This is a genomic window from Pseudomonas sp. 273 (assembly GCF_029201425.1).
GTDB lineage: Bacteria > Pseudomonadota > Gammaproteobacteria > Pseudomonadales > Pseudomonadaceae > Pseudomonas > Pseudomonas delhiensis.
On the sequence record NZ_CP116775.1, the window covers coordinates 7,165,087 to 7,222,382 of the forward strand.

The window sequence follows — 57,296 nt, forward strand, 5'->3', positions numbered from 1 at the left end:
GTGCTGCTGACGGAGAACTTCCCGCCGTTCAACATGGCGGTGGACGACAAGAACTTCGCCCGCGACGAAGGCATAGACGGCATCAGCGCGGACATCGTCCGCGAGATGTTCAAGCGCGCCGGCATCGGCTACACCCTGAGCCTGCGCTTCCCCTGGGACCGGCTGTACAAGCTGACCCTGGACCGCGCCGGCTACGGCCTGTTCTCCACCACCTACACCCCCGAGCGGGTGCCGCTGTTCAAGTGGGTCGGCCCGCTGGCGAAGACCGGCTGGGTGGTGCTGGCGCCGCCGGGCAGCAAGATCACGACGCTGAAGGACGTCAAGGAAGCCGGCAAGTACAAGCTCGGCGCCTACAAGAACGACGCCGTCAGCCAGGCCCTGGAGAGCCAGGGCATCCCGGTGGTCAACGCCCTGCGCGACCAGGAGAACGTGAAGAAGCTGATGAGCGGGCAGATCGACCTCTGGGCCACCACCGACCCGGTGGGCCGCTACCTGGCCAAGCAGGAGGGCGTGACCGGCCTGCAGACGGTGCTGCGCTTCAACGAGGCGCAGCTGTACCTGGCGTTGAACAAGGACACCCCGGACGAGGTGGTCGAGCGCCTGCAGAAGGCCCTGGACCAGATGCGCGCCGAGGGGTACGTGGACGAGGTCACCAACAACTACCTCTGAGGCACGGCCTGTCGGCCGGATCGCGGACGGAGTCCGCTCCTACGCCCGCCATGCATCTGTAGGGCGGATAACCGTTCTCGGTTATCCGCCGTAGGGTTCTGAGGATGCACGATTGTAGGAGCGGGCCCTGCCCGCGATCGCGCGCAGGGCGCGCTCCTACAGGGGTGGGCGCGACGTAAGCAACTGTCTTACAGGCCACACCAGGGTGCTCTTCGTAGGAGCGAGCTTGCTCGCGAACCGCATGGCACCGCGTTTGTTCGCGAGCAAGCTCGCTCCTACGAAAAGCCAGGCCCTCCTGCAACGTAGGAGCGGACTCCGTCCGCGATTCTGTCGGCAAAGCCGGGCGCTGATGCGAATAACCGTTCGCGGTTATCCGCCGTCGGCTTCTCAGCGGTAGACGCCGTCCTTGCCGTGGGCCGCCATGGCGCGGTTGCCGCGTTCGGCGATCAGCAGGTCGGGCTTCACCAGTTCGATGCCGGCGGCCTTCAGCTTCGGCAGTTCGCGCAGCAGCACCCGCAGGGTGGCCGGGCGCGGGTGGCCGATCAGCAGCGCCGAGCCCTGCTTGCGCGCCAGGGCCACGCCGGTCTGCAACTGATGGGCGATGCTTTCCTCATCCGCCTGGTCGTCGAGGAAGACGTCGCGGGACAGGCTGGCCAGGCCGCGCTTCTGCGCCTCGGCGGCGGCCACCGTGGCGGCGCTGGTGCGGCTGTCGAGGAAGAACAGGTGGCGTTCCTGCAGGGTGCCCATGAGCAGGTCCATGCCGGCGCGGTCGGCGGTCATGCGGCTGCCTTCGTGGTTGTTCACGCCCTGCACGAAGGGCACCGCGGCCAGTGCCGCGTCCAGGCGCCGGGCGAGTTCCGCCTGTGGCAGGTCCGGGCTCCAGGCGTAGGGGCCGCCGGCCGGGTCCATCGGCAGGTGCAGGATCAGGGTGCGCCCGCGCTGGTGGGCTTCGCGGGCCAGTTCGGCGGCGTGCGGGGTGTCCGGCATGATCGCCAGGGCCACCGCCGCGGGCAGTTCGAACACCTGGCGGTCGCGCGCCAGGTTCTGCCCGAGGTCGTCGATCACCACGCTCAGCAGGGGCCTGGCTTGCACCTGGCCGAGCAGGGCGGCCAGGCACAGGCCGAACAGCAGCCGTGCCCGGCGCACCGGTCAGTTGCCGCGGCTGACGCTGAGCCCCTTCAGCAGGCTGAGGGCCTGGCTCAGCTGGAAGTCGCTGTCCTGCGGGGCGGCCGCCGGCGCCTTGCCCGACTGCGTCGGACGGTCCTTGCCGCCGTTGCCGTTGGCCAGGTGGCCCTGCAGGTCGGCTTCCTTGAAGCCTTCGAAGTCGCTCTGCTCGCGGGTCACCTTGGCGCGTTCCACCTCGATGTCCGGGACTATGCCCTGGGCCTGGATGGAGCGCCCGTTGGGGGTGTAGTAGAGCGCGGTGGTCAGCTTCAGGGCGCGGTCGTTGTTCAGCGGCAGCACGGTCTGCACCGAGCCCTTGCCGAAGCTGTCGGTGCCCATGAGGATGGCGCGTTTCTGGTCCTGCAGGGCGCCGGAGACGATCTCCGCGGCCGAGGCGGTGCCGCCGTTGATCAGCACCACCAGTTGCACGCCCTCGCTGGGGTCGGCCGGGTCGGCGGAGAAGCGCAGCTCGGAGTTGGCGATGCGGCCCTTGGTGTAGACGATCAGGCCCTTGGTGAGGAAGGCGTCGGCCACTTCCACCGCGGACTGCAGCACGCCGCCGGGGTTGTTGCGCAGGTCCAGGACCAGGCCCTTGAGCTTGCCCTTGTTGTCCTTCTTCAGCTGCGCCAGGGCCTTGACCACCTCGTCGCCGGTGTTGACCTGGAACTGGGTGATGCGCAGGTAGCCGTAGTTCGGCTCCAGCAGCTGGGTCTTGACGCTCTTGACCTTGATGATGGCGCGCTTGAGGCTGACGTCGAACGGCCTGCCGCCGCCGCGCACTATGGTCAGGATGATGGACGAGCCGGGCTTGCCGCGCATGCTGTCCACCGCCTCGTTCATCGACTGGCCCTTGGTCGGCTTGCCGTCGATCTGCACGATCAGGTCGCCGGGCTGGATGCCTGCCGCGGCCGCCGGGGTGTCGTCGATCGGCGACACCACCTTGATGAAGCCGTCCTCGGTGCCCACCTCGATGCCCAGGCCGCCGAATTCGCCGCTGGTGCTTTCCTGCAGCTCGGCGAACTCTTCCGGGTCCAGGTAGGCCGAGTGCGGGTCGAGGTTGCTGAGCATGCCCTTGATGGCGTTCTCCAGCAGGGTCTTGTCGTCCACCGGCTCGACGTAGGCGGCCTTCACCCGGTCCAGGACCTCGGCGAAGGTACGCAGTTCGTCCAGCGGCAGCGGCGCCTCCTTGCCGCTGGCCGCGGCGGGCGCGGCGGGCGGTGTCTCGGCGGCCTGGGCCGCCCCGATACCGAGCAGCAGGGCCAGGGTGATGAGACGGAAGCGATGCGACATGTTTGGCTCCTAAGGCGTGTCCGCTGCTTATCCTTGCGTGCGGCACCAGGTAGTGGGGTCCGTCGGGCGGCCCTGATGACGAATGGCGAAATACACCGCCGGAGTGTCCTGCCCGCCGCTGGTGCCGACAGTGGCGATGGGATCACCGGCCTTGACCGTATCCCCGGCGCCTTTCAGAAGACTCTGATTATGACCATAAAGGCTCAGGTATCCACCACCGTGGTCGAGGATAACCAGTAGCCCCGCGCCGCGCAGCCAGTCGGCGAACACCACCCTCCCACCATGCACGGCGCGTACCGTGCTGCCGGCGCTGGCGCCGATCAGCACGCCGTCCCAGGTGGCGCGCGGGTCGTCGCCACGCGGGCTGCCGAAGCGCGCCAGGATGCGGCCGTTGACCGGCCAGGGCAGTTTGCCGCGGGTGGCGTCGAAGGCGCCGCCGAAGCCGGTGCCGCTGGACACCAGCGGGCCGCTGTAGTCCGCGCGGGGCTTGGCGGACTTGTCGCTGCCAGCGCTGCTGGCCATCTCGCGTTCGCGGCGGGCCCGCTCGCGTTCGGCGGCCAGGGCGCGCTGGCGCGCTTCCTCGGCTTCGCGGGCCTGGCGGGCCAGGGTTTCCTCGATGGTCTTGAGCACCTTGTTCAGTTCCGCCTGGGCCTGCTGGCGGTCCTGGAGCTTGCGGTTGCTGTCGCTGTAGTCGCTGTTGAGCTTGGCCAGGGCTTCCTGGCGCTGCTTGCGCGCCTCGGCCAATTCCTGGCGGCGGGACTCGAGGTCCTGCTGCTGGGCCAGTTGCTGGCTCTTCTGGGTGGTAATGTCGCGCTCGACGTTCTCCAGCTGGCGCAGGGTCTCGTTGAAGGCGTTGAGCTGTTCCAGGCGCGCGCGGTTGATGTAGTCGTAGTAGGTGAGGGTGCGGCTGAACTTCTCGGGGTGTTCCTGGTTCAGCAGCAGCTTGAGGTATTCCTCGCGGCCGCTCTGGTACGCGGCGCGGGCCTGGATGCCGATCAGCCTTTGTTGCTCAAGGCGCGCGCCCTGGAGTTTTTTTTTCTCCTCGTCCAGGCGCTGCAGCTCCTTTTCGCTCTTCTCCAGCTCCTCCTGCAGCGCCTTGACCTGCTTCTCCAGGTCGCCCATCTGGGTCTCGGTGGACTTGAGCTGCTTCTGCACCCCGGATTTCTCTTCCTGGATGCCGCTGAGGGTCTTCTTCAGCTCGGAGATGTCTTTCTGCGTCTGCTCGATCTGCTTCTGCGTCTCGGCACGATCGTCGGCGACGGCCGCCAGCGGGCTCAGCAGGCAGATCAGCAGCAGGGAGGCGAGGGCGCGATGCATGGAGTGGCGGGCACCTGAGGGCGGGGTCGGCCTAGTATGCATAAAAAAATCGTTACAAGCTGCAAGGCGCGAGCGGCGAGTGAAAAGCGTCACGCCGCCCGCTCCCTGCGGCGAGTCACTCCAGGGTGACGATGGAGGTGCCGGTCATCTCGGCCGGCACCGGCAGGCCCATCAGCGTCAGCATGGTCGGCGCCACGTCGGCCAGCACGCCGCCTTCGCGGATGCGCAGCTTGCGCTTGCCGACGTAGATGAAGGGCACCGGCTCGCAGGTGTGCGCGGTGTGCGCCTGGCCGGTGCTCTCGTCTTCCATCTGCTCGACGTTGCCGTGGTCGGCGGTGATCAGGGCTTCGCCGCCGACCTTGTCCAGCGCCGCGGCGATGCGCCCGACGCAGGTGTCCAGGCACTCCACGGCCTTGACCGCGGCCTCGAACACGCCGGTGTGGCCGACCATGTCGCCGTTGGCGTAGTTGACCACGATGACGTCGTAGCGCTGGTTCTCGATGGCCTCGACGATCCTGTCGGTGACTTCCGGCGCGCTCATTTCCGGCTGCAGGTCGTAGGTGGCGACCTTCGGCGAGGGGATGAGGATGCGTTCTTCGCCCTCGAAGGGCTCTTCGCGGCCGCCGGAGAAGAAGAAGGTGACGTGGGCGTACTTCTCGGTCTCGGCGATGCGCAGCTGGGTCTTGCCGTTCTTGGCCAGGTATTCGCCCAGGACGTTGTCCAGGGACTCGGGCTTGAACGCGCTGGGCGCGGGGATGCTGGCCGCGTACTGGGTGAGCATCACGTACTCGGCCAGGTGCAGTTCGCGCCGGCGCGGGAATTCCTTGAAGCCCGGCTCGACGAAGGCGCGCGACAGTTCGCGGGCGCGGTCGGCGCGGAAGTTCATGAACACCACGGCGTCGCCGTCTTCCACGCGCACCTGCTCGCCGATGCGGGTGGCCTTGACGAACTCGTCGCTCTCGCCGCGCGCGTAGGCGGCGTTGAGCGCGGCCACGGCGTTGTCGGCGGTGAATTCGGCCGCGCCTTCGGTGATCAGGTTGTAGGCGGCTTCGACGCGGTCCCAGCGGTTGTCGCGGTCCATGGCGAAGTAGCGGCCGATGATGCTGGCGGTGCGGCCCCTGCCGATGCGGGCGAAGGCTTCGTCGACCAGTTTCAGCGACGGCTCGGCGCTGCGCGGCGGGGTGTCGCGGCCGTCGAGGAAGGCGTGCAGGTAGATCTTCTGCGCGCCGCGCTGGGCGGCCAGTTCGGCCATGGCGACCAGGTGGTCCTGGTGGCTGTGCACGCCGCCGTCGGAAAGCAGGCCGAGGATGTGCACGGCCTTGCCGGCGCCCACGGCCTTGTCCACCGCGCCGGTCAGCACCGGGTTGTCGAAGAACTCGCCATCGCGGATGGCCTTGGTCACGCGGGTGAAGTCCTGGTAGACGACGCGCCCGGCGCCGAGGTTCATGTGGCCGACCTCGGAGTTGCCCATCTGCCCGTCCGGCAGGCCCACGTCCATGCCCGAACCGGAGATCAGGCCGTGCGGCTGGGTGGCCAGCAGGCGGTCGAGGTTCGGCTTCTTCGCGGCGAAGATGGCGTTGTACTCGGGGCTGTCGCTATGGCCGAAGCCGTCCAGGATGATCAGGACCAAGGGTTTGGGCGATGCAGTCATAGGTGCGGCTCTTTCCAAAACGGGGGTCAGAAAAGGATCGGCATTTTACCGTCTGGGGGCGACGGGCGCCATGATTGGCAGGGTTCAGCCGTCAGGAGGGCGCGTGTATACTGGCCGGCATTTTTACCTGTGGATGCCTTGCGCCATGTCGTCGTTCCTTCCCCGTCTGATCGAATTCGCCACCCATCACTACCTGCTGGTCGGCGCCCTGGTGGTGCTCCTGGTCCTGCTCGCGCTGCACGAGCTGAACAAGGCCGGCCGCGCGCTGTCGACCCGCGAGCTGACCGCGCTGGTCAATGCCGAGCAGGGTGTCGTACTGGACATCCGCCCGAGCAAGGAGTTCTCCGGCGGCCACATCTCCGGCTCGCTGAACATTCCGGCCGACAAGCTGAACAGCCGCATGAGCGAGCTGGACAAGCACAAGGCCAAGACCATCATCGTGGTCGACGCCATGGGCCAGCACTCGGGCACCTGGTGCGGCGTGCTGAAGAAGGCCGGCTACAACGTGGCCAAGCTGGGCGGTGGCATCGGCAGCTGGCGCGGCGACAACCTGCCCCTGGTGAAGTGAGATGCAGGCGGTTCTGATATACACCACGGCCTGGTGCCCCTACTGTATCCGCGCCAAGGCGCTGCTGGACAGCAAGGGCGTGGCCTACGAGGAAATCGGCGTGGACGGCAAGCCCGACCTGCGCGCCGAAATGAGCCGCAAGGCCGGCCGTACCTCGGTACCGCAAATCTGGATCGGCAGCACCCACGTTGGCGGCTGCGACGATCTCTACGCGCTGGAACGCGCGGGCAAGCTGGATGCGCTGCTGTCGGCGTGATCCCCTATTACTGCAAACGAGCCACAAGAAGGTCCTGAAATGACTGAGCAAGCTAGCAACGGCGCCAACGAGCAAGAAAACGGCCCGCAGTTCTCCCTGCAGCGCATCTACATCCGCGACCTGTCCTTCGAGGCGCCCAAGGCTCCGGAAATCTTCCGCCAGGAATGGCAGCCGGCGATCAGCATGGACCTGAACACCCGCCAGAAGCAGCTCGACGGCGACTTCTACGAAGTGGTGCTGACCGTTTCGGTGACCGTGAAGAACAAGGAAGACGTGGCCTTCATCGTCGAAGTGCAGCAGGCTGGCATCTTCCTGATCAAGGGCCTGGACGCTTCCAGCATGAGCCACACCCTGGGCGCCTTCTGCCCGAACATCCTCTTCCCCTACGCCCGCGAAGCCCTGGACAGCCTGGTGGTACGCGGCTCGTTCCCGGCGCTGATGCTCTCGCCGGTGAACTTCGACGCCCTGTACGCCCAGGAAATCGCCCGCCTGCAGGCCTCCGGCGAGATTCCTTCGGTCCAGTAAGGTCCGTCGTAGCGAAGAAAGGCGCCCACGGGCGCCTTTTCTTTTGCCCGTGGTTTTTTGGCGATGACGTTTCTGCCGCACCTGTAGGAGCGGGCTCTGCCCGCGATTCGCGCGCAGGGCGCGCTCCTACGAAAAGCATCTCTGCGCGTTCAACTTTGGTGCGCGTGCACTAGCAAGGCGCCTTCTCGGCCAGCCTGCGCGGGCATTTCGGCCATGTCTTTTCTGCCTGGACGTCCACGGGGGAATTCTCTGAAAACCCCATGAATACTGGCCTGCGCGGCTGTGTTGAAGTGAAATCCCAGCCCTTTCGCAAAATTGGCACAGCCCCTGCAATGGTCCCAATGACGATTTCGGGGGCCTCGGTACAGGCAGGCTGGGGAAACCCCACTTTTACACAAGGCGCGCCGCCGCGACCCGATGCGGTGGATGGCGCGAACGGTTCGGGGGTCCTGGTACAGGCAGGCCGGGGAAACCCCCTTTTTACACCGGAGGTCCGCAATGCGGCCTCCGCCCCTTTCGGGGCCCTCGGTTCAGGCAGGCCGGGGAATCCCCTTCTTTCTTCCCGAGGGTTGCCGCCGGCGCCCTCAGCGCAATTGCGGATGGACCCGCAGCACCCAGTCCCCGTCCTTCTCCTCGCTGTCCCAGCTACCGCCCAGGTGGCGGGTGGACAACAGGGTTATCCACAATTGTCCGTCGCGGTTCTCCACGCGCCAGCGCAGCGGCTGGCCGTCCAGGCGCATCTGGCCTTCCGTCGCCGCGCCCGCCGCCCGCACGCGCAGCGCCAGGGCGCCCTCGATCTGCCCGGCCTCGACCGTGGCGCGCTGGTCGAAGCGCAGCAGCAAGGTGCCCTCCTGGGCCTGTACGGCGAGCAGGCGCGGCTCGCCCGGGGTGGGGCCGGTGAGGCGGCCGAGCATCAGGCCGATCATCAGCCCGCCGATGGCCAGCGCCGAGAACACCCGCAGCCACGGCCGGGGCCGCACATCCGCCGCCGCGGGAGTAGAATGCCGGCCGTCCTCAGGCCCGGAGCGCTGCATGTTCCACGTCATCCTCTTCCAACCGGAAATTCCACCGAATACCGGCAACATTATCAGGCTCTGCGCCAATTCCGGCTGCAGCCTGCACCTGATCGAGCCGCTGGGCTTCGAGCTGGACGACAAGCGCCTGCGCCGCGCCGGCCTGGACTACCACGAGTACGCCCCGGTGCAGCGCTACGCGAGCCTGGAGGCCTGCCTGGAGAAGCTCGGCCACCCGCGCCTGTTCGCCTTCACCACCAAGGGCTCCCATGCCTTCCACGAGGTCGCCTACCAGCGCGGCGACGCCTTCCTGTTCGGCCCGGAAAGCCGCGGCCTGCCGGAGGAAGTGCGCAACGCGCTGCCGCCGGAGCAGCGCCTGCGCCTGCCCATGCGCCCCGATTGCCGCAGCCTGAACCTGTCCAACACGGTCGCCGTGACCGTCTATGAAGCCTGGCGCCAGCTCGGCTTCGCCATGGATTGAGCAGCGATTGATCGATCCGGCGCAGGGCCCGTGGGGTCTGCGTCGTGGCCATTCATCCCAAGGTTGTCCACAGGTGGGCGCACAGTGATTGTGGGCAAGGTGGGAAATCCTGCACAGAATTCAGCCGGGGCTGCGAGGCCCGCGGGGCCTGGGCTGCGGGGCGATCGTTCCCCGGCCTGTGCACAGGGTTATCCACAGGTTCTGGGAGTATTTCGGGGGTGTTGTAGGAGCGAGCTTGCTCGCGAACCGCATTACCCCTTGGCGACGGTGTGTCGGCTCAACTCCGCCCCTCTCCCTAGCCCTCTCCCTGAAGGGAGAGGGGACCGTTCGGTGTGCTCGGGTGTTTCGGCGTTAGCCGGCTAGCGCGTGGTTTCCGACTGACTCCAAATTCTTTCTCGGCACGGACAAGCCCCCTCTCCCTTCAGGGAGAGGGTTGGGGAGAGGGAGCGGAGTCAAACTGAAATACCAAGGCCGCCTGGAAACTCCGTTCGCGAGCAAGCTCGCTCCTACAAGGTGCAAGAACGCTTCCCCGCGAAAAAGGGGCCCGCAGGCCCCTTCGATCGCTCCAGGGGCGCTTCAGTCGTCGCCTTCGTCGTCCGGGCCATCCACTTTCATGCCCAGTTCCTTGATCTTGCGCGTCAAGGTATTGCGTCCCCAGCCCAGCAGCACGGCGGCATCGCGGCGGCGGCCGGCGGTGTGCTTCAGGGCGGTCTCGATCATGATCCGCTCGAACGCCGGCACGGCGCTGTCGAGCAGGCTCGACTGGCCGCGGCCCAGGGCCTGGTCGGCCCAGTGGCGCAGGGCCTGTTCCCAGTTGGCCGCCGGCAGGCTGTCCTGGGGCTGGGTCAGCAGCTCCGGCGGCAGGTCGTCGATGTGCACCTCGCGGCCGGAGGCCATCACGGTGATCCAGCGGCAGGTGTTCTCCAGCTGGCGCACGTTGCCCGGCCAGCCGAGGTTCTTCAGGTATTCCTCGGTTTCCGGTTTCAGCAGCTTCGGCTCCACCGCCAGCTCCTGGGCGGCGCGGGCTAGGAAGTGCCGGGCCAGCGCCGGGATGTCCTCGCGGCGGTCGGCCAGGCGCGGGATGTGGATGCGGATGACGTTCAGGCGGTGGAACAGGTCCTCGCGGAACTTGCCTTCGCGCACCAGGTTTTCCAGGTTCTGGTGGGTGGCGGCGATGATCCGCACGTCGACCTTCACCGGGGTGTGGCCGCCGACGCGGTAGAACTCGCCGTCGGCCAGCACGCGCAGCAGGCGCGTCTGGGTGTCGGCCGGCATGTCGCCGATCTCGTCGAGGAACAGGGTGCCGCCGTCGGCCTGCTCGAAGCGCCCGCGGCGCTGCGCGGCGGCGCCGGTGAAGGCGCCCTTCTCGTGGCCGAACAGCTCGGACTCCATCAGGTCCTTGGGGATCGCCGCCATGTTCAGCGCGATGAACGGCTCGGCCGCGCGCGGGCTGTGGCGGTGCAGGGCGTGGGCGACCAGTTCCTTGCCGGTGCCGGACTCGCCGTTGATCAGCACCGTGATGTTGGAATGGCTGAGGCGGCCGATGGCGCGGAACACCTCCTGCATCGCCGGCGCCTCGCCGATGATCTCCGGGGTGCGCGCCTGGTTCGCCGGCGCTTCCAGGCCCTGCTGCTCCTGGGCGTGCTGGTTGGCGCGCTTGACCAGGGACACGGCCTCGTCGACGTCGAAGGGCTTGGGCAGGTACTCGAAGGCGCCGCCCTGGTAGGAGGCCACCGCGCTGTCCAGGTCGGAATGGGCGGTCATGATGATCACCGGCAGGCGCGGGTGCAGCTCGCGGATCTGCGCCAGCAGGTCGAGGCCGCTGGAGCCGGGCATGCGGATGTCCGAGATGATCACGTCCGGCTGCTGCCGGCCGAGGCGGTGGATGACGCTGTCGGCGTTCTCGAAGCTGACGGTGGTCATGCCTTCCTGTTGCAGGGCTTTTTCCAGTACCCAGCGGATGGAGCGGTCGTCGTCGACGATCCAGACGGTCTCTGAACGGCTCATGGGTGGTGCACTCCTTGTTCCAGGGGCAGGAACAGACTGAATACGGTGTGGCCGGGGTGGCTCTCGCATTCGACCAGCCCCTGGTGCTGGCTGATGATGTTCTGGGTGATGGCCAGGCCCAGCCCGGTACCGTCCGGGCGGCCGCTGACCATGGGGTAGAAGATGGTGTCCTGCAGCTCGGCCGGGATGCCCGGGCCGTTGTCGATGATTTCCACCTTGCACACCAGGCGGTGGCGCGTGTGGCCGATGGTGAACTGGCGCAGGGTGCGGGTGCGCAGGGTGATGCGGCCCAGGCGCAGTTCGTTGTGCGCGGCGACGGCCTGCATGGCGTTGCGCACGATGTTGAGCACCGCCTGGATCATCTGCTCGCGGTCGAGCAGCAGGTCGGGAATGCTCGGGTCGTAGTCGCGGATCAGCGGGATGCTGCCCTGGGTCTCGGCGCCCACCAGGCTGCAGACGTGCTCCAGCACTTCGTGGATGTTGGTCACCCGCAGTTGCGGCAGCTTGTTCGAGCCGAGCATGCGGTCCACCAGGTTCCGCAGGCGGTCGGCCTCCTCGATGATGACGTTGGTGTAGTCCTTGAGCGACTCGTCGGGCAGCTCGCGGGACAGCAGCTGGGCGGCGCCGCGGATGCCGCCCAGGGGGTTCTTGATCTCGTGGGCCAGGCCGCGCACCAGCAGCTTGGTGGTCTCCTGCTTGGACAGCTGGGCCTCTTCCTTGGTGATGCGCATCAGCCGGTCGCGCGGGTGGACCTCCAGCAGCAGCAGGGTCTCGCGGCGGTTGAGGATGGGCGTCACCGCGTAGTCGACGGTGATGCTCTGGCCGGTGAGCGAGGTCAGGGTGGCTTCGCGCTTGGTGAACGGGTGCGCTTCCTCCACCGCCTGGCGCAGCGACTGCAGGGCCTCCTGGGACTCGGTGAACAGCTCGCTGATGAACTGCCCGTGGCTACGTTGGCCGCTGACCGCCAGGAGCATCTCGGCGGCCGGGTTCATGTACTCCAGGCGCAGTTCGGCGTTGAGCAGGATCACCGCCGTGGTGAGGTTGTCGAGCAACAGTCTGAGCTGGGTTTCTGTAGGCATGGCGGGCAGCGTTCCAAGGTTGGGCAGGAAAATGCAAAAAGCAAACCAAGCCCCGAAAAGACGCGCCAGGCCGCGATCTGCGCCGACTCGTGGCATTTCCTCAGGGAAAACGCGCCGTAGTCGTGACCCGAAATGGGGAGAGTATAGAAAGTGGTGCAGGCTTGCGCACCAAAGTGGTGCGCATTCTCGGGAAAGGCTTCTTAAGAGGGCGTGGGAAGCTTTGCCGGGCTCAGCGCTGGGCGGCCAGGGCCGGTTGCCCGCTGGCGTCGGCCTCGGCGACCGAGACGCGCTTCATGTGGAACGGCTGGTTTGGCGTCTGTTCGAGGGTCTGGCCGCGCTGGTCGAGGATTTCCACCGACAGCTGGTGGGTGCCGCGATCCAGGTTGTGCAGGGGGAATACCGGGCTGCGGCTGGGCGCGCCCACCGGCACGCCGTCGAGGAACAGCCGGTAGCTGTGCCCGGGCAGCAGGTTGGGGTCGCTGGAGACGGTGACGATCAGCTCGCCGTCGTTGGCGCGCACGGTGGCGTCGGGCTCGGGCACCAGGATGCGCAGCACCTGGTATTGCGGCGGCTGTGGCGGCAGGGCCTGCGCGGCGGGCGCATACAGTGGCGGGGGCATGTTCGGCATGGCGTTGGGTGGCGCCAGGTTCAGGCGCTGGGCGTTGCTGCGCGTGGGCTGGTCGGTGAAGACGCGGTTGCCGTCCTTGTCGATGTAGGTATAGACCTCGGCGCTGGCCTGGAACGCCGCCAGCAAAAGCAGGCCGAGCAGCAGTGGGCGCTTCATCAGTTGCCGCTCCTCGGCATGGGCCTGACGCGCGCCGGGCTGTTGGTGCTGATGCGCTGCAGGGTGAAGCTGACCGGCGCGCTGGATTGCAGCACGCGCTCGCCCTGCACCACGTCCACCGAGAGGCTGTGCTCGCCGCGTTCGAGGTTGCTCAGGCTGAAGCGCGTAGAACTGCTGGGCGCGCCGTAGGGCTGGCCGTCCAGGCGCAGCTGCAGGCGGTCGCCCATGGCCAGTTGCGGCTGGATGGCCACCTCGATGTCGAAGTTGCCGTTGTTGGCGCGCAGGGCCTCCTCGTCGGGCAGGCCGGCGATGGCCAGGATGGCGTAGCGGGCCTGGCGCTGCTCGCCGTCGCCGCCGCCCAGCGGTGCGCCGGGGGACTGGGCGCCCACGGTGTTGGTCGGCGGCAGTTCCACCGGCTTGGCGCTCACGCCGCTGGGCGGCTGGTTGGTGAAGACCGTCTTGCCGTTGGCGTCGGTGTACTTGTAGATCTGCGCGCTGGCCGGCACGGCCAGGGCGAGCAGCAGGCAGATGACTGGCACGCGCATGCGTGATCTCCCGGAAGGCAATGGGCTAAGCCTTGCATCGGCGCCGACGGGTGGCAAGCGAAACGCCATCCCGCGGTCCGGTTTGCGTGGAAGTTAACAGTGTGCAGCCGACGGACAGCTGCTGCTTTTCTAGAACTTATTTGATATCTAGCGCGGTTTCGTTGTTGATTTCTGCGTTTTCTGACAAATGTCAACGGTATTCCCGGGGGCATGGCTTGAGATAGGCGCATCGAATCGTATGCGCGCCTCGTGCCGGGGCGTCCGGAGTTAACGCCATGTCCATCCATTCGTCCCATCCCCTGCGCTCCGCCTGGAGCCTGGCAGTTGGCGCCTTGAGCGGGAGGTGCCGAGCATGACCCTGCTGCTGCCCCTGATCATCGCCCTGCTGCTGGTGGCCTTGCCGCGCCTGCTGCCGCTGCCCGTGGCCAGCACCGCCGGTGTACCGGCCGCTGCCGCCGCCACCTGGCACGCCTGCGAGCTGCCCGAGCCGCCGGCCTTGCCCAGGCCGCAGGCCGGCGCGGCGCCGAGCAACCTGCTCTACCTGCCCCTGGGCCTGCACCCGGCCGACCGTTGCCTGCATGGGCCGCTGGTGGTGGAAGGGCTGATACGCATCCGCCCGCCGCTGCAGTTCTGGCGGATCTCCGCGGGGGAAATCCGCTTCGGTGACTGTTCCCGCACGCCGACCGGCATCGCCAGGGTCGGCGGTGGCCGCAACCAGGTCGAGGAGGGCGAGTACCGCGTGGCCGCCGGCGGTTGCCTGGAGGGCGACCTGCTGGTGCGTGGCGACCTGTTCCTCGGCCGCTATTCCCGCGTGCTCGGCTCGGTGCAGGTCGAGGGTGGCGTATGGATGGACGAGGGCGCGGAAGTGGCCGGCGGCATCCTGGCCCGCGGCTCGGTGCGCGTCGGCCGCCGTTCGCGCGTCGCCGGGCCGCTGAGCGCCGGGCGCAGCATCAGCCTGGGGCGCGATTGCGTGGTCGGCGCGCAGGACTGGCCGACCACCGTGAGCGCCGACCGGGTGCGGATCAACGAAGGCTGCAAGGTCTACGGCCAGGTGCTGGCCGAGAAGGGCGCCCAGGTCAACGCCCTGGCCGGCGCCGAGGCCTCGCGCGAGCCGGTCTGAGCCGGCGGTTTCAGATGCCGCCGTCGGCGGGCTCGGCGGGGGCCTGCGGGTCTTCCTCGCGCGGCTTGCGCATGCGTGAGAGCTGCACGTTCAGGCGCGGCATGGCCAGTTCCAGCCCGGCCTTGTCCAGCTTCTGGCGCAGGCGCAGGTTGAAGGCGCGCTGCACCTCCCACTGGCGGATCGGCGCGGTCTTGAAGCGGAAGCGCAGGATCGCCTGGCCGTTGTCGAAGCTCTCGACGCCCTGCATTTCCAGCGGCGACCAGATCGCCCGGTTGATGCTGCGGTCGTTGCGCAGCTCGCCGGCCACGTCCTTCACCAGCGCCAGGGCGTCGTCGATCGGCATGCTCGCCGGCACCGGCCAGCGGAACATGGCGTAGCCGAACTGCCGCGAGTAGTTCTTGATGCTCTTGATCTCGCTGAACGGGATGGTGTGCACCACGCCGTCCAGGTCGCGCAGGCGCACGGTGCGGATGGTCAGGCCCTCCACCGTGCCCAGGTGGCCGCCGACGTCGACGTAGTCGTCGATCGACAGCGAGTCCTCGATGATGATGAACAGCCCGGTGATCAGGTCGGCCACCAGCGATTGCGCGCCGAAGCCGATGGCCAGGCCGATGACGCCGGCGCCGGCCAGCAGCGGGGTGACGTTCATGCCCATGTTGGCCAGGGCGACGATCAGCGCGATCACCGCGATGGTGATGAAGAGCACGTTGCGGATCAGCGGCAGCATGGTCAGCGCGCGGGTGTTGGCGCGGTTCTTCCCGCCCAGGCCGAGGCTGTGCTGCACCGCGGTGTCGGTGAGGATCCAGATCAGCCAGGCCACCAGCAGGGTGCTGCCGAAGCTGATCAGCTTGAGGCTGATCTGCGAGCCGTCGCCCTCGGCGAAGCCGATCAGCGACATGCCCCAGACGCGCAGGCCCACCTCCAGGAACACCAGCAGGGTGGCGATGTGCAGCAGGGTGTAGCCGAAGTTCTGCAACTGCTCGATATAGGGCGCGCTGCGCCGGCTGCTGCGTTGCGCCGAGCGCAGGTGGGCGCGGCGGATCAGGCCGTTGACGGTCATCGCCACCACCGCGATCAGCGCGCACAGCAGGGCCCGGCGCAGGGCGTAGCTGCTGTCGCCGGCGGTGACCACGGTGGCGAACAGCGAGATGCCCACCAGCAGCAGGACCGGCACGTACCACAGCGAGCCGACCAGCTCCACCAGCTCGTGCAGGCCGCGGCGCTTGAGGCGGCGCTCCAGCGGCTGGTTGCGGATCAGGTGGGCGATGGGGCGGCGGAACTGCAGCACGAACAGGGCGGTGAACAGCGCGGCGCAGATGTTCGCCAGCGAGCCCACGGCCAGCGCGATGTTCTGCCCGAGGCTGTCGGTCACCCGCGGGTCGTGCATCACCTCGCCCAGGGCCGCCAGGCTGCCGATCAGCCACAGCGGGCGGAAGGCGCGGCGCCGCAGGATGTTCAGCGCCCGCGCGCGGTGCGGGCCGCCGAGCAGCGACAGGGAGATCACGCAGAGCGCGGAGAACAGCGTGCCGCACACCAGCACGTAGGCGACCACCATGGCCACCAGCTTGCCCAGGGAACTGGGCAACACCACGGAGAGGTAGACGGTGATCAGGAAGGCGACCAGCCAGGGCCCCAGCTTGCGCAGGGCGAACAGCAGCAGGTCGCGGGTCTTGGGGTGCTGCGGCAGCTCCTCGGCCAGCCCGAAGCGCTCGCGCATGCGCCGCGCCACCCAGCGCAGGCCCAGGGCCAGGCAGGCCCAGAGCAGGATCACCAGGGAGAAGTCGAGGATCATCCCCGGCCATTCCTGCAGGGACGGGGTGCGTTCCTGCAGCTCGGCGCCGGCCTGCTGGAACAGGCCGCTCCAGCGCAGCGCCGGGCTGTTGCTGCCCTCGAAGCGTTTCTCCAGGCTGCCCAGGGTGTCGCCGATCAGGCCCAGCACGCCGCCCTGGTCTTCCGCGCCTTTCTTGGTGGCGTCGCGCAGCTGCTTGAGCTTTTTCAGCAGGTCGGCGCGCTGCTGGTCGTTCTCCAGTGTCTTGATCACCTGGTCCAGCGACTGCTGCAGCTGCGCCTCGCTGACCTTGCCATCGCCGCCGCCGGTCACGCCGGGAATGCTGGGCAGCGCGGCGGACGCCGGCCCGGCGAGGAACAGGCCCAGGCAGCACAGCAGCAGGAAGCGGCGAAGAAGGTCGGTCACGAATGGCACTCCGGAGCAGGGCGAAACTCGCCACATCATACAGATGCCGGGGGCTGAGCCGAATTGGGGGGAGGGGGCTCGCTTTGTAGGAGCGGGCTTGCTCGCGAATGGAGTTTCCAGGTGGGCTGGGTGTTTCGGTTTGGCGCCGTTCCCTCTCCCCAGCCCTCTCCCTGAAGGGAGAGGGGGCTTGTCCGTGCCGGCTGAAAGCAAGGTTTCAGCCGGAGGCCACGATGTCCAGCTGACTCTAGAGTATCCAGGCACTCCGAACGGTCCCCTCTCCCTTCAGGGAGAGGGTTAGGGAGAGGGCGCTCTTGAGGATGCACACCGCCCCCACCGGCAGAACACCATTCGCGAGCAAGCTCGCTCCTACGAAAAGCGACAGTCCGGAACACCAACAATAAAAAAGGCCTCCCGAAGGAGGCCTTGAGTTCGATGCTTCTTTATAGGTATTCGTGGATCAGACGCTGTAGTACAGGTCGTATTCCAGCGGGTGCACGAAGGTGCGCACCTTGATTTCTTCCTCGGACTTCAGCTCGATGTAGGCATCGATGAACTCGTCGGTGAACACGCCGCCCTTGGTCAGGAACGCGCGGCCCTTGTCGAGTTCTTCCAGCGCCTCTTTCAGGCTGCCGCAAACCTGCGGGATCTCTTTCGCCTCTTCCGGCGGCAGGTCGTACAGGTTCTTGTCGGCGGCATCGCCGGGGTGAATCTTGTTCTGGATGCCATCCAGGCCGGCCATCAGCAGCGCGGCGAAGGCCAGGTAGGGGTTGGCGGCCGGGTCCGGGAAGCGCGCTTCGATGCGGCGGGCTTTCGGGCTGGAGACGTAGGGGATACGGATCGAGGCGGAACGGTTGCGGGCCGAGTAGGCCAGCATGACCGGGGCTTCGAAGCCCGGGACCAGACGCTTGTAGGAGTTGGTCGACGGGTTGGTGAAGCCGTTCAGGGCCTTGCCGTGCTTGATGATGCCGCCGATGAAGTACAGGGCGGTGTCGGACAGGCCGGCATAGCCTTCGCCAGCGAAGGTGTTCTTGCCATCCTTGGAGATGGACATGTGCACGTGCATGCCCGAGCCGTTGTCGCCGTACAGCGGTTTCGGCATGAAGGTCACGGTCTTGCCGTAGGCGTCGGCGACGTTGTGCACGCAGTACTTCAGGGTCTGGACTTCGTCAGCCTTGGCGACCAGGGTGTTGAACTTCACACCGATTTCGTTCTGGCCGGCGGTGGCGACTTCGTGGTGGTGGACTTCGACCACCAGGCCCATTTCTTCCAGGGCGTTGCACATGGCGGTACGGATTTCGTGGTCGTGGTCGACCGGCGGTACCGGGAAGTAGCCGCCCTTCACGCCCGGGCGGTGGCCCTTGTTGCCGGTTTCGATGTCGGCGTCGGTGTTCCAGGAAGCCTGCTCGGAGAAGATCTTGAACATCGAGCCGGAGATGTCGGACTTGAACTTCACTTCGTCGAAGATGAAGAACTCCGGCTCCGGGCCGACGAACACGGTGTCACCGATACCGGTGGACTTCAGGTATTCCTCGGCGCGCTTGGCGATGTTGCGCGGGTCGCGCTCGTAGCCTTGCATGGTGCTCGGCTCGATGATGTCGCACACCAGGATCAGGGTCGGCTCTTCGGTGAAGGGGTCGAGCACGGCGGTGCTGTCGTCCGGCAGCAGGATCATGTCGGAGGCTTCGATGCCTTTCCAGCCGGCGATGGAGGAACCGTCGAACATCTTGCCGGCTTCGAAGAAGTCATCGTCCAGCGCGTCGCGGGCCGGCATGGTGACGTGCTGCTGCTTGCCTTTGGTATCGGTGAAGCGCAGGTCTACCCACTTCACGTCATGGTCTTTGATCAGTTGGTGCGACTTGTACGACATGCTGTCCTCCAGGAGGGATTAGAGCTGGGAGCTTTCTGTGCCCCAGTATCGGGTGATGCCGGCCGGAATACTCCGCCAGGGCAACCTGCCTCACAAGAGAGCAAGTAGCGTGCCAGTGCCCGATTTTGGACAGAGCCCCGCGCTACAGGGCTTTGCGCACGGTACCGGGCGTGAATGGCGGAATTGTTGCACCGATTTGGTGCTGCATAATGGTGCGTGAGTCCATTTTGGTGCACTAAAAAGATTCTGCACGTGGCTGCTCAAGTCTTGAGCAATTTCGGGTATAATTCTGCCCCTTTTTTTCGTCCCTTCGGGCTTGCGCCTTTTCTCGCATGAAACTCATCGTCAAGGTCTTCCAGGAAATCACCATCAAGAGCCGGCCGGTGCGCAAGCGCTTCATTCGCCAGTTGGCGAAGAACATCCGCACCGTGCTGCGCGACCTGGACCCGCAACTGCTGGTCGAGGGCGAATGGGACAACCTGGAAGTGGAAACCCGGGTGACCGACGCCAAGGCGCTGCGCGAGATGATCGAGCGCCTGACCTGCGTGCCGGGCATCGGCCACTTCCTGGAAGTGCACGAATACCCGCTGGGCGACTTCGACGACATCCTCGAGAAGTGCAAGCAGCACTTCGGCCACCTGCTGCCCGGCAAGGTCTTCTCCATGCGCTGCAAGCGCGCCGGCAAGCACGCCTTCACCTCCATCGACGTGGAACGCTACGTCGGCGGCGGCCTGCGCCAGCACTGCGGCGCGGCGGGCGTGTCGCTGAAGAACCCGGAAGTGCAGGTGCGCGTGGAAATCCGCCATGACCGCCTGTACGTCATCCACGCCCAGCACGAGGGCCTGGGCGGCTACCCGCTGGGCGCCCTGGAGCAGGTGCTGGTGCTGATGTCCGGCGGCTTCGACTCCACCGTGGCGGCCTACCAGATGATGCGCCGCGGCCTGATCAGCCACTTCGTGTTCTTCAACCTCGGCGGCCGCGCCCACGAGCTGGGCGTGATGGAAGTGGCCCACTACCTGTGGGAGAAGTTCGGCCGCTCGCAGCGCGTGCTGTTCGTCAGCGTGCCCTTCGAGGAAGTGGTCGGCGAGATCCTCACCAAGGTCGACGACAGCTACATGGGCGTGACCCTCAAGCGCATGATGCTGCGCGCCGCCAGCCGCGTGGCCGAGCGCCTGGAGCTGCACGCGCTGGTCACCGGCGAGTCGATCTCCCAGGTGTCCAGCCAGACCCTGCCGAACCTCTCGGTGATCGACCGGGTGACCGACACCCTGGTGCTGCGCCCGCTGATCGTCAGCCACAAGCAGGACATCATCGACACCGCGACGAAGATCGGCACCGCCGAGTTCGCCAAGCACATGCCCGAGTACTGCGGCGTGATCTCGGTGAACCCGACCACCCAGGCCAAGCCCTACCGCGTCGATCACGAAGAGACCAGGTTCGACATGGCCGTGCTCGACCGCGCCCTGGAGCGCGCCACCCAGATGACCGTCGACCGCGTCATCGACGAGCTGGGCAAGGACCTGCCGGTGGAGATGGTCGACGAAGTGCTGCCCGGGCAGATCGTGGTCGACATCCGCCACCCCGACGCCCAGGAAGACGAACCCCTGGCGCTGGAAGGCATCGAAGTGCTGGCCATGCCGTTCTACGCGATCAACAGCAAGTTCAAGGAACTGGACCCCAACCGCCAGTACCTCCTGTTCTGCGACAAGGGCGTGATGAGCCGGCTGCACGCTCACCACCTGGTCAACGAAGGGCATACCAACGTGCGGGTATACAGGCCCGTGGGCGACAGGCCGCAGGCGGCAGGCGGCAGGCAGTGATAGGCGCCCGACCGACCCGCAACGCGGTGGAGCCGCAGCAACTGCGCCCCCCCGATGCTGTAACCGGATTTGCACACATTGCCTGCAGCCTGAAGCCTGCAGCCTGAAGCTTTCTTTACCGAGACAGACACCGTGATCGAAAAACTCCGCAACATCGCCATCATCGCCCACGTCGACCATGGCAAGACCACCCTGGTGGACAAGCTGCTGAAGCTGTCCGGCACCCTCGACCGCAAAGAAGCGGAATCCGAGCGTGTGATGGACTCCAACGACCAGGAAAAGGAACGCGGCATCACCATCCTGGCGAAGAACACCGCGATCAAGTGGAACGGCTACAACATCAACATCGTCGACACCCCCGGCCACGCCGACTTCGGTGGCGAGGTGGAGCGCGTGATGAGCATGGTCGACTCCGTGCTGCTGGTGGTCGACGCCCAGGACGGCCCCATGCCGCAGACCCGCTTCGTGACCCAGAAGGCCTTCAAGGCCGGCCTGCGCCCGATCGTCGTGGTCAACAAGATCGACCGTCCGGGCGCCCGTCCCGACTGGGTGATCGACCAGATCTTCGACCTGTTCGACAACCTCGGCGCCACCGATGAGCAGCTCGACTTCCCGATCGTCTACGCCAGCGCCCTGAACGGCATCGCCGGCATGGACCACGAGAAGATGGACGACAACATGGACGCCCTGTTCCAGGCGATCATCGACCACGTCCCGGCCCCGGTGGTGGACACCGAAGGCCCGTTCCAGATGCAGATCTCGCAGCTGGACTACAACAGCTTCCTCGGCGTGATCGGCATCGGCCGCATCGCCCGCGGCAAGATCAAGTCCAACACCCCGGTGGTGGCGATCAGCGACGACGGCACCAAGCGTAACGGCCGTGTCCTGAAGATCATGGGCCACTCCGGCCTGCAACGCGTGGAAGTGGCCGAAGCCGAAGCCGGCGACATCGTCTGCGTCTCGGGCATGGAAGAACTGTTCATCTCCGACACCCTGTGCGACCCGCAGAACGTCGAGGCCCTGCCGCCGCTGACCGTCGACCAGCCGACCGTGAGCATGACCTTCCAGGTCAACGACTCGCCGTTCGCCGGCAAGGAAGGCAAGTTCGTCACCAGCCGCAACATCAAGGAGCGCCTGGAGAAGGAACTGCTGCACAACGTGGCCCTGCGCGTCGAGCAAGGCGACAGCCCGGAGAAATTCAAGGTCTCCGGCCGTGGCGAGCTGCACCTGTCGGTACTGATCGAAACTATGCGCCGTGAAGGCTTCGAGATGGCCGTGGGCCGTCCGGAAGTGGTGATCATCGAGAACGAGGCCGGCGAGAAGCAGGAGCCCTACGAGAACGTCACCATCGACATCGAAGAGCAGCACCAGGGCTCGGTGATGGAACAGATGGGCCTGCGTAAGGGCGACCTGAGCAACATGATCCCCGACGGCAAGGGCCGTGTGCGCCTGGAATACACCATCCCGGCGCGTGGCCTGATCGGCTTCCGCAACAACTTCCTGACCCTGACCTCGGGCACCGGCATCCTGACCTCGACCTTCAGCCACTACGGCCCGATCAAGGCCGGCGAAGTCAGCAACCGTCAGAACGGCGTACTGGTCTCCATGGCCACCGGCACCGCGCTGACCTACTCGCTGGAAACCCTGCAAAGCCGCGGCAAGCTGTTCCTCGGCCCGGGCGACGAGATCTACGAAGGCCAGCTGGCCGGCATCAACAGCCGCGACAACGACCTGGTGATCAACCCCACCAAGGGCAAGAAGCTCGACAACATGCGCGCTTCGGGCAAGGACGAAGTCATCGCCCTGGTTCCGCCGATCCGCTTCACCCTGGAGCAGGCGCTGGAGTTCATCGCCGACGACGAGCTGGTGGAAGTGACGCCGAAGTCCATCCGCCTGCGCAAGAAGCTGCTGAACGAGAACGACCGCAAGCGTTACGAGCGTAGCAAGGTCTAAGTCCAAGAGCGGCTGCAGGCCTCAAGCGGCAAGCTGCAAGCGAAAGACAAAGGCCCCGTCGGAGCGATCCGGCGGGGCCTTTTGCCTTGTCTGTGGCTGGCGGCCCGGCGCTGGCGTCATATCCTGTGGAATCAGGGTGCCTGCGCCGCGTGGGGCGATATACTCGGAGCCTTGCGCGCCGCTGGATGGGGCGTTTCCCTTCAAGGATGTGAATGCATGCAATGGATTTTCATGCTGATCGGCCTGGTGCTGGGCGCTGCCTGGGACGAGTCGATCACCGATGGGTTGCTGGGGGCCGGGCTGGGGCTGCTGTTCGGCCAGGCGCTGGTGCTGCATGGGTTGCAGCGGCAGAACGCTGCGCTGCGCCGGCAGCTGGAGCAGTTCGCCGAGCGGTTCGAGGCGGGCACCGAGGCGTTGTACCAGCGCCTGTTGCGCCTGGAGCAGGGTGGGGCCGGGCCGGTTTCGCCGCCTGCCGAGGCCGTGGAGCCTGTCGTTGCGCCCGAGGCGCCGGCCGTCGCCGAGCCGGAGCTGGAATGGGAGATCGAGCTGCCCGAAGCGCCGGCGCCGGCCGCGGCCAGCGCTGCGCCGGACTGGTCGTTGCAGCCCCGGGAGCCTTCGCCGGCACCGATCCCGCCCACCGTCGAATCCCCCGTCGTACGTGAAGCCTCGGCCTGGGAGGCCGAGCCGGCTGCGCCGTCCGGCCCGACCTGGTTCGACCGTGCCCTTGGCGCGGCGCGTGACTGGCTGTTCGGTGGCAATACCGTGTTGCGCGTCGGCGTGCTGTTGCTGTTCCTCGGCCTGGCCTTCCTGCTGCGCTATGCCTCCGAGCGCGTGGTGGTGCCCGTGGAGCTGCGCTACATGGGCGTGGCCGCCGCCGCCATCGCCCTGCTGGGCCTGGGCTGGTGGCTGCGGCATAAGCGCGCGACCTATGGCCTGCTGTTGCAGGGCACCGGCATCGCGGTGCTGTACCTGACGGTGTTCGCCGCCATGCGCCTGCACCCCTTGCTGACACCCGGCCAGGCCCTCGGCCTGCTGGTGGCGGTGACGGTGTTCTCCGCCGTGCTGGCGGTGCTGCAGGATGCGCTCGGCCTTGCCGCCGCGGCGGCCCTGGGTGGTTTCGCCGCGCCCATCCTGACGTCCACCGGCGCCGGCAACCACGTCGCGCTGTTCAGCTACTTCGCCCTGCTCAACGCCGGCATCTTCGCCATCGCCTGGTTCCGCGCCTGGCGCCTGCTCAACCTGATCGGCTTCTTCGGTACCTTCGGCATCGGCTTCGCCTGGGGGCTGCGCTCCTACACGCCGGAGCTGTTCGCCAGCACCGAGCCCTTCCTGCTGCTGTTCTTCCTGATGTACGTGGCCATCGGCCTGCTCTTCGCCCGCCGCCGCCTGCGCGAGGCCGCCGGGCTGGAGGAGGGCGCCGGGCGCGACGAGACGCTGCGCTGGTCGCTGCGGCAGACCGACTACGTCGACGGCACTGTGCTGTTCGGCGCGCCGCTGATCGGCTTCGGCCTGCAGTACGCGTTGATCCGCCACCTGGCGTTCGGCCCGGCGTTCAGCGCCCTCGCCCTGGGGCTGTTCTACATGGGCCTGGCGCGCCTGCTGGCCGGGCGCACCGCCGGCCGCGCCCTGCTGCTGGTGGAAGCCTGCCTGGCGCTGGGCGTGGTGTTCGGCAGCCTGGCCATTCCCCTGGGCCTGGATGCGCGCTGGACCTCGGCGGCCTGGGCCGTGGAGGGTGCCGGCATCTACTGGCTGGGCCTGCGCCAGGGGCGGCGGCTGGCGCGGATGTTCGCCCTGCTGCTGCAGGTGGGCGCGGCCATCGCCTTCCTGATGGGCCTGCGCCCGGGTGTGGATAACCTGCTGGACGGCGCGCCGCTGGGCGCCCTGATGCTCGGCGTGGCGCTGCTGTTCAGCTACTGGCGGCTGCGCCGCCACGGCGACGCCGGCCTCTGGCCCTGGGAGCCGCGCTACCAGCCGCTGCTGGCGGTCTGCGGCCTGGCCTTCCTGTACCTGATCGCGCCGGTGTGCTTCGCCGTGCCGGGTACCGCCATGGCCTGGGCCCTGGCCGGCCTGGCCACGGTATTCGCCGGCCTGCGCCTGGGTTCGCGGACCTTCCTGTTCTGCGCCTTCGCCGTGCAACTGCTGGGCGGCGCGCTGTTCCTCGCCGACCTGCAGGCGGCCGACGGCGGCGCCGGCGTGCTCGGCAGCGGCTGGACCGGCCTGTTCGGCGCCAGCCTGATCGGCCTGGCGCTGATCGCCGGGATGATCCTCGCCGCGCGCGACCCGCTGGTGCGCGACGACCGCCGGCTGATGCTCGGCCTGAGCGCCGTGCTGCTGGCCGGCCTGGCCTTCGTCAACCTGGCGGTGCTGTTCGTGCTGCCCTGGCGCAGCGCCGCGGCGGTGTGGGCCGGCAGCGGCCTGCTGATCCTCTGGCTGAGCCTGGCCCTGCAGCAGCGCGCCAGCTTCCTGTTCGGCCTGCTGCTGCAGGTGCTGGGCGGCGCGGCGCTGCTGTTCGGCGGCTCGACGCTGTTCGCCGGGCTGTCCGGCGAGGGCCTGACGCCCCTGGCCCATAGCGGCTTCTGGTGCCCGGCGGTGCTGGCCCTGGCGGCGCTGGTGGGCGCCTGGCGCCTGCACCGGGCGGGGCAGGGCGGGCAGGTGCTGCAACTGGGGGCGCTGACCCTGGAGCGGCTGTCGCAGCTGCTGCTGGCCTGGGGCGCCGGCTGGTGGGCGCTGACCGCGCTGTGCGAGATCGTCCGCTTCGTCCCGGCGCCGCGGCGCGAGCACGTCGCCCTGCTGGTGGCGGCGCTGAGCGTGATGCTCTGGGCCTTCGTCGCCCGCCGCGAGCCGTGGCGGGCCCTGGCGCTCGCCTGCCTGGCCCTGGCGCCGGCGGGCGTGCTGGCGCTGGCCAGTGCCTGGCACCTGGAATACCAGCCGCTGGGCGAACTCGGCTGGCTGGGCTGGGGCGCGCTCTTCGTCGCCCACTTCTGGTCGCTCAGGCGCCTGGAGCCGGTGCTGCCGGCGCTGCCCCTGCGCGGCGCCCACGTCCTCGGCTGCTGGCTGTTGCTCGCGGTGCTGGCGCTGCAGCTGCGCTACCTGTTCCTGGCCCTGGCCGAGCACTACAACGCCTGGCGCTGGCTGGGCTGGGCGCTGGTGCCGAGCGCCTACCTGATCCTCATGGGCGCGCGCCGTAGCCTGCCCTGGCCGGTGGCGGCCTTCCCCCGCGAATACCGCGCCCTGGCCGCGGCGCCGGTGGCCGTGGCGCTGCTCGGCTGGTTCTGGCTGGTCAACCTGGTCAGCGACGGCGCCGCGCAGCCGTTGCCCTACCTGCCGCTGCTCAACCCGCTGGAGCTGGGCATGCTGATCGTGCTGGCGGCGATCTTCCTGTGGAGCCGCGAAGGGCTGCCGTCGCTGGGCCTGCCCGGCGAGCAGGTGCGCCTGCCGGCCCAGGCGCTGCTGGGCGCTTCGCTGTTCGCCCTGCTGACCATGGCGGTGTGCCGCACCGCGCACCACTGGGGCGGCGTGCCCTTCGCCCTGGAGCCGCTGCGCGCGTCGATGCTGGTGCAGGCCGGGCTGTCCATCGTCTGGACGCTGATCGCCCTGGGCCTGATGGTCGGCGGCCACCTGCGCGGGCGGCGCGACCTGTGGATGGTCGGCGCGGCGCTGATCGGCGTGGTGGTGGTCAAGCTGTTCTTCGTCGAACTGGGCAACAGCGGCAGCCTGGAACGCATCGTTTCCTTCATCGGCGTCGGCGTGCTGCTGCTGGTCGTCGGCTATTTCGCCCCGCTGCCGCCGCACCGCGGGCAAGGGCAACAGGAGCAACCCCCCGCATGAAGCTGGCTTCCCTCATCCTCTGCCTGGCCGCCGGGCTGGCCCAGGCCGCGGAAAACCCCGCCGACTACCCGCAGCAGGTGCCCCTGCGGCTGCAGGGCGAAGGCCCCTGGTACCGCCTGCAGGTGCCGATGAGCGTGCAACTGGCCGCCGCCCATGCCGACCTGCGCGACTTGCGGGTATTCGACAAGGAAGGCGAGGCGCTGCCCTATGCCCTGAGCGCGGCAGCGGTGCAGGGCAGCAGCACCGCCCATGAGGCCGTGGCCCGGCTGTTCCCGCTGTACGGCGCCGAAGCCGACCCCGGCCAGCAGGCCGGCCTGCGCATCCAGCGCAGCACCACCGGCACCCTGGTGGAAGTGCTGCCCGGCGCGGCCCCCACGCCGACAGGCGAGCGGCGCAGCGGCTGGCTGCTGGATGCCGGCGACGCCGACTTCCCCTTCGAGCGCCTGGCCCTGGACTGGAGCAGCGAGGCCGAGGGCTTCCAGCACTTCCGCATCGAGGCCAGCGACGACCTGCTGCACTGGCGCAGCTGGGGCGACGGCCAGCTCGCCCGGCTGAGCTTCAACGGCGAGCGCATGGACGTCAGCGACGTGGCCCTGCCCGGGCAGAAGGCGCGCTACCTGCGCCTGTCCTGGCCGAGCGGCGGCACGGCGGTGACGCTCAAGGGCGCGCGCCTGCTGGGCCGCACCGACCAGGCCGCGAGCACGCCGCTGGTGTGGTCCGAGCCCATCGCCGGGCGCCGCGAGCCGGACGGCAGCTACCGCTGGGACCTGCCCCTGGCGCTGCCGCTGGAACGGGTACGCTTCGAGCTGGACCCCGCGGCGCAGCGCCTGATGGCGCCGGTGGCGCTGTCCACGCGCAACGCGACGGGGAAGGGCAGCCGGGACGACTGGTACCCGCTGGCCCGCGGGGTGCTCTACGACCTGCCGGTGGACGGCCGCCAGGTGCGCCAGGACGAACTCTTCCTCGCCGGCCAGCCGGTGCGCCAGCTGCGCCTGGTCACCGACGAGCGCGGTACCGGCCTGGGCAGCGCTGCGCCGAACCTGCGCGTGGCCCTGCGCGCCCGCGAGCTGGTGTTCCTGGTGCGCGGCAGCGCGCCCTACCAGTTGGCCCTGGGCAAGCGCGACGCCACCTCGGCCAGCCTGCCGCTGGGCGTGCTGATCCCCGGCTACCAGCCGGACAAGCCAGCGCGGATCGGCCAAGCCAGCCTGGATGGGGCTCTGCAGGCCGCCGCGGCGGAAGCGGCCGTGGCCGGCGCCGGCGACTGGAAGCGCATCGGCCTGTGGGCCGTATTGCTGGGCGGGGTGTTGTTGCTGGGCGGGATGGCCTTCAGCCTGCTGCGCGGGCAGCGGGCTGGCCAGTGAGCAAATACCGGGAAATGGAGAAATTACGCCAGCTTATGTAGGGAAATGCGTCAAGAACGCTACTCTGCGCGATTGTTCTGATACTGTTAACGGCGTTGCACTCTACCTATAAGAAAAAGCATGGAGTCAGCCGCATGATCAAACAGGTGCTTTCACCCCTGGCCGCCGCCTGCCTGCTCGGCATCGCCGGCCAAGCCGTCGCGTCACCTTCCCCGTATTCGACCCTGGTGGTGTTCGGCGACAGCCTCAGCGACGCCGGCCAGTTCCCCGACGCCGACGGCCCCGCCGGTGCCTCCACGCGCTTCACCAACCGCGTGGGCCCGACCTATCTCGACGGTAGCGGCGAGGTCTTCGGGCCCACCGCGGCAATGATCCTCGGCGGCAAGCTGGGCGTCGCCGCCGGCGACCTCGGGCCTTCCACCTCGCTGGTGAACGCCGCCGAAGGTTTGCCGGACGGCAACAACTGGGCGGTGGGGGCTACCGTACCGACCAGATCTACGACTCCATCACCGCCGCGGGCGGCTCGGTGGTCAGCTCCGGCGGCGAGACCCGTACCCGCGACGGCTACCTGGTCGGCCGCGTCGCCGACCCCAACGCGCTCTACTACCTCACCGGCGGCGGCAACGACTTCCTGCAGTTCCGTATCACCGACGATCCTTCCGCCCGCGCCGCCGCCGGGCGCCTGGTGGACAGCGCCCAGGCCCTGAGCCAGGCCGGCGCGCGCTACATCGTGGTCTGGCTGCTGCCCGACCTGGGCCTGACCCCGGCCACCAACGGCACTGTCCTGCAGAGCTTCGGCACCCAGCTCAGCGGCATCTTCAACGAGGAATTGGTGAGCCAGCTGGCCAGCAGCGGCGCCAACGTCATCCCGCTGAACATCCCGTTGATGCTCAAGGAGGTGCTCGCCGACCCGGCTGCCTTCGGCCTGGCCGCCGACCAGAACCTGGTGGGCACCTGCTTCAGCGGCAACAGCTGCCCGGAAAACCTGACCTACGGCCGCAACGGCAGCAACCCCGACCCGACCAAACTGATCTTCAACGATGGCGTGCACCCGACCATCGCCGGCCAGCGGCTGATCGCCGACTACGCCTACTCGATCCTGTCCGCGCCCTGGGAGGCCACCCTGCTGCCGGAGATGGCGCTGGGCACCCTCAACAGCTTCCAGGACGGCATCCGCAGCCAGTGGCTGGCCGACTGGGGCGACTGGCAGGGCGTGGGCCAGTGGCGCGGCTTCGTCAGCGGCGGCGGCCAGCACCTGGACTACGACGACCAGGACAGCGCCGCCGATGGCGACGGCTTCGGCTACAACCTCAACCTCGGCGGCAGCTACCGCATCGACGATGCCTGGCGCGTCGGCGTCGCCGCCGGCTTCTACCGGCAGAAGCTGGAGGCCGGCGCCGAGGATTCCGAGTACAAGCTCAACAGCTACCTGGGCAGCCTCTTCGTGCAGTTCCAGGAGGACCGCTGGTGGGCCGACGCCGCGGTGACCGGCGGCTATCTCGACTACGAGGATGCCAATCGCAAGTTCGCCACCCCCGGGGTGACCATCGAGGAGAAGGCCGACACCGACGGCAACCTGCTCGCCTTCAGCGGCCGGCTCGGCTACGACATCGCCCAGGGCGGCGAGGCCTGGCACCTGTCGCCCTTCGTCAGCGCCGACTGGGCGCGGGTGAAGGTGGACGGCTATGCCGAGGATGGCGGCGACGCCGCCTCGCTGGCGTTCGACGAGCAGAACCGCTATTCCCGGCGCCTGGGCGCGGGCCTGCAGGGCAAGTTCGCCTTGTCGGCGCAGACCCAGCTGTTCGGCGAGGTGGCAGTGGAGCGCGAGTATGCCGATGACACCCGCAACATCGGCATGAACCTCACCAGCCTGCCGGACATCGGCTTCACCCTGCAAGGCTACACCCCGCAGAGCCACCTGCAGCGCGCGACCCTGGGCTTCGCCCAGAAGCTGACCCCGGAACTCTCGCTGCGCGGCGGCTACAGCGCGCACCGCAGCGACGACGACCTGCAGCAGGGCATCAGCCTGGCCCTGAGCCTCGATTTCTGAGGCGGCGTTCGGAGGCGGCGTTCGGAGGCGCAACTGTCTTGCAGGCGAGGTGCTCTTCGTAGGATGGGTTGAGCCTGCGAAACCCATGCGGCCGTGGCGATGGGTATCGCTTCGCTCAACCCATCCTACGACGGCGTTCCTGCTCCTTGTATGGCTTGCTCGCGAACCTGCTCCGCTGCGGACCATTCGCGAGCAAGCTCGCGCCTACGAAAGCCCCCGCGGGCTGCCCTCGACCACCGGGGCGCCCATGGCAGCGACTGACGGCCGCAGCACAGAGGGAACCGACCACCGGCGGCGCGCTCCAAGCTCAGGACGGACGCGCCGCACGGGAGGCGGCGCGGTCGATTCCACGCTAGAATGCGCGCAGTTTTTTCCTACCTCTCCCCCGGAGTCCTTCCATGTCCCGCGTTACCCTCAGCCGCTACCTCATCGAGCAGACCCGCAGCCACAACACTCCGGCCGACCTGCGCTTCCTCATCGAGGTGGTGGCGCGTGCATGCAAGGAGATCAGCCATGCCGTGTCCAAGGGCGCCCTGGGCGGCGTGCTGGGCAGCATGGGCACCGAGAACGTGCAGGGCGAGGTACAGAAGAAGCTGGACGTGATGTCCAACGAAATCCTCCTGGAGGCCAACGAGTGGGGCGGCCACCTGGCCGGCATGGCCTCCGAGGAAATGGACAACGCCTACCAGATCCCCGGCAAGTACCCCAAGGGCGCGTACCTGCTGGTGTTCGACCCGCTGGACGGCTCCAGCAACATCGACGTCAACGTCTCGGTCGGCACCATCTTCTCGGTGCTGCGCTGCCCCGAGCAGCACCTGAGCCAGAACGACAGCCTCAACGAGCAGGCCTTCCTCCAGCCGGGCACCAGGCAGGTCGCCGCCGGCTACGCCATCTACGGCCCGCAGACCATGCTGATGCTGACCCTCGGCGACGGCGTCAAGGGCTTCACCCTGGACCGCGAGCTGGGCAGCTTCGTGCTCACCCACGACAACATCTGCGTGCCGGAAAGCACCGCCGAGTTCGCCATCAACATGTCCAACCAGCGCCACTGGGAAGCCCCGGTGCAGCGCTACGTCAGCGAACTGCTGGCCGGCAAGGAAGGCCCGCTGGGCAAGAACTACAACATGCGCTGGATCGCCTCCATGGTGGCCGACGTGCACCGCATCCTCACCCGCGGCGGCATCTTCATGTACCCGCGCGACGCCCGTGAGCCGGAGAAGCCCGGCAAGCTGCGGCTGATGTACGAGGCCAACCCGATGTCCTTCATCATCGAGCAGGCCGGCGGCGCCGCCACCAACGGCACCCAGCGCATCCTCGACATCCAGCCGGAGTCGCTGCACCAGCGCGTGGCCGTGTTCCTCGGTTCGAAGGAAGAGGTCGAGCGCGTCACCGGCTACCACCAGGCCTGATGAGCGCGCTACCCGCCTGGCAGGCGTTGCTCGACTGGTGGTTCGGCGACGCCCTGCGCGCCAGCGACGTCGCCGCCCAGCGCAACGGCCTGTGGTTCGGCAAGAGCGCCTGCGAGGACACGGCCTCGGACAACCGTTTCGGCGGCCTGGTGCGCCAGGCCCTGGATGGCGCTCTGGCCGACTGGGCCGGCTCGGCCCAGGGCTGGCTGGCGCTGATCCTGCTGCTGGACCAGCTGCCGCGGATGATCTTCCGCGACACGCCGCGCGCCTATGCCGGCGATGCCCGCGCCCAGGCGCTGGTGCGCCGCGGCCTTGCAGCCGGGCTGGACCGCCAGCTGCAGCCGATCGAGCGGGTCTTCGTCTACCTGGTGCTGGAGCACGCCGAGGACCTGGCACAGCAGGAACAGGCCGTGGCCGCCTTCGCCGCGCTGCACGAACAGGCCGATGAGGTGGACAAGGCGCTGTTCGCCGACTTCCTGGACTACGCCGAGCGTCACCGCGAGGTGGTCGCGCGCTTCGGCCGCTTCCCCCACCGCAATGCCATCCTTGGCCGCGAGTCCAGCGCCGGGGAAGTCGCCTTCCTCAAGGAACCCGGCTCGCGTTTCTGACTCCAAGGGTGCGTTTCGCGTGGCCTGTGCCACGCTTGTCCAACGGACCATCCGACAATGGAGTTGCCCATGTCCTTCCGCCGTATCGCCCTGATCGCCGTCTGCATCGCCATGGCCGCCTGCAGCAAGCTCAACCAGGAGAACTACTCCAAGCTCAAGCCCGGCATGGCCAAGGCGGAGGTGGAGGCCCTGCTCGGCAAGCCCACCGAGTGCTCCGGTGCGCTGGGCGTGTCCAGCTGCACCTGGGGCGACGACAAGACCTTCATCAGCGTGCAGTACGCCGGCGACAAGGTGCTGATGTTCTCCGGCCAGGGGCTCAAGTGAGATGAACGCCGCGCTGCGGGTGCTCGTGGCGCTGCTCGCGCTGGGCGGCGGCGCCGGGCACGCCGAGGAGCGGCCGCAGACCATGCAGGTCGACCCGCAGCGCTACGCGGGCACCTGGTACGAGCTGGCGCGCAAGCCGATGTTCTTCCAGCGCGCCTGCCTGCAGTCCGAGGCCCACTACCGCGTGCGCGCCGACGGCAGCATCGGCCTGCTCAACCGCTGCCGCACCGCCGATGGCAGCTGGAAGCAGGTGACCGGCACGGCCACCCCGCAGGTGCCGGGCAGCACCGATGCCTTCTGGGTGCACTTCGACAACTGGGCGTCGCGCCTGCTCCCCGGCGTGGTGCGCGGCGACTACCGGGTGATCTACGTCGACGCGGACTACCAGACCGCCCTGGTCGGCAACCGCGACCGCGACCACCTGTGGCTGCTGGCGCGGCAGACCAGCCTGTCCGAGGCGACCCTGCGCCGCCTGCTGGCCGAGGCCAACCGCAATGGCTACGACACCAGCGATCTGATCTGGCGGAGCAAGGATAGTGCGATAGCGGGGAATTGAGGGATGGATGTTTTGTGGGGGTGGTGTCTGCCGGTAACGTAGGCGCGCTACTTGACCTCCGCTCCCTCTCCCCAGCCCTCTCCCTGAAGGGAGAGGGGGCTAGTCCGTGCCGAGAGAGATGAGGGTTTCAGCTGGAAACCGTTGGAGCTGCCGGCTAACGCCAGAATACCGGACCCTGCCCAACGGTCCCCTCTCCCTTCAGGGAGAGGGTTAGGGAGAGGGAAAAGGGGTTGCCCCGGAGATGAATCTGCCGGCAAACGCCATTCGCAATCAACAAAAGCCAGGCGTAGGGCGAATAACGCCCCGCGTTATCCGCCGTCTGGCCTATGCCAACAACTCCCGCAACACCCCCGCGAACTCCCCGGCACTGCGCTCTTCCAGCGCATGCCGGCGCTCCCGCACCACCCACTGGCCGTTGACCATTACGTCGCGCACCTGGCGGTCGCCGCCGGCGAACAGCCAGCGGTTGAGCAGGGTGTCGGGGGTGGCGGTGGCCAGGTAGGGGTCGTTGCCGTCGAGCACCAGCAGGTCGGCGCGGCGGCCCGCGGCCAGTTCGCCCACCGGTTGGCCCAGGGCCTGGGCGCCGCCTTTCAACGCCGCTTCGTAGAGCGTCTGGCCGACATTGGGCTGGTCGCCGCGGTACAGGCGGTTGCGCTTCTGGTCGCGCAGGCGCTGGCCGTACTCCAGCCAGCGCAGTTCCTCCACCACGCTCAGCGACACGTGGCTGTCCGAGCCGATGCCCAGGCGCCCGCCGCGGGCCAGGTAGTCCACCGCCGGGAAGATGCCGTCGCCCAGGTTGGCCTCGGTGGTCAGGCACAGGCCGGCCACCGCGCCGCTGGCGGCCATGGCGGCGACCTCGTCGGGCTCGGCGTGGGTGGCGTGGACCAGGCACCAGCGGCCGTCCACCTCGATGTTGTCGTACAGCCACTGCAACGGCCGGCGCTTCGACCAGGCCAGGCAGTCGTCGACTTCCTTCCGCTGCTCGGCGATGTGGATGTGGATGGGGCTTTCGCTGCTGTCGGACTCCAGCACCTCGGTGATCTGCTGCGGCGTCACCGCGCGCAGCGAGTGGAAGCACAGGCCGACGCGCTGCGCCGGTTGCGCCGCCAGGCGTGGCTGCAGGCCGTGGATCAGTTCGAGGTAGGCGTCGGTGCCGTTGATGAAGCGGCGCTGGCCCTCGCTGGGCGCCTGGCCGCCGAAGCCGGAATGGCTGTAGAGCACCGGCAGCAGGGTCAGGCCGATGCCGGCCTCGCGCGCGGCCTGGCTGATGCGCAGCGCCAGCTCGGCCGGCTCGGCGTAGCGCTGGCCGCCCTGGTCATGGTGCACGTAGTGGAATTCGGCGACGCCGGTGTAGCCGGCCTTGAGCATCTCGATGTACAGCTGGCGGGCGACCACCTGCAGCTGCTCCGGGGTGATGCGGCCGACCAGGCGGTACATCAGCTCGCGCCAGGTCCAGAAGCTGTCGTTGGGGTTGCCGGCCACCTCGGCCAGCCCCGCCATGGCGCGCTGGAAGGCGTGCGAGTGCAGGTTGGGCATGCCCGGCAGCACCGGCCCGTGCAGGCGCTCGGCGCCCTCGCCGGTGGCGTTGGCCTCGACCCGGGCCAGCAGGCCGTCGGCGGAAACCTCGAAACGGACATCGCGCGCCCAGCCGCTGGGGAGCAGGGCGCGTTCGGCGAACAGGGCAGGCATGCTGGGGTCCTCGCAGGGCTCTTCGAATTTGTATATACATATACAGACGTTTAGGATGGCCGTAAACTACGAGACGCGCCCGGCGGTCGCCACGGGGCTTGTATGCACCGGTCGATTCCGGTACATGCCGGAGGACAAGAGCGCATCGCGCCGCTGCCTTCCCGCCACTGCCCACCGTCGCCACGACAAGGAGTACTCCCGTGCCCGCATCGTCCACGCCCACCCCGCCCGCGGAGGGCTCCTCGCTGGCCTCGCAGATGGGCGAGCTGCCCGCCCCGCTGTACGCGCGGGTGAAGCAGATGATTGTCCAGCAGATCCAGTCCGGCGCCTGGCCGCCGCACCACCGGGTACCCTCCGAAAGCGAACTGGTCAGCGAGCTGGGCGTCAGCCGCATGACCATCAACCGCGCGCTGCGCGAGCTGACCAACGACGGCCTGCTGGTGCGCATGCAGGGCGTGGGCACCTTCGTCGCCGAGCCCAAGGGCCAGTCGGCGCTGTTCCAGGTGCAGAACATAGCCGAGGAAATCGAAGCCCGCGGCCACCGCCACCATTGCGTGGTGGTGCGCCTGGAGGAGGAGAAGGCCAGCGCCGAGCGCGCCCTGGCGCTGGACGTGCGCGAGGGCCAGCGGGTGTTCCATTCGCTGATCGTGCACTACGAGAACGACGTGCCGGTGCAGATCGAGGACCGCTACGTCAACGCCGCGGTGGCCCCGGACTACCTCAAGCAGGATTTCTCCGGGCAGACGCCCTTCGCCTACCTCACCCAGGTGGCGCCGCTCAGCGAGGGCGAGCACGTGGTCGAGGCGGTGCTGCCCGGCCCCGAGGACTGCAAGCTGCTGAGCATCGAACGCCACGAGCCCTGCCTGCTGATCCGCCGGCGCACCTGGTCGGGGCGCAACACCGTGACCAGCGCGCGCCTGCTCTACCCGGGCTCGCGCTACCGCCTGGAAGGACGCTTCTCTTCATGAACCACCGCCTGTTGCGGGCCGCCGACTACCCGGTGATGCCTTGGAAGAACGGCGCGGGCAGCACCCGCGAAATCCTCCGCGACGCCGGCGACGGCCTGGAGGGCTTCGGCTGGCGCCTGTCCATCGCCGACGTCGGCGCGCCGGGGCCGTTCTCCGCCTTCGCCGGCTACCAGCGGGTGATCACCGTGCTGGAAGGCCAGGGCATGCGCCTGACCGTGGACGGCGTGCCGTCCCGCGAGCTGCGCGCCCTGGACGCCTTCGCCTTCGATGGCGCCAGCGCGGTGGACTGCGAGCTGCTCGGCGGCGCCATCCGCGACTTCAACCTGATCTACTCGCCCGCGCGCTACCGCGCGCGGCTGCAGTGGCTGCGGGTGCAGGGCGAGCTGGCGCTGTTCGGCAGTGCCGCCACGGTCCTGCTGTTCAATGCCGGTGAGGCTGCCGTGGCCCTGCGCCGCGATGGCCAGGCCCTGGGCAGCCTGGCGCGCCAGGACTGCCTGCAGGTGGAAAACGATGGCTGCCTGGCCGAGTACCGCCTGGCGTCCGCCGGCGCGGCGGACGTCTGCCTGATCGAGCTCGAGCCGCGCTGAAACCGGCGCCCGCCGCCAGGGCGGGCGCCGCCTTCCTCAGCCGTACAGCCGCGAGTAGTCCAGCCAGCGGCTGAGCGCACCTTCCTCCACCCAGGCGCGGGCCGCGGCGATGTCCGGGGCGAAGTAGCGGTCCTGGTCGTAGGCCGGCACCTGGGCGCGGATCATCTTCAGCACCTCCTGCAACTGCGGCGAACTCTGCAGCGGCGCGTGGAACTCTACGCCCTGGGCGGCGGCCAGCAGCTCGATGGCGACCACCGCCGAGCTGTTGCCGGCCATGTCCTGCAGGCGGCGGGCGGCGAAGGTGGCCATGGACACGTGGTCTTCCTGGTTGGCCGAGGTCGGCAGGCTGTCCACCGAGGCCGGGTGGGCCAGGGTCTTGTTCTCCGAAGCCAGGGCCGCCGAAGTCACCTGGGCGATCATGAAGCCGGAGTTGAGCCCGCCCTCCTTGACCAGGAACGCCGGCAGGCCGGACAGCGCCGGGTCCACCAGCTGGGCGATGCGCCGTTCCGACAGCGCACCTATCTCGGCGATGACCAGGGCCAGCACGTCGGCGGCCATGGCCACCGGCTCGGCGTGGAAGTTGCCGCCGGAGAGCACGTCGCCGTCGGCGCTGAACACCAGCGGGTTGTCCGACACCGCGTTGGCCTCGCGCAGGAACACCCCGGCGGCGAAGCGCAGGTGGTCGAGGCAGGCGCCCATCACCTGGGGCTGGCAGCGCAGGGAATAAGGGTCCTGCACGCGCTTGCAGTCGATGTGCGACTGGTTGATCGCGCTGTCGTGCAGCAGCTCGCGGTAGAAGGCCGCCACGTCGATCTGCCCGGGCTGGCCGCGGACCGCCTGGATGCGCGCGTCGAAGGGCACGTAGGAGCCCTTGAGCGCCTCCACCGTCAGGCTGCCGGCGATCACCGCCGAGACGAACAGCTTCTCCGCCGCGAACAGCCCGCGCAGGGCCAGGGCGGTGGACACCTGGGTGCCGTTGATCAGCGCCAGGCCTTCCTTGGGCCCCAGCACCAGCGGCTGGCAGCCGGCGATGGCCAGGCCCTCGCTGGCCTCCATGACGCGGCCCTGGTGGCGCACCTGGCCAACGCCGATGAGCGTCGAGGACATGTGCGCCAGCGGCGCCAGGTCGCCGCTGGCGCCCACCGAGCCCTGGGACGGGATGCACGGGTAGACGCGCGCCTGGTAGAGCTTGAGCAGGGTGTCGATCACCGCCATGCCCACGCCGGAGAAGCCGCGGGCCAGGGAGCCGATCTTCAGCGCCATGATCAGCGCCACGCTGGCGTCGTCCAGCAGCGGGCCGGTGCCGGTGCAGTGCGACAGGATGAGGTTGCGCTGCAGGGTGACCAGCGAATCCTCGGGGATGGAGGTGCGCGCCAGCAGGCCGAAGCCGGTGTTGATGCCGTACACGGTGCGCTGGTTGGCGATGATCTGGCTGACCGTGCGGGCGCTGTTCTCGATGTTCGTCCGGCAGGCTTCATCCAGTTGCAGCGCGGGTTGCCGCTGGTGGATGGCGCGCAGTTGGTCGAGGGAAAACTGGCCGGGGGTGATCTGCAGGGTTTCGGACATGACGGCTCCCGTGTTCCGGAGTGTTACCGCGCTCGGCGGCGAGACTATCTATTCCTGTATATACAAGTATGAGCAATAAGCGAGCCAGCCCGCCCGGCCGGCAGGCGGCGGCGCCAGCCTCTGCGAGAAGGCCGGGCGGAACGTCCCCGGCCGGGGAATGAGGAAGGGCGGTGGCAGCCCCCGGAAATGAGGCGAGCTGTAACGGCCAGGCGTTACCGAATGCTACGAAATGGAGCAGCCGATCACCGTTCTGGTGCAGTCGTTCGCCTGGCGCGGCGGCCTTGCCGGCCGTGCTCGGTGCGCGGGGTTATCCGGTTAATTCTTTTTAAATCAAATGCTTGAGATTTATACCGACCACGCCAAGAGCCCCCGGCGGGGGACTTGGCCTTTCCTTTGCTTATACTTGTATGTACAAGCATATACGTGACAGGAGACGCCGCTTCCTGCACCGATGCCCACCCCGAATCCCTTTGCCGGAAGCCGAGCGCCCCGGCTTTCGCACCCGAGCCCAAGACTGCCTTGAAGGAGCCTGCCGTGACCGAATCCAGCAAATTCCGCGACGTCGAAATCCGCGCCCCGCGCGGCACCCAGCTGAACGCCAAGAGCTGGCTGACCGAAGCGCCGCTGCGCATGCTGATGAACAACCTCGACCCGGAAGTCGCGGAGAACCCCAAGGAACTGGTGGTGTACGGCGGCATCGGCCGCGCCGCGCGCAACTGGGAGTGCTACGACAAGATCGTCGCCACCCTCAAGGAGCTGAACGACGACGAGACCCTGCTGGTGCAGTCCGGCAAGCCGGTGGGCGTGTTCAAGACCCACGCCAACGCCCCGCGCGTGCTGATCGCCAACTCCAACCTGGTGCCGCACTGGGCCACCTGGGAGCACTTCAACGAACTGGACGCCAAGGGCCTGGCCATGTACGGCCAGATGACCGCCGGCAGCTGGATCTACATCGGTAGCCAGGGCATCGTCCAGGGCACCTACGAAACCTTCGTCGAGGCGGGCCGCCAGCACTACGCCGGCAACCTCAAGGGCCGCTGGGTGCTGACCGCGGGCCTGGGCGGCATGGGCGGCGCCCAGCCGCTGGCGGCCACCCTGGCCGGCGCCTGCTCGCTGAACATCGAGTGCCAGCAGAGCCGCATCGACTTCCGCCTGAAGACCCGCTACGTCGACGAACAGGCCAAGGACCTGGACGACGCCCTGGCGCGCATCGCCAAGTACACCGCCGAGGGCAAGGCCATCTCCATCGCCCTGCACGGCAACGCCGCCGAAATCCTCCCGGAGCTGGTACGCCGCGGCGTGCGCCCGGACATGGTCACCGACCAGACCAGCGCCCACGACCCGCTCAACGGCTACCTGCCGATGGGCTGGACCTGGGAGCAGTACCGCGACCGCGCGCAGACCGAGCCGGCCGCGGTGGTGAAGGCCGCCAAGCAGTCCATGGCCGTGCACGTGAAGGCCATGCTGGAGTTCCAGAAGCAGGGCGTGCCGACCTTCGACTACGGCAACAACATCCGCCAGATGGCCAAGGAAGAGGGCGTGGCCAACGCCTTCGACTTCCCCGGCTTCGTCCCGGCCTACATCCGCCCGCTGTTCTGCCGCGGCATCGGCCCGTTCCGCTGGGCCGCGCTGTCGGGCGACGCCGAGGACATCTACAAGACCGACGCCAAGGTCAAGGAGCTGATCCCCGACGACGCCCACCTGCACCGCTGGCTGGACATGGCCAGGGAGCGCATCAGCTTCCAGGGCCTGCCGGCGCGCATCTGCTGGGTCGGCCTGGGCCAGCGCGCCAAGCTCGGCCTGGCGTTCAACGAGATGGTCCGCAGCGGCGAGCTGAAGGCGCCGATCGTGATCGGCCGCGACCACCTGGACTCCGGCTCGGTCTCCAGCCCCAACCGTGAAACCGAAGCCATGCAGGACGGTTCCGACGCCGTGTCCGACTGGCCGCTGCTCAACGCCCTGCTGAACACCGCCAGCGGCGCCACCTGGGTTTCGCTGCACCACGGCGGCGGCGTGGGCATGGGCTTCTCCCAGCACTCGGGGATGGTGATCGTCTGCGACGGCACCGACGAGGCCGCCGCGCGCATCGCCCGCGTGCTGACCAACGACCCGGGCACCGGCGTGATGCGCCATGCCGACGCCGGCTACCAGATCGCCATCGACTGCGCCAAGGAGCAGGGCCTGAACCTGCCGATGATCACCGGCAAGTGAGGAACGGGGGCGGCGCCGCCGCCCCGGGCCAGGGAGGAACCGCCGCGCGGGTGGGGGCGCGGCGGTCGGGCCGAGCGCAATCCGTCCTCTGACACTACAAGAACCCCGGCCCGGCGCCGGGGTGGAGAAGAAAAGCGATGTCCCAGGCCAGCGACAGTTCCAGCAAGCCGCTGATCGAGCGCCGCTCGATCAACTACATCCCCGAGGCCGAGCGCCACGGCAAGCTCTACAGCCAGTTCACCCTGTGGCTGGGCGCCAACCTGCAGATCACCGCCATCGTCACCGGGGCCCTGGCCGTGGTGCTGGGCGGCGACGTGTTCTGGTCGCTGGTCGGCCTGCTCATCGGCCAGCTGCTCGGTGGCACGGTCATGGCCCTGCACGCCGCCCAGGGGCCCAAGCTGGGCCTGCCGCAGATGATCTCCAGCCGCGTGCAGTTCGGCGTCTACGGCGCGGCCATCCCGATCGTGCTGGTGTGCCTGATGTACCTGGGCTTCACCGCCACCGGCACGGTGCTTTCCGGGCAGGCGCTGGGCCAGCTGTTCGGCGTCAGCGACAGCGTCGGCATCCTGATCTTCGCCAGCGTCATCGTCCTGGTCACCGTGCTCGGCTACCGGGTGATCCACTACATCGGCCGCATCGCCAGCGTCGTCGGGGTGATCGCCTTCTTCTACCTGTTCAGCCGCCTGATGAGCCAGACCGACGTCGGCGCGCTGCTGCAGATCCGCCACTTCAGCTGGAGCAGCTTCCTGCTCGCGGTGTCCCTGGCGGCCTCCTGGCAGATCGCCTTCGGCCCCTACGTGGCCGACTACTCGCGCTACCTGCCCGGCGCCACCTCGTCGGTGAAGACCTTCCTCGCCGTCGGCGCCGGCTCGGTGATCGGCTCGCAGGTGGCGATGACCCTCGGGGTGTTCGCCGCGGCCATGGCCGATGGCCAGTTCGCCGGCCGCGAAGTGGCCTACATCGTCGGCCTGAGCGGCAGCGGCGCCGCCGCCGCGCTGCTGTACTTCAGCATCGCCTTCGGCAAGGTGACCATCTCCACGCTGAACTCCTACGGCAGCTTCATGTGCATCGCCACCATCATCAGCGGCTTCCGTGGCCACCTGGAGGTGAGCCGCCTGCAGCGCCTGGTGTTCGTGCTGGTGATCGTCGGCACCGCCACCCTGATCGCGCTGCTGGGCCAGTATTCGTTCCTCGGCGCGTTCAAGTCCTTCATCCTGTTCCTGCTGGCCTTCTTCACCCCGTGGAGCGCGGTCAACCTGGTGGACTACTACCTGATCACCCGTGAGCGCTACGACGTGCCGGCCCTGGCCGACCCCGACGGCCGCTACGGCCGCTGGAACCTGCCGGGGATCAGCGTGTACGTGGTCGGCGTGCTGGTTCAGCTACCGTTCATCTCCACCAAGTTCTACACCGGCCCGCTGGTGGATTACCTGGGCGGCGTGGACATCTCCTGGATCATCGGCCTGGTGGTGCCCGCCGTCCTCTATTACCTGGTCGCCCGGCACAGCCGCCGGGCGGTGCCGGACCGGCTGATCCTGCCGGCCCGTACCTGAACCGGCCCGGCCGCGCCCGGCCAGCGGCGCGGCCCCTTGCACTGCCGAACCTCATTTTCCCGTTTAGGAGCATCAGATGAACAATTCCAAGAAGACGCTGCTGGGCCTGATCCTTTCCGCCGGCTTGCTGGGCTCGATGGCCCAGGCCCAGGCGGCGGGCTGGTGCGAGAGCGGCAAGCCGGTGAAGTTCGCCGGGCTGAACTGGGAGAGCGGCATGCTGCTCACCGACCTCATGCAGTTCATCCTCAAGAACGGCTACGGCTGCAGCACCGACAGCCTGCCGGGCAACTCCATCACCATGGAGCAGGCCCTGGCCAACAACGACATCCAGATCTTCAGCGAGGAATGGATCGGCCGCAGCGACGCCTGGAACAAGGCCGCCGCCGCCAACAAGGTGGTCGGCGTGGGCGCGCCCATCGTCGGCGCCACCGAGGGCTGGTACGTGCCGCGCTTCGTGATCGAGGGCGACAAGGCCCGCGGCATCGAGGCCAAGGCGCCGAACCTCAAGGCGGTCACCGACCTGGGCCAGTACGCCGAGCTGTTCCGCGACCCGGAGGAGCCGGGCAAGGGCCGCTTCTACAACTGCCCGGCCGGCTGGACCTGCGAGCTGGAAAACTCCGAGATGCTCAAGAAGTACGGCCTGGAAGACAAGTACACCAACTTCCGCCCCGGCACCGGCCCTGCGCTGGATGCCGCGGTGCTGTCCAGCTACAAGCGCAAGGAGCCGATCCTCTTCTACTACTGGTCGCCGACGCCGCTGATGGGCCAGGCCGACCTGGTCAAGCTGGACGAGCCGGGGGTGAACAAGGACGTGAAGATCCAGGTCGGCCTGTCGCGCAGCTTCCACGACGAGGCCCCGGAGCTGGTCGCGGTGCTGGAGAAGGTCAACCTGCCCATCGACCTGCTGAACCAGAACCTGGCGAAGATGGCCAAGGAGAAGCTGTCGTCCGAACAACTGGCCAAGGCTTTCCTCAAGGAGCACCCTGAGGTGTGGAGCGCCTGGGTCAGCGAGGACGCCGCGAAGAAGATCCAGGCCGCGCTCTGACGCCGCCGGGCCGGGGGAGCCCGCTCCCCCGGCGATGCCCAACCCTTGCGAGTAAGCGCCATGTTCCCTGAACGCTTCACCTTCTCCATCGCCGACGTGGTCAACGGCTGGGTCGACGCCCTGGTGACCAACTACGGCGACGTCTTCCGGCACATTTCCGACACCCTGCTGTGGGCCATCGTCAACCTCGAGAGCCTGCTGCGCGCCACGCCCTGGTGGCTGATGCTGGCGATCGTCGCCGGCATCGCCTGGCACGCCACGCGGCGCCTGGTGCCGACCCTGGTGATCACCGGCCTGCTGTTCCTGGTCGGCGCGGTGGGCCTGTGGGACAAGCTCATGCAGACCCTGGCGCTGATGATGGTGGCCACGATCATCTCGGTGCTGATCGGCATCCCCCTGGGCATCCTCGCCGCCCGCAGCGACCGCCTGCGCGCCATCCTGCTGCCGCTGCTGGACATCATGCAGACCATGCCCAGCTTCGTGTACCTGATCCCGGTGCTGATGCTGTTCGGCCTGGGCAAGGTGCCGGCGATCTTCGCCACCGTGATCTACGCCGCGCCGCCGCTGATCCGCCTCACCGACCTGGGGATTCGCCAGGTCGACCGCGAGGTCATGGAGGCGGTCACCGCCTTCGGCGCCAACCGCCGCCAGCAGCTGTTCGGCGTGCAGCTGCCGCTGGCCCTGCCGAGCATCATGGCCGGCATCAACCAGACCACCATGATGGCCCTGTCGATGGTGGTGATCGCCTCGATGATCGGCGCCCGCGGCCTGGGCGAGGACGTGCTGGTGGGCATCCAGACCCTCAACGTCGGCAAGGGCCTGGAGGCGGGCCTTGCGATCGTCATCCTCGCCGTGGTCATCGACCGCATCACCCAGGCCTACGGCCGCTCGCGTCACCACGAGGCCAGCAAATGAGCAAGATCCAGGTCAAGAACGTCTACAAGATCTTCGGTGCCCGCGCCGACGCCGCGCTGGCGATGATCCGCCAGGGCAAGAGCAAGGCCGAGGTGCTGGCCGCCACCGACTGCGTGGTCGGGGTGAACGACCTGTCGCTGTCCATCGAGGCCGGTGAAATCTTCGTCATCATGGGCCTGTCCGGCTCCGGAAAGTCGACCCTGGTGCGCCACTTCAACCGCCTGATCGACCCCACCAGCGGCGAGATACTGGTCGACGGCGAGGACATCCTGCGCTACGACGCGCGCCAGCTGGAGGACTTCCGCCGGCGCAAGATCAGCATGGTGTTCCAGAGCTTCGGCCTGCTGCCGCACAAGAGTGTGCTGGACAACGTCGCCTACGGCCTGAAGGTCCGTGGCGAGAACAAGGCGCTGTGCCAGGAGCGGGCGCTGCACTGGATCGCCACCGTGGGCCTGAAGGGCTACGAGAAGTCCTACCCGCACCAGCTCTCCGGCGGCATGCGCCAGCGCGTCGGCCTGGCCCGGGCGCTGGCCGCCGACACCGACATCATCCTCATGGACGAAGCCTTCAGTGCCCTCGACCCGCTGATCCGCGCGGACATGCAGGACCAACTGCTGGAACTGCAGAAGACCCTGCACAAGACCATCGTCTTCATCACCCACGACCTGGATGAAGCGGTGCGCATCGGCAACCGCATCGCCATCCTCAAGGACGGCCAGCTGATCCAGGTCGGCGCGCCGCGGGAAATCCTCCACCAGCCGGCCGACGAGTACGTCGACCGCTTCGTCCAGCGCCGCGTGGCCAACCTGTAGTCCGGGAGTTCCGATGTCCTCCGCTTCCATCATCACCTTCGGCGACGCGTCCCTGCACTGGCAGGACGTGGTCGCCGTGGCCCGCCACGGCGCCCGCCTGGAGCTGTCGGCGGCGGCCTGGGCGCGCATCGACAACGCCCGCGCCATCGTCGAGCGCATCGTCGAGCGCGGCGAACGCGCCTACGGCATCAGCACCGGCCTCGGCGCCCTGTGCAACGTGGTGCTCGAAGGCGAGCAACTGGCCCAGCTGTCGCGCAACACCCTGCTCAGCCACGCCTGCGGCGTCGGCGAGGCGCTGAAGGACGAGCAGACCCGGGCGATCATCTGCGTCGCCATCGCCAACTACAGCCTCGGCAAGTCCGGCCTGCACCGCCGCGTGGTGCAGGCGCTGCTGGAACTGCTCAACCGTGGTATCACCCCGCGCGTGCCGGCCCAGGGCTCGGTGGGCTACCTGACGCACATGGCCCACGTCGGGGTGGCCCTGCTGGGCGTCGGCGAGGTGAGCTACCAGGGGCGCATCGTCAGCGCCGCCGAAGCGCTGGACGCCGAAGGCCTGGCGCCGGTGGAGCTGGGCGCCAAGGACGGGCTCAGCCTGGTCAACGGCACGCCCTGCATGACCGGCCTGTGCTGCCTGGCCCTGGAAGACGCCACGCGCCTGGCGCACTGGGCCGACGTCATCGGCGCCATGAGCTTCGAAGCCCTGCGCGGGCAGACCGACGCCTTCGACGCGGAAATCCTCGCGCTCAAGCCGCACCCCGGCGCGCAGCTGGTGGGCGAGAACCTGCGGGCGCTGCTCGATGGCAGCGAAGTGCTCGCCAGCAGCCGCGGCATCCGCACCCAGGACGCCCTGAGCATGCGCTCCATGCCGCAGATCCACGGCGCCTGCCGCGACCAGCTGGCCCATGCCGCGCGCCAGGTGGAGATCGAACTGAATTCGGCCAACGACAACCCGCTGGTGCTGGGCACGCCCGAGCACTACCGGGTGGTGTCCCAGGCCAACCCCCACGGCGAATCCGTGGCCATGGCCGCCGACCTGCTGTGCATCGCCGTGGCCGAGCTGGGCGGCGTCGCCGAGCGCCGCCTGGACCGCCTGATCAACCCCCTGGTCAGCGGCCTGCCGGCATTCCTGGTGAGCCAGCCGGGGGTCAACTCGGGGATGATGATCGTGCAGTACGTCGCCGCTGCCCTGGCCGGCGAGAACCGCCAGCTGGCGCAGCCGGCGGTGGTGGACAACTACGTCACCTCGGGCCTGCAGGAAGACCACCTGAGCCTGGGCACCAGCGCCGCGCTCAAGCTCGGCCGCTGCATCGGCAACTGCCAGCAGATCCTCGCCATCGAGTACCTGCTGGCCGCCCAGGCTTTCGAGTTCCTCAAGGAACAACGCTTCGGCGCCGGCACCACGCGGGCCTGGGAGCTGCTGCGCGAACAGGTACCGGCCTACGACACCGACCGCTGGCTGGCCCCGGACATCGCCCGCGCCGCCGCGCTGCTGGCCGACCGCCGGGCGCTGCAGAACGTCGGCGCGAGCATCGGGAGACTGCAATGAAACAGCTCTGGCACAACTGCCATGCCGCCACCATGGCCGGCGGCAAGTACTCGATCATCGAGGACGCCGCCCTCCTCACCGAGGGCGCGCGCATCCACTGGATCGGCCCCCATGCCGAACTGCCGCTGCACGAGGTGCAGCGCAGCCATGACCTGGGCGGCGCCTGGCTGACCCCGGGGCTGATCGACTGCCACACCCACCTGGTGTTCGGCGGCGACCGCAGCGCCGAGTTCGAGCTGCGCCTGCAGGGCGCCAGCTACGCCGAGATCGCCGCCGCCGGCGGCGGCATCGCCAGCACCGTGCGTGCCACCCGCGAGGCCAGCGAGGAGGAGCTGCTGGCCAGCGCCATCAAGCGCGCGCGGCCATTGCTGGCCGACGGCGTGACCGTGCTGGAGGTGAAGTCCGGCTACGGCCTGGACCTGGCCAGCGAGCGCAAGATGCTGCGCGTGGCCCGGCGCCTGGGCGAGGTACTGCCGGTGACGGTGCGCGCCACCTGCCTGTCGGCCCACGCCCTGCCGCCGGAATACGCCGGCCGCGCGGACGACTACATCGAGCGGGTGTGCTCGGAAATCCTCCCGGCGTTGGCGCAGGAAGGCCTGGTGGACGCGGTGGACGCCTTCTGCGAGCACCTGGCGTTCTCCCCGGCGCAGGTCGAGCGGGTGTTCCAGGCCGCCAAGGCGCTGGGGCTGCCGGTGAAGCTGCATGCCGAGCAACTGTCGTCGCTGCATGGCTCCAGCCTGGCGGCGCGCTACCAGGCGCTGTCTGCCGACCACCTGGAATTCATGACCGAGGAAGACGCCATCGCCATGGCCAGGGCCGGCACCGTCGCGGTGCTGTTGCCGGGGGCCTTCTTCGTCCTGCGCGAAACCCAGTTGCCGCCGATGGAGGCCCTGCGCAAGCACGGCGTGGCCATCGCCCTGGCCAGCGACCTCAACCCCGGCACCTCGCCGGCGCTGTCGCTGCGCCTGATGCTCAACATGGGCTGCACCGCCTTCCGTCTCACCCCCGAGGAAGCCCTGGCCGGCGTCACCCTGCACGCCGCCCGCGCCCTGGGCCTGGAAGCCGACCATGGCAGCCTGGAGGCGGGCAAGCTCGCCGACTTCGTCGCCTGGGACATCCAGCGCCCGGCCGAGCTGGCCTACTGGCTCGGCGGCGACCTGCCCAAGCGCATCATCCGTCACGCAGAGGAAGTCTCCTGTGGATAACGTACTGAGCTTCAGCCGCGGCCGCGTGCCGCTGCTGGTGAGCATGCCGCACCCCGGCACCCGCCTGACCCCGGCCGTGGAGAACGGCCTGGTGGACGAGGCGAAGGAGTTGGCCGACACCGACTGGCACATCCCGCGCCTGTACGACTTCGCCCGCGAGCTGGGCGCCAGCACCCTGGCCGCCAACTACTCGCGCTACGTCATCGACCTCAACCGCCCGGCCGACGACAAGCCGCTGTACTCCACGGCCACCACCGGCCTCTACCCGGACACCCTGTTCGACGGCCGCCCGCTGTTCCACGAAGGCCAGGCGCCCTCGGCCGAAGAGCGCGCGCGCTACCTGGCGGAGGTCTGGACGCCCTATCACCGAACGCTCGCCGAGGAGCTGGCGCGGCTGAAGGCCGAGTTCGGCTATGCCCTGCTGTGGGACGCCCACTCGATCCGCTCGCACATCCCGCACCTGTTCGACGGCCGCCTGCCGGACTTCAACATCGGCACCAACTCCGGCAACAGCTGCCCGGCCGACCTCGCCGAACGCCTGCAGGCGGTGTGCGCAGAAGCCGAAGGCTACAGCCACGTGCTCAACGGCCGCTTCAAGGGCGGCCACATCACCCGCCACTACGGCCAGCCGCAGCAGGACGTGCACGCGGTGCAGCTGGAACTCGCGCAGTGCAACTACATGGACGAGCAAGCGCCCTTCGCCTACTGCGAAGACCTGGCCGCCCCGACCGCCGCGGTGCTGCGGCGGATGCTGGAAACCTTCCTGGCCTGGGGCCGCGAGCGTTACGGCCGTTGACGCCGATGTAGGGCGAATAACCGTTTGCGATTATCCGCCGTTGCGCACTGTAGGAGCGGGCCCTGCCCGCGATTCGCGCGCAGGGCGCGCTCCTACAGGGGAATGGCGTGGGTGAGGCAGCGTAGGCGCGGATCTCATCCGCGAATCGCGCCGGAACCTCCGGCTATCGCGGACAAAGTCCGCTCCTACGACCGTGCCCAGCCGCTGGCCAATGAAAACGGCGGATAACGCCGTAGGCGTTATGCGCCCTACGGGTCAGGATGACGCCTGATTTTCCAGCCGCTCGGGACGGCCCCCTCTCCCGCTTGCGGGAGAGGGTTGGGGAGAGGGGGCGGGGCCAACCCCAGGCACCGTGGCTGCCGGGAAACGCGATTCGCGCGCAGGGCGCGCTCCTACATCGGAATGGCGTGGGTGGGGTAGCGTAGGATCTCATCCGCGAATCGCGCCGATACGTCCGGCTATCGCGGAAAAGTTCCGCTCCTACGACCGTGCCCAGCCGCTGGCCAATGAAAACGGCGGATAACGCCGTAGGCGTTATGCGCCCTACGGGTCAGGATGACGCCTGATTTTCCAGCCGCTCGGGACGGCCCCCTCTCCCGCTTGCGGGAGAGGGTTGGGGAGAAGGGCGGGGCCAACCCCAGGCACCGTGGCTGCCGGGAAACGCGATTCGCGCGCAGGGCGCGCTCCTACAGGGGAATGGCGTGGGTGGGGTAGCGTAGGAGCGGATCTCATCCGCGAATCGCGCCGATACGTCCGGCTATCGCGGAAAAGTTCCGCTCCTACGGGTGGGAATGCCGTGCCTCAGGGCGACCTGTAGGAGCGGACTTCGTCCGCGATTCGCGCGCAGGGGACGGCGCGAGCGTCACTCCCAATCCAACCGCGCCAGCTTCCATTCGCCATCTTCCAGCCACCATTCCAGCTTCACGTCGTACAGCCTTGCGCTGTCGGGGATCAGCCCCTCGGCGCCGGTCAGGCCGACCTTGGCCTCGGTGTAGCCGCGGCGCGACACCGCCGGGTCGATCCAGCTGTTCTTCGCCGGGGCCAGCACGCCTATGTTCTGGTGGCGGAGGAACAGGACCGCCATGGTGCGCCGGGCCCAGTCGCGGTCGTTGACCTGCTGGGCGCGGAAGTCGTCGGCCAACTGGTCGAGCACGGCGCCGGTCTTCTTCGCTTCGATGTTCGCCTGCAATTGCTGCACGGCGGCTTCCAGAGCGGCCTGCGGGTCGTCCTTGCCGCAGCCGGCGAGCAGGGCGAGGCACAGCAGCAGGGGCAGGGCGAGGATCCTGGCCAGCATGTCGAACTCCTTTTCAGGGACGGGGAGCCCGGCACCGTAGCGCAGATGCTTGGCTTGCGGCCACGCCGGGAGTGTTTCCAAAGTTCGCCGCTCAGGGCGCCTGGAGGAACCGCCCGGGGTCGATGAAGAACATCTTCTTCCAGCCCTGGGTCTCGTCGGTCGCCGCCCAGGGCCGCGGCAGCAGCGACAGCACCGCGTAGTGCAGGTGCGGCGGCTTGCCGGCGGCATTGCCCGAGCTGCCCACCGCGCCGACCACCTGGCCGCGGCCCACCGGCTGCAGCGGCGCCACGTTCCAGGCCTGCAGGTGCGCCAGGTAATGCAGGCGCCATTTCGGCCCGAGGATCAGTACCACCTTGCCGCCCAGGCCGATCTCGCCGCGGTACAGCACCAGCCCCGGGACCGGCGACAGCGCCGGGGTGCCGGCCTCGGCGAAGATGTCGATGCCCTTGTGCACCCCGGAGATGCCCCAGGGCTCGTACCAGAAGGAGCGGCGGTTCCAGTCCCGCTGGCTGGCGCCCTGCACCGGGATGACCGGCCGCTCCGGCAGCAGCATCGGCACGGCCAGCAGCGCGGCGAGCGGCAGCAGCCAGCGGCGTTTCACACCTGCAGGCCCAGGTGGCGGATCAGCGGCGCCGGCGCGGCCAGGCGCTCCCAGACGTCGTCGAGCAGCTCGGCGGGGTAGAAGGAGGGCAGGGCGCCCAGGTCGGCACGTGGCACCCAGGCCACCTCGCGGATGTCGAATTCGTCGCCGCCCAGGCCGCGCAGGTTGTCCAGGCTCAGCTCGCCCCGCCAGGCGTCGATGCGGTAGAACAGCTCCATGTGGAAGCGCCCGGCCAGCGGCTCGGCGAATTCGCGGACGTACACCAGCGGCCCGACCTCCACGTCCAGCCCGGTTTCTTCACGGCATTCCCGCTTCACGGTGTCGCGCGTCGAGTGGTCGCACTGCGACTCGAAGCCGCCGCCCGGGGGATCCAGTAGACGTCGCCGGCCACCTCGTGGCGCACCAGCAGGATGCTCTGCTCGCGGACCAGCAGGCCGGCGGCGCGGATGCGGTGTTGCAGTGGGTTCATCGCCAGTCGAGCCTCGCCAGCTTCCAGGTGTCGCCGTCGTGCCGCCATTCCAGGCTTACGCTGTAGGGGCGGTTGCGCCGGCGCTCGGGCAGCAGGCCGTCGCCGCCGGTCAGCGCCAGTTCCGCCCGGGAATGGCCGACGTCGGCGTAGTTGCGGTCGACGCGGCTGCTGCGGCCCAGGGTGATGAAGCGCACCCGCGGCTGCTGGACGAATACCTGTGCCAGGGTCCGGCGCACCCAGTCGCGGTCGTACTCGCCCTGGGCGCGGAAATCCTCGTGCAGTTGCGCCAGCACGGCGCTGGTGGCGCGCTCGTCGAGGTTGCGCTGCAACTGGCGCACCGCATCGTTCAACTGGCCCTGGGGGGAGTCGCCGCTGCACCCGCCCAGCAGACAAATGACGCACAGCAGGCAAAGATACAACTTCCTCGGCATCCCGAGTGAACTCCTTTATCGGTTTTGCGCGGGCACAGGTATCATGCCCGACACGCAAGGGATGGTATCCGGTCGAGGGACGGACCGTACGTAAAGATTCAGGAGTGCGCCATGCAGCTTTTGTATCCGGAAATCAAGCCTTACGCCCGGCACCAACTGGCCGTCGACGAACCGCACGTCCTCTACGTGGATGAGAGCGGCATACCGGACGGCTTGCCGGTGCTTTTCGTGCACGGCGGCCCGGGTGCCGGTTGCGACGCCCTGTCCAGGCGTTTCTTCGACCCCAACCTGTACCGCATCGTCACCTTCGACCAGCGCGGCTGCGGCCGTTCCACGCCCTTCGCCAGCCTGGACGAGAACACCACCTGGCACCTGGTGGCCGACATGGAACGCATCCGCCAGCACCTGGGCATCGAGAAGTGGGTGCTGTTCGGCGGCTCCTGGGGCTCGACGCTGTCGCTGGCCTATGCCCAGGCGCATCCCGAGCGCGTCCACGCGCTGATCCTGCGCGGCATCTTCCTGTGCCGCCCGCAGGACCTGCGCTGGTTCTACCAGGAGGGCGCCAGCCAGTTGTTCCCCGACTACTGGGAGGACTACCTGGCGCCGATCCCGGCGGACGAGCGCGGCGACCTCATGCAGGCCTTCCGCAAGCGCCTGGTGGGCAGCGACCAGATCGCCCAGATGCACGCCGCGCGCGCCTGGTCCACCTGGGAAGGGCGCACCGCGACGCTGCGGCCCAACCCGGCGGTGGTCGACCGCTTCAGCGACCCGCACCGCGCGCTGTCCATCGCCCGCATCGAGAACCACTACTTCGTCAACGCCGCCTTCCTCGAGCCGGACCAGCTGCTGCGCGACATGCACCGCATCGCCCACCTGCCCGGCGTCATCGTGCACGGCCGCTACGACGTGGTCTGCCCGCTGGACAACGCCTGGACGCTGCACAAGGCCTGGCCGAACAGCGAGCTGCAGATCGTCCGCGACGCCGGCCACGCGGCCAGCGAGCCGGGCATCGCCGATGCCCTGGTGCGCGCCACCAACGAGATCGGCCGGCGCCTGCTGAACCTGCCCCCGGAGGCCGAATGAAGGCGCTGATCCAGCGCGTGAGCGCCGCGCGGGTGGAAGTCGACGGGGAAATCGTCGGCGCCATCGACCAGGGCCTGCTGGCACTGGTCGGGGTCGAGCCGCAGGACGACGAGGCGAGCGCCCAGCGGTTGCTGCACAAACTGCTTAACTATCGAGTGTTCGCCGATATTGAAGGTAAGATGAACCTTTCTCTGGGCGACACCGGCGGCGGCCTGCTGCTGGTCTCGCAGTTCACCCTGGTCGCCGATACCCGCAAGGGCCTGCGGCCGAGTTTTTCCAGCGCGGCGCCGCCGGCCCGGGGCGCCGCGCTGTTCGAACATCTCGTGGATCAGGCACGAGCCCGTCATCCGCTGGTCGCTACCGGCCGGTTCGGCGCCAACATGCAGGTCCACCTGGTCAACGACGGGCCGGTGACCTTTCTTCTGGAGGCGTGAACAGGCGGCAGTCCGTAATCGGGCCGCAGGATGATGGCAACTCGCATGCGACTAGAACAATGGCTCCCCGGAAGCCCGGGCCGCAAGGCCGGGCAAGGGTTCTTCGCGATCGCGGGGAATCATTCGGGCTCACCGGGGTCGGAATTCAATCGCCGGCACCTTGGCATTGCCAGGGCCGGCCTTGGTTTTTTCAAGTTCACGGACGAGGGGACTCGTGATTTTTCGTTCCGTTCAACACACCGCTTCCCGTAATTTCCTGCGCGACCTGATGCTGGTCGGCTCCGCTTTCCTGGCTCTGGGCGCCAGTCACGCCTGGGCTTTCAACATCGATGACGTCGCCGGCGAGGCGAAGAAACTGGCAGGCGAGAAGTACAGCGCGCCGGCCAGCAACCTGCCGTCGGTATTCAGCGAAATGAAGTTCGCCGACTACCAGCAGATTCGCTTCCGCATGGACAAGGCCTACTGGGCCGACGAGAAGGAGCCGTTCAAGCTCAGCTTCTATCACCAGGGCATGCACTTCGACACCCCGGTGAAGATCAACGAGGTGACGGCCACCAGCGTCAAGGAGATCAAGTACGATCCTGCGCGTTTCGACTTCGGTTCGCTGCAGTTCGACGCCAATGCCACCAAGGACCTCGGCTACGCCGGGTTCCGCGTGCTCTACCCGATCAACAAGGCCGACAAGCTCGACGAGATCGCTACCTTCCTCGGCGCCAGCTACTTCCGCGTGGTCGGCAAGGGCCACGTCTACGGCCTGTCCGCCCGCGGCCTGGCGCTGGACACCGCGCTGCCGTCCGGCGAGGAGTTCCCGCGCTTCCGCGAGTTCTGGATCGAGAAGCCCAAGCCCCAGGACAAGCACCTGGTGATCTACGCCCTGCTGGATTCGCCGCGGGCCACCGGTGCCTACCGCCTGGTCCTGCGCCCCGGCAAGGACACCGTGGTCGACGTGCAGGCCAAGGTGTTCCTGCGCGACAAGGTCACCAAGCTCGGCATCGCGCCGCTGACCAGCATGTTCCTGTTCGGCTCCAACCAGCCCTCGGAGCAGCACAACTTCCGTCCGGAGCTGCATGACTCCACCGGCCTGCAGATCCATGCCGGCAACGACGAGTGGATCTGGCGCCCGCTGAACAACCCGAAACACCTCTCGGTGAGCAGCTACGCGGTGGAGAACCCGAAAGGCTTCGGCCTGCTCCAGCGCGGCCGCGAGTTCAGCCGCTACGAAGACCTGGACGACCGCTACGACCTGCGCCCGAGCCTGTGGATCGAGCCGCGCGGCGAGTGGGGCAAGGGCAGCGTCGAGCTGGTCGAGATCCCCACCCCGGACGAGACCAACGACAACATCGTCGCCTTCTTCAACCCGGAGAAGCGCCCGGAAGCCGGCCAGCCGCTGGAATACGCCTACCGCATGCACTGGACCATGGACGAGGACGCCCTGCATTCGCAGAAGGTCGCCCAGGTCAAGCAGACCCTGCGCTCGGTGGGTGACGTCAAGCAGGCCAACCTGATCCGCCAGCCCGACGGCAGCACCGCCCTGGTGGTGGACTTCGAGGGCGCCAACCTCAAGGTCCTGCCGGCCGACGCCGCGGTGACCACCCAGGTGAGCACCGACGACAATGCCGAGGTCAAGGAGAACAACCTGCGCTACAACCCGGTGACCCAGGGCTGGCGCCTGACCCTGCGGATCAAGGTGAAGGATCCGAAGAAGCCGACCGAAATGCGTGCGGCCCTGGTCAAAGATGGACAGACCCTGTCCGAAACCTGGAGCTACCAGCTGCCTGCCGATGAATAACACCACCACCCACAAGGCTTCGCTGGGCGAATACCTCGAGCACCTTCCGCTGACCGCGGAAGGGCGCGAGCGCCTGGCGCGCAGCGCTTCCTTCAGTGACCTGCACCAGCGCCTGGCGGAGGAGGCCGGCACCGCGCCGGCCGCCACTGACGACGTGGCGCTGGGCTCCATCGGCCCGCGCCTGCTGCTCGGCTACGGCCAGGAGCTGCAGGAAACCGGCATGCTCGGCCTGGACGACAACGGCCGCGCCTACCTGAGGGCGGCCCCGCCGATCCAGCGCACCAAGGTGCTGCCCGAACCCTGGCGGACCAACGTGCTGGTGCGCGGCTGGCGTCGCCTGCTCGGTCGCAGCAACCCGTCCAAATCCGCGCGCGACCTGCCCAAGGCGCGCTGGCAGCGGGTCGGCTCGCTGCGCCGGATGATCCTGCTGCTGCTGATGCTCGGCCAGACCAGCATCGCCACCTACTACATGAAGGGCATCCTGCCGTACCAGGGCTGGGCGCTGATCGACCTCGAGGAGATCAACCGCCAGACCTGGCTGCAGACCCTCCAGCAGGTGCTGCCGTACCTGATCCAGTTCGGCGTGCTGCTGCTCTTCGCCATCCTCTTCTGCTGGGTCTCGGCCGGTTTCTGGACCGCGCTGATGGGCTTCTGGGAACTGCTCAGCGGCCGCGACCGCTACCGCATCTCCGGCAGCAGCGCCGGCAACGAGCCGATCGCGCCCGATGCGCGGACCGCCATCGTCATGCCGATCTGCAACGAGGACGTGCCGCGGGTGTTCGCCGGCCTGCGCGCCACCTTCGAGTCGGTGGCGGCCAGCGGCGAGCTGGACCACTTCGACTTCTTCGTCCTCAGCGACACCTACCAGGCCGACATCGCCGTGGCCGAGGAGCAGGCCTGGATCGAGCTGTGCCAGGAGACCAAGGGCTTCGGCAAGCTGTTCTACCGCCGGCGCCGGCGCCGGGTGAAGCGCAAGAGCGGCAACATCGACGACTTCTGCCGGCGCTGGGGCAGCCAGTACAGGTACATGGTGGTGATGGACGCCGACAGCGTGATGAGCGGCGACTGCCTGGCCAAGCTGGTGCGGCTGATGGAAGCCAACCCGGAGGCGGGGATCATCCAGACCGCGCCCAAGGCCTCGGGCATGGATACCCTCTATGCGCGCATGCAGCAGTTCGCCACCCGCGTCTACGGCCCGCTGTTCACCGCCGGCCTGCACTTCTGGCAGCTGGGCGAGTCGCACTACTGGGGGCACAACGCGATCATCCGCATGAAGCCCTTCATCGAGCACTGCGCCCTGGCGCCGCTGCCGGGCAAGGGCTCGTTCTCCGGGGCCATCCTCTCCCACGACTTCGTCGAGGCCGCGCTGATGCGCCGCGCCGGCTGGGGCGTGTGGATCGCCTACGACCTGGAGGGCAGCTACGAGGAACTGCCGCCGAACCTGCTGGACGAGCTCAAGCGCGACCGCCGCTGGTGCCACGGCAACCTGATGAACTTCCGCCTGTTCCTGGTCAAGGGCATGCACCCGGTGCACCGCGCGGTGTTCCTCACCGGGGTGATGTCCTACCTGTCGGCGCCGCTGTGGTTCTTCTTCCTGGTGCTGTCCACCGCGCTGCTGGCGGTGCACCAGCTGATGGAGCCGCAGTACTTCCTGGAGCCGCGCCAGCTGTTCCCGATCTGGCCGCAGTGGCACCCGGAGAAGGCCATCGCGCTGTTCTCCACCACCCTGACACTGCTGTTCCTGCCCAAGCTGCTCAGCGTCATGCTGATCTGGGCCAAGGGCGCCAGGGCCTACGGCGGCGTGGTCAAGGTCACCCTGAGCATGCTCCTGGAAATGCTCTTCTCGGTGCTGCTGGCGCCGGTGCGCATGCTCTTCCACACCCGCTTCGTGCTGGCCGCCTTCCTCGGCTGGGAAGCCCAGTGGAAGTCGCCGCAGCGTGACGATGACGCCACGCCGTGGAGCGAGGCGCTGCGCCGCCATGGCATGCAGACCCTGCTGGGCCTGGCCTGGGCGCTGCTGGTGGTGTGGCTGAACCCGCGCTTCCTGTGGTGGCTGTCGCCCATCGTCGGTTCGCTGATGCTGTCCATCCCGGTGTCGGTGATCACCAGCCGCGTCAACCTGGGCCTGGCCTCGCGCGACGAGAAGCTGTTCCTCATCCCCGAGGAATACGACACCCCGCGCGAGCTGCGTTCCACCGACGAGTACACCTACCAGAACCGCTGGCAGGCGCTGAAGGACGGCTTCGTCCGCAGCGTTTCCGACCCGCTGCTCAACGCCCTGGCCTGCGCCATGGGCACCGCCCGCCACGCCCGCTCCGAGGCCATCGAGGCGGCGCGCCAGCGGCGTGTGCAGCAGGCCCTGGAAGGCGGCCCGCAGGCCGTCGCCGGCGAGGCCCGCCTGGCCCTGCTGAGCGACCCGGTGGCGCTGTCGCGCCTGCACCTGCAGGTGTGGGAAGGCGGCCACGAGAACTGGCTGGAGCCCTGGCGCAAGTCGGTGCAGGCCGACGCGCACAGCCCGGCGCTGCCCCTGGCGCCGCCGGCCGGCGCCGGCGTGGGCATGCCGGCCGCGCAGTCCTGAGGGCGTGCCACTCCCCGCCGCCCGGCGGGGAGTGGCAGGTCGTCGCGACGGTTTTCCCGGCACCGGACTGCTGTTAACCTGCGCCATCGATCCAGAAAGTCTCCCGACGGACGGCGACAGAGGGTAGGATTCGCACCCTTCAGCGCCCGGCGAGGCTTTGCGCGGCAGAAAGACCGCCACTGGATGCCGTGCCGGAGTGCGCACGATTCAATTTCGACTGTCTGGGAGTGTGGGGAATGAAAAAGTATCTGGCATCGCTGCTGGCGGGCGTCTGCGCCCTGGTCGGCGTGACCGCGGCACAGGCCGGCGCCATCGACGAGGCGGTCAAGCGCGGCAGCCTGCGGGTAGGCATGGACCCGACCTACATGCCGTTCGAGATGACCAACAAGCGCGGCCAGATCGTCGGCTTCGAGGTCGACCTGCTCAAGGCCATGGCCAAGTCCATGGGCGTCAAGCTGGAGCTGGTCTCCACCGGCCTGGACGGCATCATCCCGGCGCTGCTGACCGACAAGTTCGACATGATCGGCTCGGGCCTGACCCTGACCCAGGAGCGCAACCTGCGCATCAACTTCACCGAGCCCTTCGCGGTGGTCGGCCAGACCCTGCTGATCCGCAAGGAACTGGAAGGCACCATCAAGTCCTACAAGGACCTGAACGATCCGAAGTACCGCATCACCTCCAAGGTCGGCACCACCGGCGAGTTCGTCGCCAAGAAGCAGTTGGCCAAGGCCCAGTACCACGGCTTCGACAACGAGCCCGAAGCGGTCATGGACGTGGTCAACGGCAAGGCCGACGCCTTCATCTACGACTCGCCCTACAACGTGGTGGCGGTCGGCAAGTTCGGCGCCGGCAAGCTGGTGTTCCTCGACCAGCCGTTCACCTACGAGCCGCTGGCCTTCGGCCTGAAGAAGGGCGACTACGACTCGATCAACTTCATCAACAACTTCCTCAAGCAGATCCACGAGGACGGAACCTACGATCGCCTGCACGACAAGTGGTTCAAGAGCACCGACTGGCTGAAGGACATGGAATAATCCGCGTCCCAAGCTGTTCGACCCGACGCGCAGGCCCCGGCCTGCGCGTTCGCATTTTCACGGTACAGATACGTGACTAGAAACAAACGCCCCACCTGGCCCTGGCATGGGCTGACCGCGCTGATCCTCCTGCTGATCGGCCTGGCCATCTGGTATTCCACCTCGCTGATCTCCTACGAGTGGCGCTGGAACCGCGTTCCCCAGTACTTCGCCTACCAGGCGGAGGAGCCGCAGCGCGCCGAGAGCGTGTC

At 68.2% G+C, this 57,296-nt stretch carries 46 protein-coding genes and 2 pseudogenes (2 of these 48 only partly in view); 31 read left to right on the plus strand and 17 right to left on the minus strand.

Features of this window, described 5'->3' with window-relative positions; all coding sequences use genetic code 11:
• A protein-coding gene (locus PKO50_RS32790; protein ID WP_089394555.1) for an ABC transporter substrate-binding protein crosses the window boundary here: on the plus strand, window positions 1-669 show its 3' portion. Its footprint begins 90 nt before the window's first position; 669 of the gene's 759 nt are visible here — the last part of the coding sequence; the start codon falls outside the window, past its left edge; the stop codon is at window positions 667-669.
• Between the two features lie 387 nt (window positions 670-1,056).
• Here PKO50_RS32790 and PKO50_RS32795 read toward each other — a convergent pair whose 3' ends face one another.
• From PKO50_RS32795 to gpmI, 4 genes are all read right to left on the minus strand, one after another.
• Window positions 1,057-1,815, minus strand: coding sequence for a divergent polysaccharide deacetylase family protein (locus PKO50_RS32795; protein WP_275628334.1), 759 nt, complete (start codon window positions 1,813-1,815; stop codon window positions 1,057-1,059).
• 3 nt (window positions 1,816-1,818) lie between these two features.
• Entirely contained in the window at window positions 1,819-3,123 is a 1,305-nt protein-coding gene (locus PKO50_RS32800; RefSeq protein WP_275628335.1) for a S41 family peptidase, read from the minus strand.
• Between the two features lie 27 nt (window positions 3,124-3,150).
• Window positions 3,151-4,440 carry a murein hydrolase activator EnvC gene (locus PKO50_RS32805; protein WP_275628336.1) on the minus strand — a complete coding sequence of 430 codons (1,290 nt, stop codon included), beginning with the start codon at window positions 4,438-4,440 and terminating at the stop codon, window positions 3,151-3,153.
• 115 nt (window positions 4,441-4,555) lie between these two features.
• Window positions 4,556-6,091, minus strand: a complete 1,536-nt coding sequence (gene gpmI, locus PKO50_RS32810) for a 2,3-bisphosphoglycerate-independent phosphoglycerate mutase (RefSeq protein ID WP_275628337.1) — start codon at window positions 6,089-6,091, stop codon at window positions 4,556-4,558.
• A gap of 145 nt (window positions 6,092-6,236) precedes the next feature.
• Here gpmI and PKO50_RS32815 point away from each other — a divergent pair, with 145 nt between their 5' ends.
• From PKO50_RS32815 to secB, 3 genes are read left to right on the plus strand one after another with little or no spacing between them, the layout of a single operon-like run.
• Complete coding sequence (locus PKO50_RS32815; RefSeq protein WP_058070782.1) at window positions 6,237-6,659, plus strand: rhodanese-like domain-containing protein; 423 nt, start codon at window positions 6,237-6,239, stop codon at window positions 6,657-6,659.
• Between the two features lies 1 nt (window position 6,660).
• A complete protein-coding gene (gene grxC, locus PKO50_RS32820) occupies window positions 6,661-6,915 on the plus strand; it encodes a glutaredoxin 3 (protein ID WP_089394543.1) in 255 nt (84 codons plus the stop codon).
• 39 nt (window positions 6,916-6,954) lie between these two features.
• Entirely contained in the window at window positions 6,955-7,440 is a 486-nt protein-coding gene (secB, locus tag PKO50_RS32825) for a protein-export chaperone SecB (protein ID WP_089394544.1), read from the plus strand.
• A gap of 584 nt (window positions 7,441-8,024) precedes the next feature.
• Here secB and PKO50_RS32830 read toward each other — a convergent pair.
• Window positions 8,025-8,420 (minus strand): hypothetical protein, encoded by a 396-nt coding sequence (locus tag PKO50_RS32830; protein WP_256595957.1) that lies wholly within the window; start codon window positions 8,418-8,420, stop codon window positions 8,025-8,027.
• A gap of 52 nt (window positions 8,421-8,472) precedes the next feature.
• Here PKO50_RS32830 and trmL point away from each other — a divergent pair, with 52 nt between their 5' ends.
• On the plus strand, window positions 8,473-8,934 hold the full coding sequence (gene trmL / locus PKO50_RS32835; RefSeq protein WP_089394546.1) for a tRNA (uridine(34)/cytosine(34)/5-carboxymethylaminomethyluridine(34)-2'-O)-methyltransferase TrmL: 462 nt from the start codon (window positions 8,473-8,475) through the stop codon (window positions 8,932-8,934).
• 576 nt (window positions 8,935-9,510) lie between these two features.
• Here trmL and ntrC read toward each other — a convergent pair.
• From ntrC to PKO50_RS32855, 4 genes are all read right to left on the minus strand, one after another.
• Entirely contained in the window at window positions 9,511-10,941 is a 1,431-nt protein-coding gene (ntrC, locus tag PKO50_RS32840; RefSeq protein ID WP_109936051.1) for a two-component system response regulator NtrC, read from the minus strand.
• Window positions 10,938-12,020 carry a nitrogen regulation protein NR(II) gene (gene glnL, locus PKO50_RS32845; protein ID WP_089394547.1) on the minus strand — a complete coding sequence of 361 codons (1,083 nt, stop codon included), beginning with the start codon at window positions 12,018-12,020 and terminating at the stop codon, window positions 10,938-10,940. Before glnL ends, ntrC begins: the two co-directional genes overlap by 4 nt.
• A gap of 229 nt (window positions 12,021-12,249) precedes the next feature.
• Entirely contained in the window at window positions 12,250-12,804 is a 555-nt protein-coding gene (locus tag PKO50_RS32850; RefSeq protein ID WP_089394548.1) for a DUF4124 domain-containing protein, read from the minus strand.
• Window positions 12,804-13,349 carry a DUF4124 domain-containing protein gene (locus tag PKO50_RS32855; protein ID WP_109936052.1) on the minus strand — a complete coding sequence of 182 codons (546 nt, stop codon included), beginning with the start codon at window positions 13,347-13,349 and terminating at the stop codon, window positions 12,804-12,806. The genes PKO50_RS32850 and PKO50_RS32855 overlap by 1 nt, the downstream gene beginning before the upstream one ends.
• A 352-nt stretch (window positions 13,350-13,701) precedes the next feature.
• Here PKO50_RS32855 and PKO50_RS32860 point away from each other — a divergent pair, with 352 nt between their 5' ends.
• Window positions 13,702-14,469 carry a hypothetical protein gene (locus PKO50_RS32860; RefSeq protein ID WP_109936053.1) on the plus strand — a complete coding sequence of 256 codons (768 nt, stop codon included), beginning with the start codon at window positions 13,702-13,704 and terminating at the stop codon, window positions 14,467-14,469.
• 10 nt (window positions 14,470-14,479) lie between these two features.
• Here PKO50_RS32860 and PKO50_RS32865 read toward each other — a convergent pair whose 3' ends face one another.
• Window positions 14,480-16,663, minus strand: coding sequence for a mechanosensitive ion channel domain-containing protein (locus PKO50_RS32865; RefSeq protein ID WP_256595958.1), 2,184 nt, complete (start codon window positions 16,661-16,663; stop codon window positions 14,480-14,482).
• Between the two features lie 457 nt (window positions 16,664-17,120).
• Window positions 17,121-18,530 carry a glutamate--ammonia ligase gene (glnA, locus tag PKO50_RS32870; RefSeq protein ID WP_109936055.1) on the minus strand — a complete coding sequence of 470 codons (1,410 nt, stop codon included), beginning with the start codon at window positions 18,528-18,530 and terminating at the stop codon, window positions 17,121-17,123.
• Window positions 18,531-18,862: 332 nt separating this feature from the next.
• Here glnA and thiI point away from each other — a divergent pair, with 332 nt between their 5' ends.
• The 9 genes and pseudogenes from thiI to PKO50_RS32915 all read left to right on the plus strand — a co-directional run bounded on the left by thiI (window position 18,863) and on the right by PKO50_RS32915 (window position 32,439).
• Complete coding sequence (thiI, locus tag PKO50_RS32875; RefSeq protein WP_275628338.1) at window positions 18,863-20,350, plus strand: tRNA uracil 4-sulfurtransferase ThiI; 1,488 nt, start codon at window positions 18,863-18,865, stop codon at window positions 20,348-20,350.
• A 132-nt stretch (window positions 20,351-20,482) separates the two neighbouring features.
• Window positions 20,483-22,303 (plus strand): translational GTPase TypA, encoded by a 1,821-nt coding sequence (gene typA, locus PKO50_RS32880; protein ID WP_275628339.1) that lies wholly within the window; start codon window positions 20,483-20,485, stop codon window positions 22,301-22,303.
• A 216-nt stretch (window positions 22,304-22,519) separates the two neighbouring features.
• On the plus strand, window positions 22,520-26,131 hold the full coding sequence (locus tag PKO50_RS32885) for a DUF2339 domain-containing protein (protein WP_275628340.1): 3,612 nt from the start codon (window positions 22,520-22,522) through the stop codon (window positions 26,129-26,131).
• Entirely contained in the window at window positions 26,128-27,492 is a 1,365-nt protein-coding gene (locus PKO50_RS32890) for a DUF3999 domain-containing protein (RefSeq protein WP_275628341.1), read from the plus strand. The genes PKO50_RS32885 and PKO50_RS32890 overlap by 4 nt, the downstream gene beginning before the upstream one ends.
• 134 nt (window positions 27,493-27,626) lie before the next feature.
• Window positions 27,627-29,542, plus strand: a pseudogene (estP, locus tag PKO50_RS32895) (esterase EstP).
• 398 nt (window positions 29,543-29,940) lie between these two features.
• Window positions 29,941-30,951, plus strand: a complete 1,011-nt coding sequence (locus PKO50_RS32900; RefSeq protein ID WP_275628342.1) for a class 1 fructose-bisphosphatase — start codon at window positions 29,941-29,943, stop codon at window positions 30,949-30,951.
• On the plus strand, window positions 30,951-31,559 hold the full coding sequence (locus PKO50_RS32905) for a DUF924 family protein (protein ID WP_109936062.1): 609 nt from the start codon (window positions 30,951-30,953) through the stop codon (window positions 31,557-31,559). Before PKO50_RS32900 ends, PKO50_RS32905 begins: the two co-directional genes overlap by 1 nt.
• Window positions 31,560-31,628: 69 nt before the next feature.
• A complete protein-coding gene (gene bamE, locus PKO50_RS32910) occupies window positions 31,629-31,883 on the plus strand; it encodes an outer membrane protein assembly factor BamE (RefSeq protein ID WP_109936063.1) in 255 nt (84 codons plus the stop codon).
• A gap of 1 nt (window position 31,884) precedes the next feature.
• Window positions 31,885-32,439: a lipocalin family protein gene (locus PKO50_RS32915; protein WP_275628343.1), complete on the plus strand. Its 555-nt coding sequence runs from the start codon at window positions 31,885-31,887 to the stop codon at window positions 32,437-32,439.
• Window positions 32,440-32,763: 324 nt separating this feature from the next.
• Here PKO50_RS32915 and PKO50_RS32920 read toward each other — a convergent pair whose 3' ends face one another.
• Window positions 32,764-34,128, minus strand: coding sequence for a formimidoylglutamate deiminase (locus tag PKO50_RS32920; protein WP_275628344.1), 1,365 nt, complete (start codon window positions 34,126-34,128; stop codon window positions 32,764-32,766).
• 257 nt (window positions 34,129-34,385) lie between these two features.
• On the opposite strand from PKO50_RS32920, the gene hutC reads away from it, so the two are divergent.
• Both hutC and PKO50_RS32930 read left to right on the plus strand, forming a co-directional pair.
• Window positions 34,386-35,096: a histidine utilization repressor gene (gene hutC / locus PKO50_RS32925; protein WP_275630561.1), complete on the plus strand. Its 711-nt coding sequence runs from the start codon at window positions 34,386-34,388 to the stop codon at window positions 35,094-35,096.
• On the plus strand, window positions 35,093-35,683 hold the full coding sequence (locus PKO50_RS32930) for a HutD family protein (protein ID WP_089389855.1): 591 nt from the start codon (window positions 35,093-35,095) through the stop codon (window positions 35,681-35,683). The genes hutC and PKO50_RS32930 overlap by 4 nt, the downstream gene beginning before the upstream one ends.
• Window positions 35,684-35,719: 36 nt before the next feature.
• On the opposite strand, the gene hutH (PKO50_RS32935) is transcribed toward PKO50_RS32930, so the two are convergent.
• Entirely contained in the window at window positions 35,720-37,249 is a 1,530-nt protein-coding gene (gene hutH / locus PKO50_RS32935; protein ID WP_275628345.1) for a histidine ammonia-lyase, read from the minus strand.
• Window positions 37,250-37,783: 534 nt separating this feature from the next.
• On the opposite strand from hutH (PKO50_RS32935), the gene hutU reads away from it, so the two are divergent.
• The 8 genes from hutU to hutG all read left to right on the plus strand — a co-directional run bounded on the left by hutU (window position 37,784) and on the right by hutG (window position 47,332).
• Window positions 37,784-39,460, plus strand: a complete 1,677-nt coding sequence (hutU, locus tag PKO50_RS32940) for a urocanate hydratase (protein WP_275628346.1) — start codon at window positions 37,784-37,786, stop codon at window positions 39,458-39,460.
• Window positions 39,461-39,597: 137 nt separating this feature from the next.
• Window positions 39,598-41,013 carry a cytosine permease gene (locus PKO50_RS32945; RefSeq protein ID WP_275628347.1) on the plus strand — a complete coding sequence of 472 codons (1,416 nt, stop codon included), beginning with the start codon at window positions 39,598-39,600 and terminating at the stop codon, window positions 41,011-41,013.
• Window positions 41,014-41,089: 76 nt separating this feature from the next.
• Window positions 41,090-42,058: an ABC transporter substrate-binding protein gene (locus tag PKO50_RS32950; protein ID WP_109936070.1), complete on the plus strand. Its 969-nt coding sequence runs from the start codon at window positions 41,090-41,092 to the stop codon at window positions 42,056-42,058.
• 60 nt (window positions 42,059-42,118) lie between these two features.
• The gene (locus tag PKO50_RS32955; RefSeq protein WP_043313138.1) at window positions 42,119-42,973 is read left to right on the plus strand and encodes a proline/glycine betaine ABC transporter permease; all 855 of its coding nucleotides are present in this window, start codon (window positions 42,119-42,121) and stop codon (window positions 42,971-42,973) included.
• Window positions 42,970-43,785, plus strand: coding sequence for a glycine betaine/L-proline ABC transporter ATP-binding protein (locus PKO50_RS32960; RefSeq protein WP_275628348.1), 816 nt, complete (start codon window positions 42,970-42,972; stop codon window positions 43,783-43,785). The genes PKO50_RS32955 and PKO50_RS32960 overlap by 4 nt, the downstream gene beginning before the upstream one ends.
• A gap of 13 nt (window positions 43,786-43,798) precedes the next feature.
• Complete coding sequence (gene hutH / locus PKO50_RS32965) at window positions 43,799-45,331, plus strand: histidine ammonia-lyase (RefSeq protein WP_275628349.1); 1,533 nt, start codon at window positions 43,799-43,801, stop codon at window positions 45,329-45,331.
• Window positions 45,328-46,536 (plus strand): imidazolonepropionase, encoded by a 1,209-nt coding sequence (gene hutI, locus PKO50_RS32970; RefSeq protein ID WP_275628350.1) that lies wholly within the window; start codon window positions 45,328-45,330, stop codon window positions 46,534-46,536. Before hutH (PKO50_RS32965) ends, hutI begins: the two co-directional genes overlap by 4 nt.
• Complete coding sequence (hutG, locus tag PKO50_RS32975; RefSeq protein ID WP_275628351.1) at window positions 46,529-47,332, plus strand: N-formylglutamate deformylase; 804 nt, start codon at window positions 46,529-46,531, stop codon at window positions 47,330-47,332. The genes hutI and hutG overlap by 8 nt, the downstream gene beginning before the upstream one ends.
• A gap of 862 nt (window positions 47,333-48,194) precedes the next feature.
• Here the strand turns inward: hutG and PKO50_RS32980 are convergent.
• The 4 genes and pseudogenes from PKO50_RS32980 to PKO50_RS32995 all read right to left on the minus strand — a co-directional run bounded on the left by PKO50_RS32980 (window position 48,195) and on the right by PKO50_RS32995 (window position 50,127).
• Window positions 48,195-48,626 carry a hypothetical protein gene (locus PKO50_RS32980; RefSeq protein WP_275628352.1) on the minus strand — a complete coding sequence of 144 codons (432 nt, stop codon included), beginning with the start codon at window positions 48,624-48,626 and terminating at the stop codon, window positions 48,195-48,197.
• Window positions 48,627-48,717: 91 nt separating this feature from the next.
• Window positions 48,718-49,179 (minus strand): M23 family metallopeptidase, encoded by a 462-nt coding sequence (locus tag PKO50_RS32985; protein WP_177412144.1) that lies wholly within the window; start codon window positions 49,177-49,179, stop codon window positions 48,718-48,720.
• A 44-nt stretch (window positions 49,180-49,223) separates the two neighbouring features.
• A pseudogene (locus PKO50_RS32990) lies at window positions 49,224-49,696 on the minus strand (NUDIX domain-containing protein).
• Window positions 49,693-50,127, minus strand: a complete 435-nt coding sequence (locus PKO50_RS32995) for a hypothetical protein (RefSeq protein ID WP_109937224.1) — start codon at window positions 50,125-50,127, stop codon at window positions 49,693-49,695. Before PKO50_RS32995 ends, PKO50_RS32990 begins: the two are co-directional and overlap by 4 nt.
• A gap of 111 nt (window positions 50,128-50,238) precedes the next feature.
• Between PKO50_RS32995 and pip the strand changes: the two genes are divergently transcribed.
• From pip to PKO50_RS33025, 6 genes are all read left to right on the plus strand, one after another.
• Window positions 50,239-51,210 carry a prolyl aminopeptidase gene (pip, locus tag PKO50_RS33000; protein WP_109937225.1) on the plus strand — a complete coding sequence of 324 codons (972 nt, stop codon included), beginning with the start codon at window positions 50,239-50,241 and terminating at the stop codon, window positions 51,208-51,210.
• Complete coding sequence (gene dtd, locus PKO50_RS33005) at window positions 51,207-51,644, plus strand: D-aminoacyl-tRNA deacylase (RefSeq protein WP_275628353.1); 438 nt, start codon at window positions 51,207-51,209, stop codon at window positions 51,642-51,644. The genes pip and dtd overlap by 4 nt, the downstream gene beginning before the upstream one ends.
• A 214-nt stretch (window positions 51,645-51,858) precedes the next feature.
• The gene (locus PKO50_RS33010) at window positions 51,859-53,433 is read left to right on the plus strand and encodes a glucan biosynthesis protein G (RefSeq protein WP_275628354.1); all 1,575 of its coding nucleotides are present in this window, start codon (window positions 51,859-51,861) and stop codon (window positions 53,431-53,433) included.
• Complete coding sequence (gene mdoH / locus PKO50_RS33015) at window positions 53,426-56,011, plus strand: glucans biosynthesis glucosyltransferase MdoH (RefSeq protein WP_275628355.1); 2,586 nt, start codon at window positions 53,426-53,428, stop codon at window positions 56,009-56,011. Before PKO50_RS33010 ends, mdoH begins: the two co-directional genes overlap by 8 nt.
• Before the next feature lie 236 nt (window positions 56,012-56,247).
• Entirely contained in the window at window positions 56,248-57,045 is a 798-nt protein-coding gene (locus PKO50_RS33020) for a transporter substrate-binding domain-containing protein (protein WP_109937229.1), read from the plus strand.
• A gap of 72 nt (window positions 57,046-57,117) precedes the next feature.
• A protein-coding gene (locus PKO50_RS33025) for an amino acid ABC transporter permease (protein WP_109937230.1) crosses the window boundary here: on the plus strand, window positions 57,118-57,296 show its 5' portion. It continues 784 nt past the right edge of the window; only the first 179 of its 963 coding nucleotides appear in the window; the start codon lies at window positions 57,118-57,120; the stop codon falls past the right edge of the window.

What these genes read in the sequence shown, in the direction of transcription:
- bamE (WP_109936063.1), top strand. Translation starts at nt 31,629, where the DNA reads ATGTCCTTCCGCCGTATCGCCCTGATCGCCGTCTGCATCGCCATGGCC.
- mdoH (WP_275628355.1), top strand. Translation starts at nt 53,426, where the DNA reads ATGAATAACACCACCACCCACAAGGCTTCGCTGGGCGAATACCTCGAG.
- glnL (WP_089394547.1), bottom strand. Translation starts at nt 12,020, where the DNA reads ATGCCTACAGAAACCCAGCTCAGACTGTTGCTCGACAACCTCACCACG.
- secB (WP_089394544.1), top strand. Translation starts at nt 6,955, where the DNA reads ATGACTGAGCAAGCTAGCAACGGCGCCAACGAGCAAGAAAACGGCCCG.
- PKO50_RS32995 (WP_109937224.1), bottom strand. Translation starts at nt 50,127, where the DNA reads ATGCCGAGGAAGTTGTATCTTTGCCTGCTGTGCGTCATTTGTCTGCTG.
- PKO50_RS32915 (WP_275628343.1), top strand. Translation starts at nt 31,885, where the DNA reads ATGAACGCCGCGCTGCGGGTGCTCGTGGCGCTGCTCGCGCTGGGCGGC.
- PKO50_RS32860 (WP_109936053.1), top strand. Translation starts at nt 13,702, where the DNA reads ATGACCCTGCTGCTGCCCCTGATCATCGCCCTGCTGCTGGTGGCCTTG.
- PKO50_RS32890 (WP_275628341.1), top strand. Translation starts at nt 26,128, where the DNA reads ATGAAGCTGGCTTCCCTCATCCTCTGCCTGGCCGCCGGGCTGGCCCAG.
- hutC (WP_275630561.1), top strand. Translation starts at nt 34,386, where the DNA reads ATGGGCGAGCTGCCCGCCCCGCTGTACGCGCGGGTGAAGCAGATGATT.
- PKO50_RS32955 (WP_043313138.1), top strand. Translation starts at nt 42,119, where the DNA reads ATGTTCCCTGAACGCTTCACCTTCTCCATCGCCGACGTGGTCAACGGC.
- PKO50_RS33020 (WP_109937229.1), top strand. Translation starts at nt 56,248, where the DNA reads ATGAAAAAGTATCTGGCATCGCTGCTGGCGGGCGTCTGCGCCCTGGTC.
- trmL (WP_089394546.1), top strand. Translation starts at nt 8,473, where the DNA reads ATGTTCCACGTCATCCTCTTCCAACCGGAAATTCCACCGAATACCGGC.
- PKO50_RS32930 (WP_089389855.1), top strand. Translation starts at nt 35,093, where the DNA reads ATGAACCACCGCCTGTTGCGGGCCGCCGACTACCCGGTGATGCCTTGG.
- thiI (WP_275628338.1), top strand. Translation starts at nt 18,863, where the DNA reads ATGAAACTCATCGTCAAGGTCTTCCAGGAAATCACCATCAAGAGCCGG.
- ntrC (WP_109936051.1), bottom strand. Translation starts at nt 10,941, where the DNA reads ATGAGCCGTTCAGAGACCGTCTGGATCGTCGACGACGACCGCTCCATC.
- PKO50_RS32980 (WP_275628352.1), bottom strand. Translation starts at nt 48,626, where the DNA reads ATGCTGGCCAGGATCCTCGCCCTGCCCCTGCTGCTGTGCCTCGCCCTG.
- glnA (WP_109936055.1), bottom strand. Translation starts at nt 18,530, where the DNA reads ATGTCGTACAAGTCGCACCAACTGATCAAAGACCATGACGTGAAGTGG.
- PKO50_RS32885 (WP_275628340.1), top strand. Translation starts at nt 22,520, where the DNA reads ATGCAATGGATTTTCATGCTGATCGGCCTGGTGCTGGGCGCTGCCTGG.
- PKO50_RS32800 (WP_275628335.1), bottom strand. Translation starts at nt 3,123, where the DNA reads ATGTCGCATCGCTTCCGTCTCATCACCCTGGCCCTGCTGCTCGGTATC.
- hutI (WP_275628350.1), top strand. Translation starts at nt 45,328, where the DNA reads ATGAAACAGCTCTGGCACAACTGCCATGCCGCCACCATGGCCGGCGGC.
- hutH (WP_275628345.1), bottom strand. Translation starts at nt 37,249, where the DNA reads ATGTCCGAAACCCTGCAGATCACCCCCGGCCAGTTTTCCCTCGACCAA.
- PKO50_RS32945 (WP_275628347.1), top strand. Translation starts at nt 39,598, where the DNA reads ATGTCCCAGGCCAGCGACAGTTCCAGCAAGCCGCTGATCGAGCGCCGC.
- PKO50_RS32920 (WP_275628344.1), bottom strand. Translation starts at nt 34,128, where the DNA reads ATGCCTGCCCTGTTCGCCGAACGCGCCCTGCTCCCCAGCGGCTGGGCG.
- PKO50_RS32905 (WP_109936062.1), top strand. Translation starts at nt 30,951, where the DNA reads ATGAGCGCGCTACCCGCCTGGCAGGCGTTGCTCGACTGGTGGTTCGGC.
- PKO50_RS32950 (WP_109936070.1), top strand. Translation starts at nt 41,090, where the DNA reads ATGAACAATTCCAAGAAGACGCTGCTGGGCCTGATCCTTTCCGCCGGC.
- PKO50_RS32805 (WP_275628336.1), bottom strand. Translation starts at nt 4,440, where the DNA reads ATGCATCGCGCCCTCGCCTCCCTGCTGCTGATCTGCCTGCTGAGCCCG.
- PKO50_RS32815 (WP_058070782.1), top strand. Translation starts at nt 6,237, where the DNA reads ATGTCGTCGTTCCTTCCCCGTCTGATCGAATTCGCCACCCATCACTAC.
- PKO50_RS32855 (WP_109936052.1), bottom strand. Translation starts at nt 13,349, where the DNA reads ATGCGCGTGCCAGTCATCTGCCTGCTGCTCGCCCTGGCCGTGCCGGCC.
- dtd (WP_275628353.1), top strand. Translation starts at nt 51,207, where the DNA reads ATGAAGGCGCTGATCCAGCGCGTGAGCGCCGCGCGGGTGGAAGTCGAC.
- PKO50_RS32960 (WP_275628348.1), top strand. Translation starts at nt 42,970, where the DNA reads ATGAGCAAGATCCAGGTCAAGAACGTCTACAAGATCTTCGGTGCCCGC.
- PKO50_RS32985 (WP_177412144.1), bottom strand. Translation starts at nt 49,179, where the DNA reads ATGCTGCTGCCGGAGCGGCCGGTCATCCCGGTGCAGGGCGCCAGCCAG.
- grxC (WP_089394543.1), top strand. Translation starts at nt 6,661, where the DNA reads ATGCAGGCGGTTCTGATATACACCACGGCCTGGTGCCCCTACTGTATC.
- PKO50_RS32850 (WP_089394548.1), bottom strand. Translation starts at nt 12,804, where the DNA reads ATGAAGCGCCCACTGCTGCTCGGCCTGCTTTTGCTGGCGGCGTTCCAG.
- gpmI (WP_275628337.1), bottom strand. Translation starts at nt 6,091, where the DNA reads ATGACTGCATCGCCCAAACCCTTGGTCCTGATCATCCTGGACGGCTTC.
- pip (WP_109937225.1), top strand. Translation starts at nt 50,239, where the DNA reads ATGCAGCTTTTGTATCCGGAAATCAAGCCTTACGCCCGGCACCAACTG.
- hutH (WP_275628349.1), top strand. Translation starts at nt 43,799, where the DNA reads ATGTCCTCCGCTTCCATCATCACCTTCGGCGACGCGTCCCTGCACTGG.
- PKO50_RS32900 (WP_275628342.1), top strand. Translation starts at nt 29,941, where the DNA reads ATGTCCCGCGTTACCCTCAGCCGCTACCTCATCGAGCAGACCCGCAGC.